The sequence below is a fragment of the Bergeyella porcorum genome (genome assembly GCF_042427575.1).
GTDB lineage: Bacteria > Bacteroidota > Bacteroidia > Flavobacteriales > Weeksellaceae > Bergeyella > Bergeyella porcorum.
On record NZ_JBHMFD010000001.1, the window covers coordinates 1 to 57,671 of the forward strand.

At 37.3% G+C, this 57,671-nt stretch carries 51 protein-coding genes, 2 tRNA genes and 1 riboswitch (1 of these 54 running past the window's edge); of the genes, 36 read left to right on the forward strand and 17 right to left on the reverse strand.

Annotation, left to right across the window (positions count from 1 at the left end; genetic code table 11):
* Window positions 1-409: 409 nt before the first annotated feature.
* Both ACFFUE_RS00005 and ACFFUE_RS00010 read left to right on the forward strand, forming a co-directional pair.
* The gene (locus ACFFUE_RS00005) at window positions 410-1,147 is read left to right on the forward strand and encodes a GLPGLI family protein (RefSeq protein WP_376831668.1); all 738 of its coding nucleotides are present in this window, start codon (window positions 410-412) and stop codon (window positions 1,145-1,147) included.
* Between the two features lie 8 nt (window positions 1,148-1,155).
* Complete coding sequence (locus tag ACFFUE_RS00010; RefSeq protein WP_376831671.1) at window positions 1,156-2,028, forward strand: GLPGLI family protein; 873 nt, start codon at window positions 1,156-1,158, stop codon at window positions 2,026-2,028.
* A gap of 68 nt (window positions 2,029-2,096) precedes the next feature.
* Here the strand turns inward: ACFFUE_RS00010 and fabV are convergent, their stop codons facing one another.
* From fabV to ACFFUE_RS00025, 3 genes are all read right to left on the reverse strand, one after another.
* The gene (gene fabV / locus ACFFUE_RS00015; RefSeq protein WP_376831673.1) at window positions 2,097-3,299 is read right to left on the reverse strand and encodes an enoyl-ACP reductase FabV; all 1,203 of its coding nucleotides are present in this window, start codon (window positions 3,297-3,299) and stop codon (window positions 2,097-2,099) included.
* A gap of 82 nt (window positions 3,300-3,381) precedes the next feature.
* The gene (locus tag ACFFUE_RS00020; RefSeq protein WP_327984305.1) at window positions 3,382-4,101 is read right to left on the reverse strand and encodes a pyridoxine 5'-phosphate synthase; all 720 of its coding nucleotides are present in this window, start codon (window positions 4,099-4,101) and stop codon (window positions 3,382-3,384) included.
* Between the two features lie 326 nt (window positions 4,102-4,427).
* On the reverse strand, window positions 4,428-5,681 hold the full coding sequence (locus ACFFUE_RS00025; protein ID WP_376831675.1) for a mechanosensitive ion channel family protein: 1,254 nt from the start codon (window positions 5,679-5,681) through the stop codon (window positions 4,428-4,430).
* A 78-nt stretch (window positions 5,682-5,759) separates the two neighbouring features.
* Between ACFFUE_RS00025 and ACFFUE_RS00030 the strand changes: the two genes are divergently transcribed.
* The gene (locus tag ACFFUE_RS00030; RefSeq protein ID WP_376832194.1) at window positions 5,760-6,248 is read left to right on the forward strand and encodes a DUF456 domain-containing protein; all 489 of its coding nucleotides are present in this window, start codon (window positions 5,760-5,762) and stop codon (window positions 6,246-6,248) included.
* A gap of 6 nt (window positions 6,249-6,254) precedes the next feature.
* Here the strand turns inward: ACFFUE_RS00030 and ACFFUE_RS00035 are convergent, their stop codons facing one another.
* Complete coding sequence (locus tag ACFFUE_RS00035) at window positions 6,255-6,896, reverse strand: uracil-DNA glycosylase (protein ID WP_376831677.1); 642 nt, start codon at window positions 6,894-6,896, stop codon at window positions 6,255-6,257.
* Between the two features lie 270 nt (window positions 6,897-7,166).
* On the opposite strand from ACFFUE_RS00035, the gene ACFFUE_RS00040 reads away from it, so the two are divergent.
* The 10 genes from ACFFUE_RS00040 to uvrC all read left to right on the forward strand — a co-directional run bounded on the left by ACFFUE_RS00040 (window position 7,167) and on the right by uvrC (window position 19,034).
* Complete coding sequence (locus ACFFUE_RS00040) at window positions 7,167-8,588, forward strand: anthranilate synthase component I family protein (protein ID WP_376831679.1); 1,422 nt, start codon at window positions 7,167-7,169, stop codon at window positions 8,586-8,588.
* A gap of 86 nt (window positions 8,589-8,674) precedes the next feature.
* Complete coding sequence (locus ACFFUE_RS00045) at window positions 8,675-9,040, forward strand: four helix bundle protein (RefSeq protein WP_327984311.1); 366 nt, start codon at window positions 8,675-8,677, stop codon at window positions 9,038-9,040.
* A gap of 52 nt (window positions 9,041-9,092) precedes the next feature.
* Window positions 9,093-9,659, forward strand: a complete 567-nt coding sequence (locus ACFFUE_RS00050; protein WP_327985339.1) for an anthranilate synthase component II — start codon at window positions 9,093-9,095, stop codon at window positions 9,657-9,659.
* Between the two features lie 39 nt (window positions 9,660-9,698).
* Window positions 9,699-10,685: an anthranilate phosphoribosyltransferase gene (gene trpD / locus ACFFUE_RS00055; RefSeq protein WP_376831681.1), complete on the forward strand. Its 987-nt coding sequence runs from the start codon at window positions 9,699-9,701 to the stop codon at window positions 10,683-10,685.
* 348 nt (window positions 10,686-11,033) lie between these two features.
* Window positions 11,034-11,816, forward strand: coding sequence for an indole-3-glycerol phosphate synthase TrpC (trpC, locus tag ACFFUE_RS00060; RefSeq protein ID WP_376831683.1), 783 nt, complete (start codon window positions 11,034-11,036; stop codon window positions 11,814-11,816).
* A 6-nt stretch (window positions 11,817-11,822) separates the two neighbouring features.
* Window positions 11,823-12,479 carry a phosphoribosylanthranilate isomerase gene (locus ACFFUE_RS00065; RefSeq protein WP_376831685.1) on the forward strand — a complete coding sequence of 219 codons (657 nt, stop codon included), beginning with the start codon at window positions 11,823-11,825 and terminating at the stop codon, window positions 12,477-12,479.
* Window positions 12,480-12,490: 11 nt separating this feature from the next.
* Window positions 12,491-13,672: a tryptophan synthase subunit beta gene (trpB, locus tag ACFFUE_RS00070; protein ID WP_376831687.1), complete on the forward strand. Its 1,182-nt coding sequence runs from the start codon at window positions 12,491-12,493 to the stop codon at window positions 13,670-13,672.
* A gap of 113 nt (window positions 13,673-13,785) precedes the next feature.
* Complete coding sequence (gene trpA / locus ACFFUE_RS00075) at window positions 13,786-14,520, forward strand: tryptophan synthase subunit alpha (protein WP_376831689.1); 735 nt, start codon at window positions 13,786-13,788, stop codon at window positions 14,518-14,520.
* 295 nt (window positions 14,521-14,815) lie between these two features.
* Entirely contained in the window at window positions 14,816-17,005 is a 2,190-nt protein-coding gene (katG, locus tag ACFFUE_RS00080) for a catalase/peroxidase HPI (protein ID WP_376832196.1), read from the forward strand.
* Window positions 17,006-17,228: 223 nt separating this feature from the next.
* Complete coding sequence (gene uvrC, locus ACFFUE_RS00085) at window positions 17,229-19,034, forward strand: excinuclease ABC subunit UvrC (protein ID WP_376832198.1); 1,806 nt, start codon at window positions 17,229-17,231, stop codon at window positions 19,032-19,034.
* A gap of 29 nt (window positions 19,035-19,063) precedes the next feature.
* Here the strand turns inward: uvrC and ACFFUE_RS00090 are convergent, their stop codons facing one another.
* The gene (locus tag ACFFUE_RS00090; RefSeq protein WP_376831691.1) at window positions 19,064-19,414 is read right to left on the reverse strand and encodes a T9SS type A sorting domain-containing protein; all 351 of its coding nucleotides are present in this window, start codon (window positions 19,412-19,414) and stop codon (window positions 19,064-19,066) included.
* A gap of 134 nt (window positions 19,415-19,548) precedes the next feature.
* Here ACFFUE_RS00090 and hemB point away from each other — a divergent pair, with 134 nt between their 5' ends.
* The 8 genes from hemB (at window position 19,549) to ACFFUE_RS00125 (ending at window position 27,961) form a co-directional block, all read left to right on the forward strand.
* Window positions 19,549-20,541 (forward strand): porphobilinogen synthase, encoded by a 993-nt coding sequence (gene hemB / locus ACFFUE_RS00095; RefSeq protein ID WP_376831693.1) that lies wholly within the window; start codon window positions 19,549-19,551, stop codon window positions 20,539-20,541.
* Window positions 20,542-20,771: 230 nt separating this feature from the next.
* Entirely contained in the window at window positions 20,772-20,957 is a 186-nt protein-coding gene (locus ACFFUE_RS00100) for a hypothetical protein (protein WP_376831695.1), read from the forward strand.
* 144 nt (window positions 20,958-21,101) lie between these two features.
* Window positions 21,102-21,479, forward strand: coding sequence for an HU family DNA-binding protein (locus ACFFUE_RS00105; RefSeq protein ID WP_376831697.1), 378 nt, complete (start codon window positions 21,102-21,104; stop codon window positions 21,477-21,479).
* Between the two features lie 134 nt (window positions 21,480-21,613).
* Window positions 21,614-21,716, forward strand: a riboswitch (SAM riboswitch).
* A gap of 119 nt (window positions 21,717-21,835) precedes the next feature.
* Entirely contained in the window at window positions 21,836-24,580 is a 2,745-nt protein-coding gene (locus ACFFUE_RS00110) for a TonB-dependent receptor plug domain-containing protein (RefSeq protein ID WP_376831699.1), read from the forward strand.
* A 284-nt stretch (window positions 24,581-24,864) separates the two neighbouring features.
* Window positions 24,865-25,506, forward strand: coding sequence for a hypothetical protein (locus ACFFUE_RS00115; protein ID WP_376831701.1), 642 nt, complete (start codon window positions 24,865-24,867; stop codon window positions 25,504-25,506).
* Between the two features lie 200 nt (window positions 25,507-25,706).
* On the forward strand, window positions 25,707-26,402 hold the full coding sequence (locus ACFFUE_RS00120) for a hypothetical protein (RefSeq protein ID WP_376831703.1): 696 nt from the start codon (window positions 25,707-25,709) through the stop codon (window positions 26,400-26,402).
* Window positions 26,403-26,571: 169 nt separating this feature from the next.
* Window positions 26,572-26,883 (forward strand): PLDc N-terminal domain-containing protein, encoded by a 312-nt coding sequence (locus ACFFUE_RS11005; protein WP_512699036.1) that lies wholly within the window; start codon window positions 26,572-26,574, stop codon window positions 26,881-26,883.
* A gap of 439 nt (window positions 26,884-27,322) precedes the next feature.
* Complete coding sequence (locus tag ACFFUE_RS00125) at window positions 27,323-27,961, forward strand: DUF6759 domain-containing protein (RefSeq protein ID WP_376831705.1); 639 nt, start codon at window positions 27,323-27,325, stop codon at window positions 27,959-27,961.
* A gap of 373 nt (window positions 27,962-28,334) precedes the next feature.
* Here ACFFUE_RS00125 and tatC read toward each other — a convergent pair whose 3' ends face one another.
* Complete coding sequence (gene tatC / locus ACFFUE_RS00130; protein WP_376831707.1) at window positions 28,335-29,165, reverse strand: twin-arginine translocase subunit TatC; 831 nt, start codon at window positions 29,163-29,165, stop codon at window positions 28,335-28,337.
* Window positions 29,166-29,261: 96 nt separating this feature from the next.
* Complete coding sequence (locus ACFFUE_RS00135; protein WP_376831709.1) at window positions 29,262-30,221, reverse strand: KpsF/GutQ family sugar-phosphate isomerase; 960 nt, start codon at window positions 30,219-30,221, stop codon at window positions 29,262-29,264.
* A 114-nt stretch (window positions 30,222-30,335) separates the two neighbouring features.
* Between ACFFUE_RS00135 and recQ the strand changes: the two genes are divergently transcribed.
* The 10 genes from recQ to ACFFUE_RS00185 all read left to right on the forward strand — a co-directional run bounded on the left by recQ (window position 30,336) and on the right by ACFFUE_RS00185 (window position 42,246).
* Window positions 30,336-32,540: a DNA helicase RecQ gene (gene recQ / locus ACFFUE_RS00140; RefSeq protein WP_376831711.1), complete on the forward strand. Its 2,205-nt coding sequence runs from the start codon at window positions 30,336-30,338 to the stop codon at window positions 32,538-32,540.
* Between the two features lie 147 nt (window positions 32,541-32,687).
* Complete coding sequence (lpdA, locus tag ACFFUE_RS00145) at window positions 32,688-34,091, forward strand: dihydrolipoyl dehydrogenase (RefSeq protein ID WP_376831713.1); 1,404 nt, start codon at window positions 32,688-32,690, stop codon at window positions 34,089-34,091.
* A gap of 440 nt (window positions 34,092-34,531) precedes the next feature.
* Window positions 34,532-36,712, forward strand: a complete 2,181-nt coding sequence (locus ACFFUE_RS00150; protein ID WP_376831715.1) for a TonB-dependent receptor — start codon at window positions 34,532-34,534, stop codon at window positions 36,710-36,712.
* Window positions 36,713-36,749: 37 nt separating this feature from the next.
* Window positions 36,750-38,069, forward strand: coding sequence for a DUF4374 domain-containing protein (locus ACFFUE_RS00155; protein WP_376831717.1), 1,320 nt, complete (start codon window positions 36,750-36,752; stop codon window positions 38,067-38,069).
* 509 nt (window positions 38,070-38,578) lie between these two features.
* Window positions 38,579-38,977, forward strand: a complete 399-nt coding sequence (locus ACFFUE_RS00160; RefSeq protein WP_376831719.1) for a hypothetical protein — start codon at window positions 38,579-38,581, stop codon at window positions 38,975-38,977.
* Window positions 38,978-38,986: 9 nt separating this feature from the next.
* On the forward strand, window positions 38,987-40,069 hold the full coding sequence (gene recF, locus ACFFUE_RS00165) for a DNA replication/repair protein RecF (protein ID WP_376831721.1): 1,083 nt from the start codon (window positions 38,987-38,989) through the stop codon (window positions 40,067-40,069).
* A gap of 108 nt (window positions 40,070-40,177) precedes the next feature.
* Window positions 40,178-40,609: an RrF2 family transcriptional regulator gene (locus ACFFUE_RS00170; RefSeq protein WP_376831723.1), complete on the forward strand. Its 432-nt coding sequence runs from the start codon at window positions 40,178-40,180 to the stop codon at window positions 40,607-40,609.
* A 20-nt stretch (window positions 40,610-40,629) separates the two neighbouring features.
* Window positions 40,630-41,355: an iron-sulfur cluster repair di-iron protein gene (gene ric / locus ACFFUE_RS00175; protein ID WP_376831725.1), complete on the forward strand. Its 726-nt coding sequence runs from the start codon at window positions 40,630-40,632 to the stop codon at window positions 41,353-41,355.
* A gap of 78 nt (window positions 41,356-41,433) precedes the next feature.
* Window positions 41,434-41,886, forward strand: coding sequence for a hemerythrin domain-containing protein (locus ACFFUE_RS00180; protein WP_327984386.1), 453 nt, complete (start codon window positions 41,434-41,436; stop codon window positions 41,884-41,886).
* A gap of 63 nt (window positions 41,887-41,949) precedes the next feature.
* The gene (locus ACFFUE_RS00185) at window positions 41,950-42,246 is read left to right on the forward strand and encodes a hypothetical protein (protein ID WP_327984387.1); all 297 of its coding nucleotides are present in this window, start codon (window positions 41,950-41,952) and stop codon (window positions 42,244-42,246) included.
* Here ACFFUE_RS00185 and ACFFUE_RS00190 read toward each other — a convergent pair.
* From ACFFUE_RS00190 to ACFFUE_RS00200, 3 genes are read right to left on the reverse strand one after another with little or no spacing between them, the layout of a single operon-like run.
* A complete protein-coding gene (locus tag ACFFUE_RS00190) occupies window positions 42,224-44,257 on the reverse strand; it encodes a transporter-like protein (protein WP_376831728.1) in 2,034 nt (677 codons plus the stop codon). The two genes, ACFFUE_RS00185 and ACFFUE_RS00190, sit on opposite strands and share 23 nt — an antisense overlap.
* Window positions 44,257-44,901 carry a monofunctional biosynthetic peptidoglycan transglycosylase gene (mtgA, locus tag ACFFUE_RS00195; protein WP_376831730.1) on the reverse strand — a complete coding sequence of 215 codons (645 nt, stop codon included), beginning with the start codon at window positions 44,899-44,901 and terminating at the stop codon, window positions 44,257-44,259. Before mtgA ends, ACFFUE_RS00190 begins: the two co-directional genes overlap by 1 nt.
* A 47-nt stretch (window positions 44,902-44,948) precedes the next feature.
* Window positions 44,949-45,995 (reverse strand): ABC transporter substrate-binding protein, encoded by a 1,047-nt coding sequence (locus ACFFUE_RS00200; RefSeq protein ID WP_376831732.1) that lies wholly within the window; start codon window positions 45,993-45,995, stop codon window positions 44,949-44,951.
* A gap of 46 nt (window positions 45,996-46,041) precedes the next feature.
* Here ACFFUE_RS00200 and ACFFUE_RS00205 point away from each other — a divergent pair.
* Window positions 46,042-46,115 (forward strand) — tRNA-Arg (locus ACFFUE_RS00205).
* A 148-nt stretch (window positions 46,116-46,263) separates the two neighbouring features.
* Here ACFFUE_RS00205 and ACFFUE_RS00210 read toward each other — a convergent pair.
* Both ACFFUE_RS00210 and pncA read right to left on the reverse strand, forming a co-directional pair.
* The gene (locus tag ACFFUE_RS00210) at window positions 46,264-46,830 is read right to left on the reverse strand and encodes a nucleotidyl transferase AbiEii/AbiGii toxin family protein (protein WP_376831734.1); all 567 of its coding nucleotides are present in this window, start codon (window positions 46,828-46,830) and stop codon (window positions 46,264-46,266) included.
* A gap of 71 nt (window positions 46,831-46,901) precedes the next feature.
* Window positions 46,902-47,507, reverse strand: a complete 606-nt coding sequence (gene pncA, locus ACFFUE_RS00215) for a bifunctional nicotinamidase/pyrazinamidase (protein WP_376831736.1) — start codon at window positions 47,505-47,507, stop codon at window positions 46,902-46,904.
* A gap of 132 nt (window positions 47,508-47,639) precedes the next feature.
* On the opposite strand from pncA, the gene ACFFUE_RS00220 reads away from it, so the two are divergent.
* On the forward strand, window positions 47,640-48,215 hold the full coding sequence (locus ACFFUE_RS00220) for a Crp/Fnr family transcriptional regulator (RefSeq protein WP_376831738.1): 576 nt from the start codon (window positions 47,640-47,642) through the stop codon (window positions 48,213-48,215).
* Window positions 48,216-48,272: 57 nt separating this feature from the next.
* Here ACFFUE_RS00220 and ACFFUE_RS00225 read toward each other — a convergent pair whose 3' ends face one another.
* The gene (locus ACFFUE_RS00225; RefSeq protein ID WP_376831740.1) at window positions 48,273-48,857 is read right to left on the reverse strand and encodes a porin family protein; all 585 of its coding nucleotides are present in this window, start codon (window positions 48,855-48,857) and stop codon (window positions 48,273-48,275) included.
* A 134-nt stretch (window positions 48,858-48,991) separates the two neighbouring features.
* The gene (aroB, locus tag ACFFUE_RS00230; protein ID WP_376831742.1) at window positions 48,992-50,041 is read right to left on the reverse strand and encodes a 3-dehydroquinate synthase; all 1,050 of its coding nucleotides are present in this window, start codon (window positions 50,039-50,041) and stop codon (window positions 48,992-48,994) included.
* 101 nt (window positions 50,042-50,142) lie between these two features.
* On the opposite strand from aroB, the gene ACFFUE_RS00235 reads away from it, so the two are divergent.
* Complete coding sequence (locus ACFFUE_RS00235; protein WP_376831744.1) at window positions 50,143-51,312, forward strand: proline dehydrogenase family protein; 1,170 nt, start codon at window positions 50,143-50,145, stop codon at window positions 51,310-51,312.
* Window positions 51,313-51,810: 498 nt separating this feature from the next.
* Window positions 51,811-54,258, forward strand: a complete 2,448-nt coding sequence (priA, locus tag ACFFUE_RS00240) for a replication restart helicase PriA (RefSeq protein ID WP_376831746.1) — start codon at window positions 51,811-51,813, stop codon at window positions 54,256-54,258.
* A gap of 130 nt (window positions 54,259-54,388) precedes the next feature.
* Here the strand turns inward: priA and ACFFUE_RS00245 are convergent.
* The 3 genes from ACFFUE_RS00245 to trxB form a co-directional block, all read right to left on the reverse strand.
* Window positions 54,389-54,473, reverse strand: a tRNA-Ser gene (locus ACFFUE_RS00245).
* Window positions 54,474-54,586: 113 nt separating this feature from the next.
* On the reverse strand, window positions 54,587-54,940 hold the full coding sequence (gene crcB, locus ACFFUE_RS00250) for a fluoride efflux transporter CrcB (RefSeq protein WP_376831748.1): 354 nt from the start codon (window positions 54,938-54,940) through the stop codon (window positions 54,587-54,589).
* Window positions 54,941-54,950: 10 nt separating this feature from the next.
* On the reverse strand, window positions 54,951-55,895 hold the full coding sequence (gene trxB, locus ACFFUE_RS00255) for a thioredoxin-disulfide reductase (protein ID WP_376831750.1): 945 nt from the start codon (window positions 55,893-55,895) through the stop codon (window positions 54,951-54,953).
* A 472-nt stretch (window positions 55,896-56,367) separates the two neighbouring features.
* Here trxB and ACFFUE_RS00260 point away from each other — a divergent pair, with 472 nt between their 5' ends.
* Window positions 56,368-57,671, forward strand: the 5' end (the start) of a protein-coding gene (locus ACFFUE_RS00260) for an alpha-2-macroglobulin family protein (protein ID WP_376831752.1). Its footprint extends 4,504 nt past the window's final position; the window shows 1,304 of its 5,808 coding nt (coding positions 1-1,304); it begins with the start codon at window positions 56,368-56,370; the stop codon falls past the right edge of the window.

The window sequence follows — 57,671 nt, forward strand, 5'->3', positions numbered from 1 at the left end:
TTGCTAAAAGAAATGAACCTTTTGTAAAATTAATCTCTTGATTATTTGTTTTTATCTTAGAATGCTCAGGCTGACATTTCGCGAAATCTTTCTTTGAATCGTTTCAAAGCTTATGGTTTATCGCTTAAAGCCTACTGTGTAGTCAGGGTAAATGAGTGTTTAATTAAGCTTGTTTTGTAAGGTATTTGTAACCATTATTTTATAATTAATCAATTGTATGATTTGTGTGTAATTAAATGTTTGTTTAGAAAAAAATAAAAAAAACAAGAAAAAATACTTGATTTATATCATATTTTGTTGTATGTTCGTGGAGCTTAAGATTTTAAAAATTCGTATAAAATAATGATAGTAGAAGCGTCTATAAAAGTAAGGAAATATTGTAATATAAAGTTTTTAAAAATTAAGAATTATGAAGTTAAAAATTAGTTTTGTTACTGCACTTTGTGTAGTTTCTAGTGTTTTTGCACAATCTTATAAGGTGCATTATACTCAGAAAATAAAAATAGAAGAATCTCAGCTAGCAAGCTTGCCCGAGGCAACACGACAGCAATTACAAAAATTAAGTAAATATTATTCGCTTTACATTAATGATGGTCAATCTGTATATAAAACTTTGGATTCTGCCCCTCAAAGTGTTTTGTCAGAAAAAGAAAATGAGAAGACAACCACAATGATAAGAATGAAAAAGGATAAATATGATGTGTATAAGAATTTTAAAAACAATAGTTTTTATATAGAAACTACTTTGGGGGATGAGCATTATAATGTTGCTGGGGAACTTCCAAATCTAGCGTGGAAAACGACTAATGATACGGATACTATATTGGGGTATAATGTGAAAAAGGCTATAGGGGAGCATAATGGTAAAAGTGTATTAGTTTGGTACACAGAGGAAATTCCCGTAAAGGATGGACCTGCATTGTATAGAGGAGTCAATGGTTTGGTATTGAAAGTGGAATTGGGTAAGGATGTATATGTTGCCACAAGTGTAGAGAAAGGCGATAAAGAAAAAATAAACTATCCTAAGGATAAAAATACCATTTCTTTGGCGGAATATTATAAAAAAAATGAAGAGTTTAAGCAAAAACTTCTAAATAACTTGAAAAACTCTACCAACGGAACAACTACGAGGGTAAAAATACTTTAAAAAATAGGATGATGAAAGCATTATGTTGTTTTACTTTTCTGTGTTTTTCTATATCTTTGCTATATGCACAGAATGAAAGACTTTTCTATGAATATAAAGCAGTAAAAGATTCTACTCAAAAGAATAAAGTTTCTAAAGAAATGATGCTTTTGGAAGTAACCAATCAAGGTTCTGTGTTTTATAGTTACAAGAAATATAAACGAGATTCTACTGATATTACAGAGGTAAGAAAAGGGAGTATGGAAGGCGGGAGAAGGATTATTGGAAAAACTTCTCACTCGCTTGGGGAAAATAACAACCATGTTTCTAAAACTTATCCAGACTATAAAGTTACTTTGCATACTACAATTGGAGAGCATTATTATAGAATACCCGAAGAAAGAAAAATAACTTGGGTATTGCATCCAGAAAAGCAAAAAATAGGAGAGTGGTCTGTGCAAAAAGCTACTGCAAATTTTGCGGGTAGGCAATGGGAGGCTTGGTATACAGATGAAATTCCTATTCCAGAGGGTCCTTATAAGTTTCACGGGTTGCCAGGGCTTATCGTAAAAATAGAGGACAGTCAAAAATATCACTCTTTTGAATTAAAAGGAATCAGTAAAATAACGGATAATGTAGCAACAGCTTCGGAAATATACCGCCCAACAGAGATAGAGTTGGATAGGAAAAAATATAGAAAAGTCTTTTGGGATGATAGAAACGACCCTGCAAGAGCAATGAAGCAAATGATATTAAACAGCGGTGGAAGCAATGTGAATTTTATGATAAATGGCAATAGAGAAACAGACCCTGCCAAGATGATTAAAATCTATGAAAATTCTGCAAAAGAAAGGGTTAAGAAAGATAATAATCATTTAGAAATCGATATGCTTGTGCAATAGAAAAATCATTGGAAAAAATGAAAAAGCTACCTCCACAAAGGTAGCTTTTTTTATACTAAAATCCTCAATTACCCTTCAATACTCGGTACTTTCACATCTTCGTTGGTGTCTTTTTCGTAATCGATGCCATCAATCTCAAAACCGAAAAGATTGAAAAACTCTCTTCTGTAGCCCTCTATATCGCTTATCTCAGAGAGGTTTTCGGTGGTTACGCTATTCCATCGTTGGGCAACTTCTGCTTGTACATCATCTGCCATTTCCCAATCATCAATACGGATTCTGCCTTTGTCATCTAGTGGTACTACGCCATCTTTGGTGTACAATCTATCTGTAAACAATCTTTGCATTTGCTCTATAGTGCCCTCGTGGGTGCCTTTTTCTTTCATTACCTTATAAAGAAGCGAGATGTACAATGGTACAACGGGAATTGCTGAGCTAGACTGTGTTACCAAGGCTTTGTTTACCGATACATAAGACTTACCGCCAAGGTCTTTCAGTAAATCGTCTATGATGGATACGGTGGCTTCCAAATCATTTTTTGCCTGACCAATGGTTCCGTTTCTGTAAATAGGGAAAGTAAGCTCTGGGCCAATGTAAGAATATGCTACCGTCTTCACATTTTCAGTTAAAACACCAGCATTTTTCAGGTCTTCCATCCAAAATTTCCAATCTTCACCACCCATTACTGCAATGGTATTTTGGATATCTTCTTCGTTTTCCACAGGGCTGATGCTGATGTCGGTAACATTCCCCGTGTGGAAATCTACGGTTTTATTGGTAAAAGCTTCGCCAATGGGTTTCAAGACAGAGGCATAAGCCACGCCTGTTTTAGGGTGCGTTCTTCTAGGGGAAGCCAAACTATATACCACCAAATCTACCGTGCCAAGGTCTTTTTTTATCAAATCGATGGTCTGTTGTTTTACTTCATCAGAAAAGGCATCACCATTGATGCTTTTGGCGTAGAGCCCTGCTTTATGAGCTTCTTGTTCAAAGGCGGCAGAATTGTACCACCCTGCAGTACCCAATTTTCCTTCGGAGGAAGGTTTTTCAAAAAATACGCCAATGGTAGCCGCTCCAGAACCGAAAGCCGCTTCAATTCTAGAGGCGATACCAAATCCTGTGGAAGCACCAATGACCAAAACTTTTTTAGGCCCATTTTCCAATTGCCCCTTAGATTTTACATATTCTATCTGATTTTTAACGGTTTGTAAAGCCCCTTCGGGATGAGCCGTTAAACAAATAAATCCTCTTGTTCTTGGTTGAATAATCATAATATAAGTATTATTTAAAGCACTGCAAATTAATGAATTTTTTTCAAAATTTGAAAAATGAATGAAGAGAAATTAAGCCCCTTTATTCATTGACTGAAAGTCTTTTTCTATACGCCTGAATGGTATTTTCTAACCCGAGATAAAGTGCCTCCGATATTAGGGCGTGTCCTATGGATACTTCTAATAGATTGGGAATGTTTTCAGCGAAATATTTTAGATTATCAAGGCTTAAATCGTGCCCTGCATTCACGCCCAAGCCATATTTTTCTGCTTCTTTTGCGGTGGCAATGTAGGGTTTTATCGCTTCTTCTTTGTTGGTAGAATAGCCTTTGGCATACGCTTCTGTGTAGAGCTCTATGCGGTCGGTACCAGTTTCTGCAGCGTATTTCACCATTTCTGGGTTGGGGTCTAGGAAGATAGAGGTGCGGATGCCAGCGGCTTTAAATTCGGCAATGGTATTTTTCAGGAAATCCAAATGTTTCTCACAGTCCCACCCTGCATTAGAAGTGATGGCGTCATCGGCATCTGGCACCAATGTTACTTGCTCTGGTTTTACTTCCAAAACCATATCTACAAATGGGCGGTGTGGGTTTCCCTCGATATTAAACTCGGTGTGTACCAAAGGTTTTAGGTCATAGACATCTTTTCTGGTGATGTGTCTTTCATCTGGTCTTGGATGGATGGTGATGCCTTGAGCTCCAAATTTTTGGGCATCTATCGCCACTTGGGTTACACTAGGCACATCGCCACCACGGGCATTGCGTAATGTTGCTATTTTATTGATGTTTACACTTAATTTCATTTCTGATAATTGTTAATGGTTAATTATTAATTAATTGTCTTCTTTGTAATTCTTCTTTGATTACAAACAACCTTGTTTGTCCTTTCCGTAGCACTTCTTTTATTTCAAACATAATGGGGGAAATTAAAGAATGAATTATTTTTAATAAATCAAATTGATTTTAATTAAATGATTATGTTTATATGGTATGTTGTTTTAATTTGTTCAAAAATGGGATTTTTATTGTAGGTGATTAGTCTATCATTTTTTTATCACAGAGATAGTTTAAGTATTTTATTATCGCTAGCCATCAACCATCAACCGTCAACCATCAACCATTTCCCATTCTACTTCACATTAGTCTGCATCACTTCGAGGTCAAACTTTTGGGCTGCTACGAGAAGGTGATCAAAAATATCGGCTTGTATTTGTTCGTAATTTTCCCATTGCGAGCTATTAGCAAAACAATAAATTTCCAACGGCAAACCTTGTGGCGTAATGTCTAGCTGTCTCACCATCAGGCGGCCTTTCTGGTCTATATTAGGGTTGTTTTTCAGATAATTCATTGCATAGATGCGAAAGGTTCCGATGTTGGTAAGTTGTCGTCCATTGATGATATCATTATCTGCTTCAGCTTTTTCCAATTGGATTTCCTGCTTTTTTTCCTGCATATAGTCTTTGATGAGATTGATGTTTTCTAATCTCAAAAACATTGTTTCATCAATAAATTTAAACGATTTGATATTGAAAATAATTGATTTTTTGATGCGTCTGGTATTGGTTTCAGACATTATTTGCAGGTTTTTGATTTCGGTGGAAAGTAAATCATAGGTAGGTATAGTAGAGACGGTTTTATCAAAATTGATAATTTTAGTTGTCAGCAGATTAATATCGTCGATAGTTCCTTCAATGTTGTATTTCGGGATACCTACCCAATCGCCCACCTTTACATTTTTAGTGGCAGCTACGTGTATTCCGGTAATGAAACCCAAGACGGTATCGCGGAAAATCAATAAGATTAAAGCCGTCATTGCCCCCAAACTTTTGAAAATAGTAAGCAAAGAAATCTGGAAGAGTAAAGAAACACCTACGAAAATAAACAATATATATCCGAAAATTTTCAAGGTTTGCGTTACAGCACGGATTCCCGTAATTCTAGACCAGTCGCCTTTGAGGAAAAAATATTGTTCTACGGCTTTCAGACTTCGGATATAGAGTATGGCAAATACCACTACAAAAATCAAATCGAAAGTAGTGTCTAGAAAAATATGACTTTTGGGATGGCGGTAGAAAATAGCAGTAATCATACTTTTGGTAACGCCTACCGCAATAAAATTGGATACAGAATACAGCACTTTAGTATCGTAAAGTGATTTTAGGATAGGTTTTTCGGAGTGGTTTCTGGTGAGCATGTATCCTAAGCGTATCAACTGCTTAAAAACAAAACCGAGTGCTATTAAAAGCAGCAACAATAGCACTATTTTTGCAACAACTTGCGTAAACAATACCATTCCATCAGGCATCGTATCCCGAATGAATAGATGAATATCATCGCTGATGTGTTGCAATAAGTTTTTGGTTTCTTGTATCTCTTCTTTCATAGATGCAAAAATAATAAAAAGCGTTGTTTGATTGTTGTTTTATGTCTATTTTTAACCAATTTTAAATGATTAATAATGATGAACGAAACCGTTATTTATATTCTCAGTATAATCCTTTTAGTAGTAGGGATTTTAGGAACTTTTTTACCTGTATTGCCAGGGCTTTTACTCAGTTTTTGTGGGATTTTGATTTACAAATTTGGGGCTGATGCAGACTTGCCTATGGCGTATATTTGGATTTTCGGAATTCTTACCGCGATATCTTCGGTGCTCAATTATATTATTCCTGCTAAAACAACAAAAAAATACGGCGGTACCCGATGGGGGGGTATTGGCTCTGTGGTGGGAACATTTTTAGGAATGTTTTTTATCCCTATTCCCTTTGGCTTTTTGATAGGAATGTTTCTCGGTGTTTTTGTAGGAGAATTGCTTCACGACAACCGAGATATGAACAAAGCTCTAAACGCTACCAAAGGCTCTTTTATAGGATTTCTCTATGGTACAGGATTTAGTTTTGTAGTAGGTTTGGCAATGCTAACGATAGTGGTTTGGAATATGCTTTTTTAATTCATTTTACCACTCAATTTTTGCTAAGTTTTTTGAAGCGAGATAACTATTGATTTTAGAAAAAGGCTTACTTCCAAAAAATCCTCTATATACGGAAAAAGGCGAGGGGTGAGCCGATTTTATGATAAAGTGTTTTTGTGTATCAATCAACGATGCTTTCTTTTGTGCAAAAGCTCCCCAAAGCACAAAAACAACATTGTCTTTCTTTTCAGATACCTCTTGGATGATAAAATCGGTAAACTGTTCCCAACCCAAATCCTTATGAGAATTAGGCGAGTGGGCTCTTACCGTAAGCGTGGCATTAAGCAAAAGAACCCCTTGCTTTGCCCAAGATTCTAGTTCGTTGGTATTCTTATCAATGTTTAAATCGTCTTTTAGTTCTTTGTAGATGTTTTGCAAAGACGGGGGCGTTTTTACTTGGTCTGAAACCGAAAAACACAATCCATTAGCCTGAAAATCTCCGTGGTAGGGGTCTTGTCCAATGATAACCACCTTTACCTCTTCAAAAGGCGTGAGTTCCAACGCACGGAAAATCTGTTCTTTTGGAGGGAAACACTTTCCTTGTGCATATTCTTGTTTTACCTTATTCCAAAGGGTAGTAAAAGCATCGGATTGTTTTATCGGGGCTAAAATCTCTTTCCAAGTCATAGGTGTGAATTATTGAAAGCAAAAATACGATTTAGATGTTTATAAAAGAAAGTTTGATGAAAAATAGAAAAAATCACTTGCCAATACAAAAAACATTCATATATTTGTCCCAATGAAAACAATCCAAAATAACAACTGGTGGTGGCAATCAAAATCTTGGTCAAGGTCTTGATGATATCCCCTTTTTGGAGTATAGTGAAATAATAGTTTATCATAACATTATAGGCTTTGACAAATCATCCGTCAAAGCCTTTTTTATTTTTTTTAACAATGAATTTTAATAGAAATATCACCATCAAAACCACGGTAAAGAAAAGCCTTTCAGATTTGTACACACCCGTGGGAATCTACCTCAGACTGAGAGATCAGTTCCGAGATACCATCCTTTTGGAAAGTACGGGAAATCATAATCCTGAAAACAATTTCTCCTTTATTGCTGTAAATGCCATTGCGGGGATTGAAATTAAAAATTACCACGAAGCCGAGTTTAAATTCCCTAATGAAACCCCATTGAAAGTAGATTTAAAACCGAAATCGCTCACGGCTTTGCTTCAAAGTTTTGCCAATTGCTTTCAGGCAATACCTTCCCCAGAGCCTATGGCGAAAAATGGGCAAGGATTCTTTGGATATACCAGCTATGACGCGATTCCTTTCTTTGAAAACATTCAGTTTAAAACCTCCACAGAAGACAATAAAATTCCCTTACTAAGGTATCGTTTTTACCAATATGTAATCGCCATCAATCATTTCAATGATGAGATGTACATTATTGAAAATCACATAGAAGGGGTTAAATCTGAACTGCATAGAATAGAAAATATCATTCAGCAAAAGAATGTTCCTATTTTTCCTTTCGAGACTGTAGGTGAGGAAACCTCTAACCTTTCCGATGAGGATTTTAAAAACTTGGTGGAAATCGCGAGAAAGCATTGTTTCCGTGGAGATGTTTTCCAATTGGTATTGAGCCGAAGATTTCAGCAAAATTTCAAAGGAGACGAGTTTAATGTTTACCGTGCTTTGAGAAATATTAACCCCTCTCCATACCTCTTCTTTTTTGATTATGGCGATTATAAACTTTTAGGTTCAAGCCCTGAAAGCCAGTTGATTATTAAGGATGGAAAAGCCATCATCCATCCCATTGCAGGCACTTTCAGAAGAACGGGTAATGTGGAAAAAGATTTACAGGCTGCCGAAGCACTCAAAAACGACCCTAAAGAAAATGCAGAGCATACAATGCTGGTAGATTTAGCAAGAAATGACCTGAGTATCTGCGGAAAAAATACCAAAGTTTCTAAGTTTAAAGAAATCCATTTTTTCTCTCACGTGATTCATATGGTATCAGAAGTAACAGCAGAGGTGGATACCCATCAAAACCCTTATGAAATGATTGCTACCACTTTTCCACAAGGAACATTGAGTGGAGCACCTAAATACAAGGCGATGGAACTGATAGACCGCTACGAAACAACCAGCAGAAGTTTCTATGGTGGCTGTGTAGGTTTTGTAGGCTTCGATGGTTCTTGCAATCAAGCGATTATGATAAGAACTTTCCTCAGCAAAGACAATACGCTTTATTATCAAGCGGGGGCTGGTATCGTAGCAAAATCTACAGCGGAAAACGAGCTTCAAGAAGTGAATAACAAACTCAGTGCCCTGAAAAAAGCCGTAAAAAAAGCGGAGGGGATTGCTTAATTGGTTGATGGTTGATGGTTGTCGGTTGTTGGTTGTCGGATGATGCTGAAACTTTTATTTAATAATAATTTTAAACACATTATAAAATGGATTATACAAAATTGGAAGTTTGGATAGAAGCTCGATTGTTAACCAATCTATCTTATCAACTAACTAAAAAATTCCCTCAAGATGAAGTTTTTGGCTTAACCAATCAAATGAGAAGATGTGCAGTGTCCATTGCCTCAAATATAGCGGAAGGATGTGGTAGGAGTACCAATAAAGAAACGCTACACTTCTTATACATCGCTAGAGGATCTGTTTATGAATTAGAAACTCAATTTTATTTAGCCTTTGATCAAAGTTACATCAATGAAAAAGAAATAAATACAATTTTAAATCAAATTACAATTTGTAAAAAGCTAATCAATGGATTTATCAATTACTATAAAAAATTAGATAATGAAAAATAACACTAATACAATAGAATCCACCAACTATCAGCCATCAACAGACAACCAAATGATGAAAATCCTTGTTTTTGATAACTATGATAGTTTCACCTATAATCTGGTGCAGATGATAGAGCAAATCACGCAGTCCAAAGTAGATGTTTTTAGAAATAACGAAATTGCTTTGGAAGACATTGCCCAGTATGATAAAATCATTCTGTCCCCTGGTCCAGGCATCCCAGAGGAAGCGGGTATTCTTTTGGAAGTCATTAAGACTTATGCTCCTACCAAATCCATTTTTGGGGTTTGCTTGGGGCAGCAAGCCATCGCAGAAGCCTTTGGGGGCAGCCTTATCAATCTTTCCGAAATCTATCACGGCGTGGCTACTGAGGCTACGCAGATTGCAGAGCATAAAATCTTTCAGCATCTTCCCAAAACCTTGGAAGTAGGGCGATACCACTCTTGGGCTGTGAATCCCGAAGATTTCCCAGAGGAGTTAGAAATTACCTCTGTAGATGAAAAAGGAATGATAATGAGCCTGAAGCATAAACAGTATGATCTCCACGCGGTGCAGTATCATCCTGAAAGTATTTTAACTCCACAAGGAAAACAGATTTTAGCCAATTTTTTAAATCTTTAATCCGTTTTAATTTTTTTTTAGTCCTATAATTATCGTACCGTGAAACAAATCTTACAATACCTTTTCAATCATCAGACCCTCACAAAAGTAGAGGCAAAATCCATACTTTTAGAAATCTCACAGGGCAAGTTCAACGAAAGTGAAGTAACGGCATTCATCACCGTGTTTTTAATGCGAAGCATCACCCTTGATGAGCTGATGGGCTTTCGCGAAGCCTTATTGCAACTTGCCACACCCATCTACTTGGAAGATACCGATGGCATAGACATTGTGGGGACGGGGGGCGATGGCAAAGATACCTTTAACATCTCCACTTTGGCAAGTTTCATTGTAGCAGGAGCGGGGCAAGCTGTTGTGAAACAAGGGAATTACGGAGCCTCCAGCATCAGTGGCTCTTCCAATGTTTTAGAGCATTTGGGCTATCAGTTTAAGAACGATGCCGAGGGGTTGAAAAGCGATTTGGAAAAGGCTAATATTTGTTTTCTTCACGCTCCGCTATTCCACCCAGCATTAAAGTCGGTAGCACCTCTTCGCAGGCAATTGGGACTGAAAACATTTTTTAATCTTTTAGGACCTTTGGTAAACCCTGCCCGTCCTCAATATCGTCTCATTGGGGTTGCCAATTTGGAAATAGCAAGGCTCTACCAGTATCTTTTGCAGAAGGAAAACGCTTCTTTCACTTTGGTGCACGCCTTAGATGGTTATGATGAAATTTCCCTTACGGGCGATACCAAAATTATTACGGAACAAGGGGAGAAAGTCTATTCTGCTGAGGAATTGGGTGGCCAACCGCTCGCTCCTGAAAGTCTTAGTGGGGGTAAAACCAAGGAAGAGGCAGCTCTGATTTTCAGAACAATTTTGGAAGGCAACGGCACGCCCGAGCAAAACGCCGTAGTCCTTGCTAATGCGGCAATGGCACTAGCATCTACCCAAAAATTTGGAAATTATTCCGATTGTTTTCAATTAGCCAAGGAAAGTCTAGAAAGTGGGAAGGCTTTGGAGGTGTTAAAGCGACTTATTCATTGATAATTAATGAAAATTAATAGGAGAAAGTGGGAAATGAAGTAGAAAATATAGAAAATCAATAAGGAAAAATGGAAAATAAAGAGGGGAAAATGGAAAATGAAGTAGGAAATGTAGAAAATCAATAAGGAAAATAGAAAATGAAGAGGGGAAAATGAAAAATGAAGTAGGAAATATAGAAAATCAATAAGAAAAAATAGAAAATAAAGAGGGGAAAACGGAAAATGAAGTAGGAAATATAGAAAATCAATAAGAAAAAATAGAAAATGGAGAGGGAAAAATGGAAAATGAAGTAGGAAATATAGAATATTGATAAGGTGAAAAGTAAAATAATAAATTATTTAGAAAAAAATGACTATTTTAGATAAAATCATAGAACAAAAGGCAATGGAGGTTTCCTTAGCGAAAAAGAATATTCCCATTGAAATGCTAAAAGACACGCTTTTTTTCCAGAGGGAAGGGCTTTCGCTGAAAACAACCGTAAAAGAGCGTAGTGGCATCATCGCTGAATTTAAAAGACAATCGCCCAGCAAAGGCATTATTAACGCCAAAGCACAACCTTTGGAAGTTGCTACAGCATACCAAACCTTTGGAGCAAGTGGTATTTCTGTTTTAACGGATTTTCATTTTTTTGGAGGAAATATTCAGGATATCCTATCCATTAGAGAGCATATCCACACCCCTATTCTTCGTAAAGATTTTATGATAGATGCTTATCAGTTTTACGAAGCCAAAGCCATTGGTGCTGATGTAGTTTTGCTTATAGCCGCCTGCTTATCTCCTTTGCAGGTTTCAGAGTTTACAGATTTGGCTCATCAGTTGGGGTTAGAGGTTTTGCTCGAACTACATACAGAGGAAGAGCTCAATCATTTTAATTCTGAAGTAGATATGGTAGGGATTAACAACCGAAATTTAAAAGATTTCAAAGTAGATTTAGAGCATTCTGTACGGCTTAAAAATGCTTTACCCACAGGGACACTTTCCGTTGCAGAGAGTGGCATTTACACTTTGGAAGATTTTAAATACTTGAAAAAACAAGGGTTTGATGCCTTTCTGATGGGAGAGTTTTTTATGAAAAATGAAAATCCTGCTAGAAAATTTGAACAATTCGCAAATGAAATTTCTAATCTATAAAACCAGATGAAACTTCTTTATTCAAGCCATTTAAAACTTAAAGTTTGTGGGCTTACTCAGCTTTCTCAGGTTACTCAATTGATTAATTGGGAAGTCGATTTTTTGGGATTTATTTTCTATGAAAAATCACCGAGATATGTTTTGTCGCATTTGAGTTTGGAAGAGCTTAAAGGCATCAATCATCAGGGGAAAGTAGGCGTTTTTGTGAATGAATCGGCGGAAACCATTGCCCAGATGGTTGCCCAAGCGGATTTGAATTTCGTTCAGTTGCACGGAGATGAAGATGCTCTTTTCGTTCAAAATCTGAAATCCTTACTGCCCTCAGATGTGAAAGTTATTAAAGCCATCAGAGTGGGAAAAGATACGGACGGTAGCCATTTGCAGGAGTTATTAGCCCATCACAAAACGGCAGATTTTTTCCTTTTTGATACCGATTCCTCCGCTTTCGGTGGTACGGGTATTAGTTTTGATTGGGCATTGCTTCAGCATTTAGAAATTCATAAAGACTACTTTCTAAGTGGCGGCATTTCAATAGATCATATTGGTAATATCCAACATCTAAAACAGCAACCTTTCGCTATCGACATCAATTCCAAATTTGAAACAGCACCAGGCGTGAAGGATTTGGATAAAATAAAAACACTTTTAAACATACAACCTTAAAAACAACAACAATGAAATACAGAAATCCCGATGCTCACGGCTATTATGGCGATTTTGGAGGAGCCTTCATCCCAGAAATGCTTTATCCCAATGTGAAAGAATTACAAGACCATTATTTGGACATTATAGAAAGTGAAGATTTTAAAAAAGAGTTCAAAGACCTTCTGAAAAACTATGTGGGAAGGGCTACGCCTCTTTATTTTTCCAAAAACTTAAGTGATAAATACCAAGCTCAAATTTTCCTTAAAAGAGAAGACCTCAATCATACGGGGGCTCATAAAATCAATAATGCTATTGGTCAGGTTCTTTTGGCAAAAAAACTAGGAAAACAGCGTATCATTGCAGAGACAGGAGCAGGGCAACACGGGGTAGCCACTGCCACAGCTTGTGCTTTGATGGGCTTAGAATGTGTAGTCTATATGGGCGAGGTGGACATTGCCCGCCAAGCTCCCAATGTTGCCAGAATGAAGATGCTAGGAGCCACAGTAATCCCCGCAACATCGGGAAGCAAAACCCTGAAAGATGCCGTAAATGAAGCATTAAGGGATTGGATAAACCATCCTACCACCACCCATTATATCATTGGGAGTGCCGTAGGGCCTCATCCTTATCCAGATATGGTGGCAAGGTTTCAATCTATTATTTCGGAGGAAATCCAATCTCAACTGAAAGAGAAAATCGGTAGAGATAATCCAGATTATATTGTAGCTTGTGTGGGAGGTGGGAGCAATGCGGCAGGGGCATTTTACCATTTTGTAGAGAATGAAAGTGTAAAAATCATTGCTGCTGAAGCGGGTGGACACGGGATTTCTTCTGGATTATCTGCGGCAACTACGGCTTTAGGAAGTTTGGGCGTTTTGCACGGTAGCAAAAGCCTCGTGATGCAAACTACAGACGGACAGGTAATAGAGCCTCATTCCATTTCAGCGGGATTAGATTATCCAGGGATAGGTCCTATGCACGCCAATCTGTTTTCCCAGCACAGAGCTGAATTTATAGCAATCAATGATGATGAAGCTTTGGAAATGGCGTATGAACTGACAAGGTTAGACGGAATTATTCCAGCATTAGAATCTGCTCACGCTCTGGCGGTTTTAAAGAAAAAAACATTTCAGAAAGAAGATGTCGTAGTAATTTGTCTCAGCGGACGTGGAGATAAAGATATGGAAACCTATTTGAAAGCAATGAAATAATTAAAAACCTTAACAAAGTGTTGAGTTTTTTGAAGAAAGAAGAAAGAGAAAAGAACAAAGACTTTTTTTCTAACAACTAACATCTAATCTCTAACCTCTAATCTCTAAAAATAATGAAACAACTAAATATCTATTTTACAGCAGGATTTCCAAATTTGGAAGATACCACTACAATAGCAGAACTGATACAAAATTCAGGAGCCGATATGATGGAAATCGGGATTCCTTACAGCGACCCCGTTGCCGATGGTGTGGTCATTCAAAAAGCCCACGAAAAAGCTTTAGAAAACGGAATGACCATAGAAAAACTTTTTGAACAATTGTTGAAAATTAAAGAAACGGTCACCATCCCGAAAGTTCTGATGGGTTACATCAATCCCGTTTTAAGCTATGGTTTTGAAAACTTTTGCAAAAAATGTCAAGAGGTGGGCATTTCGGGATTAATACTTCCAGATTTACCTCCTTACGAATTTGAGAAAAACTATCGAGCCATCTTAGAAAAATATGGTTTGCATTTCACTTTTTTGGTTACGCCCGAAACAGAACCTCACCGCATTCAGTATTTAGACCAGTTGAGTTCGGGGTTTCTATATGCCGTATCTTCATCCTCCACTACGGGTAATGAAACCAAATCGGTACACAATGAAGCCTATCTAAAACGCCTTCAAGAGTTGAATTTGCAAAATCCCATTTTTATAGGTTTCGGCATTAAAAACAAACAAGATTTTGATAGTGTTACCCAATACGCTCAAGGTGGGATTATCGGTTCGGCGTTTGTTAAAATTCTTTTAGATAATGAAGATTGGAAACCAAAAGCTCAGGATTTCATCAAAAGCATTAAAAATTAACTTTTTATATTAGTTTTATCATCTTCAAAAAGGGATAAAGGGCATCAAATTGGTATGAATTAAAGTGCTTTGATATTGATTATATTTATGAATAAATCTATTTTAATAGTTATCATCTATAATTGATTTTGAAATTACTTACCTTTTTTAGGTTAAACTTATTGAAAGTATCTATTAAATTTGCATCATTAAATAGAAATTATAAATACAAAATATGAGCAACACAGAACAAGGGAAATGCCCTTTCCCACACGAAAATCTAACGCCTGAGCAAATAGAGGCGTATATGAGTCAAATGAATCATCAAGGGAAAAATACAGCAGCTGCCGGAAAATGTCCTGTAATGCACGGTGCTAATACCGAAGAAAATCAATCGGTGATGAGCTGGTGGCCAAAATCGCTTAACCTAGACATCCTTTCGCAACACGACAAGAAAACCAACCCTTTTGGTGAGGAATTTAACTATGCTGAAGAATTTAAAAAATTAGATTTAGAAGCTGTAAAAACAGACCTTAAAAACCTAATGACCGATTCGCAAGAATGGTGGCCAGCGGACTGGGGAAGCTATGCAGGGCTAATGGTGCGTATGGCGTGGCACGCTGCAGGAACCTATCGTACTGCCGACGGAAGAGGTGGAAGCAACACAGGAAACCAGCGTTTTGCACCGCTTAACTCGTGGCCAGACAACGCCAATCTAGATAAAGCAAGAAGATTGCTTTGGCCTATCAAAAAGAAATACGGAAACAAAATCTCGTGGGCAGACCTAATGATACTAGCTGGAAATATGGCTTATGAATCGGTAGGTCTTAAAACCTTCGGCTTTGCAGGAGGTAGAGAAGATATTTGGCATCCTGAAAAAGATATCTACTGGGGGTCAGAAAAAGAATGGCTCGCAAAATCTGGTAGCCAAGGCTCTAGATATTCTGGCGAAAGAGATTTAGAAAATCCATTAGCTGCCGTAATGATGGGATTGATTTATGTAAATCCAGAAGGAGTAGATGGAAACCCAGACCCGCTGAAAACAGCACAAGATATGCGTACTACCTTTAAAAGAATGGCAATGAACGACGAAGAAACCGTTGCCCTTACTGCAGGTGGGCATACCATTGGGAAAGCACACGGAAACGGAGATGCTGCTACCCTAGGAGCAGAGCCAGAAGGTGCCAACCTAGAAAATCAAGGTTTTGGTTGGATGAATCCAAAAGGTGCAGGTATTAACACGGTAACATCAGGAATTGAAGGTGCGTGGACTACCAACCCTACAAGATTTGACAATGAATTTTTCGATTTGCTATTTAAATACGAATGGGAATTAAAGAAAAGTCCTGCCGGAGCGTGGCAATGGGAACCGATTAACATAGACGAAGCCGATATGCCAGTTGATGCTCACAACCCAAGCATCAAACGCAATCCGATGATGACCGATGCAGATATGGCACTGAAAATAGACCCAGAATACAGAAAAATTTCGGAGAGATTCCACCAAGACCCAGAATATTTCAAAGAGGTATTCGCAAGAGCGTGGTTTAAACTAACCCATAGAGATTTAGGCCCAAAATCAAGATATCTAGGAGCAGATGTGCCTGCAGAAGATTTGATTTGGCAAGACCCAATTCCTGCTGCAAAATACACCCTTGCAAGCGACGATGTTCAAGTGTTGAAAAATAAAATCTTGAACAGTGGATTGAGCAGAGTAGAACTCATTAATACCGCTTGGGATAGTGCTAGAACATTCCGCGGTTCAGATTTTAGAGGTGGAGCCAATGGAGCCAGAATACGATTAGAACCTCAAGTTAATTGGGAAGGAAACGAGCCACAGCGTCTTCAAAAAGTGTTGTCTGTTTTAGAACAAATACAAAAAGAATTCGGAAAAGAAGTAAGCATTGCAGACCTTATCGTACTTGCAGGAACAGCTGCCATAGAACAAGCGGCGAAAGACGGAGGAATCAATATAGAAGTGCCATTCTTAGCTGGGCGAGGCGATGCTACCCAAGAACAAACCGATGTAGAATCTTTTGAAGAACTTGAACCTTTACACGATGGTTTCAGAAACTGGCAAAAGAAAAACTATGTAGTAGCACCAGAAGAAATGTTGCTAGACAAAGCCCAATTACTCGGACTTACAGCTCCTGAAATGACCGTGCTCATCGGAGGTATGCGTGTTTTAGGAACCAACTACGGAGGCAGCAAACACGGTGTGTTTACCCACAACGAAGGCGTGCTTACCAACGATTTCTTTGTCAACCTTACGGATATGAACTACAAATGGGAGCCTGTAGCAGAAAACCTCTACAACATTGTAGATAGAAAAACAGGAGCAACCAAATGGACGGCAACGCGTGTAGATTTGGTATTCGGAAGCAATTCTATCCTAAGAGCATACGCAGAATTTTATGCCCAAGACGACAACAAAGAACGCTTTGTGAAAGACTTTGTAAAAGTTTGGACTAAAGTAATGAACGCTGATAGATTTGATGTAAAGTAATGTTTTTTTCATAATTATTTATTTAAAAGGATGCAGTCATAGGGCTGTATCTTTTTTTTATGAAGAATTTGGATTTTTTTCTTGCTGAGAAAATGAAACCATTATCGGAAAAAACCCGAAGCCCGTTTCATCATTGCGGGAGTCATCGGGATAAATTAAGGTGGTATTTATATTTTGGTAAAATTTGAATAGGCTCTTAGTTATTAATCCTTATTTTTGCCTTGTGAATCCAGAGTTAGAACTTCAGCTGAAAACGCTTCCCAATGAGCCAGGGGTTTATCGTTATTACGATAAAAACCAGCAACTGCTCTATGTAGGAAAGGCTAAAAACCTTAAAAAAAGGGTGTTGTCTTATTTCAATAAAACCCTTTCGGGCTATCGTACCAAGATTATGGTGGGGAAGATTTATCGTTTAGAAACCACCATTGTCCCTAGTGAGTATGATGCTTTGCTATTAGAAAACAATCTGATAAAAGAGCATCAGCCGTTCTATAATATTATGATGAAAGATGACAAATCTTACCCGTGGATTTGCATCAAAAATGAACATTTTCCAAGGATTTTTCTCACTCGGAATAAGATAAAAGATGGCTCGGAATATTTTGGGCCTTATGCCAAGGTGCGTCCTGCCAAGGTGTTGTTAGAAACCATCAAGCAGATTTATAAAATCAGAAGTTGTAGTTTAAATTTATCACCAGAAAAAATAGAAGAAGGGAAATACAAGGTTTGCTTAGAATACCATATCAAGAACTGTAAAGGGGCTTGCGAACAGCTGGAAACAGAGGAAGAGTACGATAAAAAAATAGAGGCTATACGCGGGGTTATCAAAGGCGATTTCCGTAAGGCAAAGCAGTTTTTGATGGATGAAATGATGCAGTATGCCAATCAGCTGGCGTTTGAAAAGGCACAGATGGTAAAAGAACGCTTGGAGCTATTGGAAGACTATCAGGCAAAGCATACGGTGGTGAATCCCAGTATAGATGATGTGGATGTGTTTGGTATGACAAGCGATGAGACGGCAGCGTATGTCAATTATTTCAAAATACAGAATGGAAACATCATCCAGAGTTATACTACCGAAATCAAAAAAATGCTGGAAGAAACAGATGAGGAGATTTTAGAAGAGGTTTTGATAGAAATTCGTAAAAAGTTTCGTTCAGAGTCCAAAGAGATACTTTTGCCTTTCCATCTCAATTTTGAAATTCCTAATGTGAAATTAATTGTTCCGAAAGTAGGGGATAAAAAACGCATTGTAGAACTTTCGGAAAAAAATGCAAAGGAATACCGCTTGGAAAAAATTAAGCAAACCCAAATTATAGACCCAGAGCGGCACACCAATAGAGTGATGGCAGAAATGCAAAAGCTGCTGAGAATGCCCGTGGAGCCTCGCTATATCGAGGGGTTTGATAATTCTAATATCCAAGGGACTAATCCTGTTTCTGCTTGTGTGGTTTTCAAAGACGGGAAACCTTCTAAGGCAGATTATAGAATTTTCCATCCCAAAACGGTGGAGGGGCCCAATGATTTTGCAACGATGGAGGAAGTGATTTACCGCCGATACAAACGCCTTTTGGAAGAAAATGAACCGCTGCCACAGCTTATTTTGATAGATGGCGGGAAAGGGCAACTGTCTTCTGCGGTGAAAAGTTTGAAACTCTTGGAGCTTTATGGTAAAATTACCATCATTGGAATAGCAAAGCGTTTGGAAGAGATATTCTTTCCAGAGGATTCTATTCCGCTTTATTTGGATAAAAAATCGGAAACGCTGAAGGTACTCCAAAGGGTAAGAGATGAAGCTCACCGCTTTGGGGTAAAGCACCACCGCACCAGAAGGAAAAACGCTACCATCACTACCGAGTTGGAAGACATCCCAGGCGTGGGGGAGAAGTCTGTGGAGCTATTGCTATCCAAGTTTAAATCTGTAAAGCGGATCAAGGAAGCTTCACAGGAAACCTTAGAAGAGGTTTTGGGTAAATCCAAAGGCGGTATAGTCTGGCGTTATTTCCACGATGAGAATTTTGATAAATAAAAAATCCCGAACACATTTCGGGATTTTACTTATTGTTTGATAATCTGGGTTACTTTTTGCGTGTTATCGCTAAGGATATATCGCATCAGATATTTTCCAGATTTTAGTTTATCCAATCGGATTTCTCCAGAGTTCATATTTACAGTATAGGTAGCAACTTCCACTCCCAAAATGGAATAAAAAGTAACCGATTTCACCTTTAGGGAAGCATCTTTTGCTTTTACAATGATAAAATCTTTAGCAGGATTAGGATAAGCCACCAAAACGCCATCATCAGACTTCTGGGACATTGCCATCGGCTCTCTCAGCGACTGGGCTTGAAGAGTAGCTCCAGAAAAGAAAAGTCCGACAAAGAATATAAAGAATAAAAGTTTTTTCATAAGCCAAAATATATTTCTATACTGAGATTCAACAAATATATGATAAATTAAAGTAAAGCGCAATACTTTTTTATCACTAAATTTGTACCAAATATAATACCAATTAATATTAACTCTAAATAATACTCAATAAAATGATAATATATTCTAGAAATAGGAGGCTGAGAACCAACGCTTCTATTCGCGGGTTGGTGCAGGAAACAGTACTGACAACCAACGACTTTGTAATGCCAATGTTTATAATGGAAGGCGAAAATCAGCAGGAGCCTATTCCCTCTATGCCAGGTATTTATAGACGCACATTAGACTTAGCCGTGAAAGAATGCAAGGAGCTCTTTGCCTTGGGCATCAAATCCGTTAATATCTATATGAAGGTTTCGGAACACCTGAAAGATAATACAGGGAAAGAAGCGTGGAATCCTAATGGATTGATGCAGAATGCCATCAGAGCCATTAAAGACGCCGTCCCAGAGATGGTTGTAATGCCAGATGTCGCCCTAGACCCTTACTCTATCTATGGGCACGATGGTATCATTACCAAAGGAAAAGTGGATAACGATGCCACCAACGATGCCCTAGTGAAAATGGCGGTATCCCACGCCGAGGCAGGGGCAGATATCGTAGCACCCAGCGATATGATGGATGGTAGGGTAGCCGCCATTAGAACAGGATTGGAAGAGAGTGGGCATACCGATGTGGGGATTCTTTCCTACGCAGCCAAATATGCCAGCTCTTTCTATGGACCTTTCCGTAGTGCTTTGGATAGTGCACCGAAGGAAGATACGGAGATACCAAAGGATAAGAAGACCTATCAGATGGACTTTCATAACTCGAGGGAGGCAATAGATGAAGTGCTGAAAGATGTAGCTGAAGGGGCTGATATTATAATGATAAAGCCCGGTATGCCGTATCTGGACATCGTGGCAAAGGTAAGGGCAAGCATAGACCTTCCTATTGCGGTGTACAATGTGAGCGGAGAGTATGCAATGCTGAAAGCTGCCGCACAAAACGGCTGGCTGGATAACGATAAAGCCATTATAGAAAGCCTTACCTGCATTAAGAGGGCAGGGGCAGATATGATTTTCACCTATGCAGCAAAAGAAGCAGCCATACTACTGAACGGATAATGAGGATTCGGTATAAAAGTACCTTTGTCTAAACAAAAAATTACTTTCATAGGTAATCCAAATCATTTTGAAAGTTAGAAAAGAAAATCTCTGTAATTACAGGGATTTTTTTGAATAGTGCTATCATAAAATTTCTAGACCGACGGAGAAAAAATTCCAGACCGACGGAGAAAAATTTCCGCACCGACGGAAAAAAAATTTAAGACCTACGGAGAAAAATTTCAAGACCGATGGAAAAAAAATCCAAGACCGATGGAAAAAAACTTCTAGACCGACGGAGAAAAATTTCCACACCGACGGAAAAAAACTTCCAGACCGACGGAGAAAAATTTCCAGACCGATGGAGAAAAATTTCCATACTGATAGAAATAAAAATATATCCCGATAGAGTTTTTGTTTTATTTCCATTGAGCTAATATTTTACCTCGATTGGTTAATCTGTGTTTTCTTAATGAATAAATATTTTGCTATTATCTATGAAAATTTGTAAAAATATAGAAATAAATTTGGTTTGTATGGAAAGTTTTGTTACTTTTGGAGGGAATTAAATTTTCTTTACTATGAAATATAGATTAGTACAGAAGGGAAACCCTGGTAATCCCGAAGCAGAGAAGAAGTGGTATGCCAATCCAGTAAAAGCAGGTACTACCACGCAGAAAAATTTAGCCACTCAGATTTCTGGTCGCTCATCCCTTACGGCAGGTGATGTAAGCAATGTGATACAGAATCTTGTAGAGCTATTGCCGCAAGAGCTTATCAAGGGGAATAGCGTGCAGCTTGGTGATTTCGGTACCTTTCGCATTTCTTTCTCTAGCGATGGCGTAGAGAAGGAGAAAGATTTTACAGTAGATAAAATCAAAGGAGTGAAGGTGTTGTTTACCCCAAGTGCCGATTTCAAAAAGGTCTTGGCAGGTATGAAATACGAGAGGGAAAAGTAATCCCATTGTATTTTTATAGGGATTGAGGTTCAGGCTATTAGTAGTCTGAACCTGTTTTTTTTTAGGAAAAAATAAAATTTTTTCTTGCGTAGTTCATTTACTTCCGTAACTTTGCACCCTGTTTTATATCGAATAGCTTATTAAGAAAGGTGGAGGGACTTGACCCGCTGAAGCCTTGGCAACCTGTCTGAGAGGATAAGGTGCCAAATTCAACTCACACCGTGAGAGAGATAAGTAGGTAAAAGTAGATAATAAGAATTAAAATTTCTCATTTGACCTTTCCGGCTTATCGGGAAGGTTTTTTCTTTTCTATATAAGTGGAGATAGGTCTAATGCGAAAAAAAATTATAGATAATATGGATAAAAAGAATGTAAAGTTAGCCGTTCTGTTCTTCATTGGTGCAGCGGCTACGCTCCAAGCTCAGAAGACTGATAAGGATTCTATAAAAGTGAAAAATGTAGAGGAAGTCGTTATCCTCGGAACTCGGGGAAAGCCCCGTACCAATACCGAAAGCCCCGTGCCTATTGATGTATTCAATATCAAGGAGCAATCGGTAGTATTGCCACAGACCAATGTGGCACAGATTCTTAATGCTGTGGCACCATCGTTTACTTCTACGGTACAGACCAATGCTGATGGTACAGACCACCTAGACCCCGCACAGCTCAGAGCCTTAGGCCCAGACCAAGTGCTGGTGTTGGTGAATGGTAAGAGAAGGCATACTTCTTCCCTTGTTAATGTCAACGGAACTACGGGGCGTGGAAGTGTAGGAACCGACCTCAATGCTATTCCTTCCTTTGCCATCAATAATATTGAAGTGCTTAGAGATGGAGCCGCAGCTCAGTATGGTTCTGACGCTATTGCAGGGGTTATCAATCTCGGTCTAAAACGAGATACAGGCAAACTTACAGGGCAACTTACCTATGGAGGGCATCTTACCCCTGCAGCAAACGACCATCAGGGAGACTTTGATGGGGAGAACATTCAGGTGGATTTAAACTACGGTAATAAGATAGGAAATCGTGGTGGATTTTTTAATATTACTTGGACATCTCAGTTTCGGGATAGAACTTCCCGTGCCGGTACGGAATCGGGGACGCTCTTCAATGCTTACAATGCTATTGAGAAAAGAGCGTTAGATAGCGGTGTCAATCTATCACAGTATTTCAGTAATATCAACAGTCTTACTACTTCCCAGTCGGATGCTTTGATAGGAGCCATCCAGCAGTATGCGGGGAGCGTAGGTTATTTCTCCTCCGATTATTTGAACCAGATTTTGGGAGCTAATAGCATCACTTCTCTACAAACGCTACTGAAAACTGATGTTACCGACCAAGAGCTGGCTGCCAGAGGACTGACAAGAAAGGATTTTAATATGCAAGTAGGGCAGTCTAAACTGTCTAATCATCAGCTCTTTGCTAATGTAGAAGTTCCGCTAAACGATAATTGGAAAGTTTATTCCTTTGGAGGATATAGCCTAAGGCAAGGGGACGCAGGTGGTTTCTATAGAAGGCCTAACCAAGCCAGAACCTTTACAGGGTATTATATCAACGGATTTATGCCACAAATCTCTACTACGATAGAGGATGTTTCCTTAGCTGCAGGGATTAAAGGAAACTGGAAGGGCTGGAATGTGGATTTGAGCAACACTTTTGGGCAAAACACCTTTGATTATGATATTACCAATACTTCCAATACTTCGCTGCGTTTTGCATCGCCCACGGAATTTGATGCAGGTGGACTTAGATTTAGACAGAATACCCTCAACCTTGATTTTTCAAAACCTTTCGATTGGCTGAAAGGGGCTAATGTGGCATTCGGAGCAGAGCATCGCTATGAGAACTTTGCCATCCGTGCGGGTGAGGCAGCGTCTTATCTTCAGTACGATGTTAATGGGTTGCCGCGTACGGTAGCAACACTTGCTTCGGAACTGCCTACGGATTTCTTTGGTAACGCTTTGCCAGGAGGGGCTCAGGTATTCAGTGGATTCCGAGCTGAGAATGCGGTAGATAAAAACCGCCAGTCAGTTGCAGCGTATGCCGATGTGGAGGTTAATTTCACCGATTGGCTCCTTGCCGATGCAGCGGTACGCTATGAAAACTACTCCGATTTTGGTTCTACATTCAATTATAAATTGGCTTCAAGGATTAAGTTGGACAAGAATTTAAACCTTAGAGTGGCAGGTTCTACGGGATTTAGAGCACCATCTATCCAGCAGATTTATTACAATACCACCTCTACACTATTCACCAATGGTGTGCTACAAGAGGTAGGAACCTTCAGCAACGATTCTAATATCGTAAGAAACCTATTAAAGGTGCCACAGCTAAAGCAGGAAACCTCTAAATCTGTAAGTGCGGGACTATCTTACCGTATTCCTTCGGCTAATTTAACCTTTACTGCAGATGCGTATTTTATTAGAATAGATGACCGTATTGTACTTACAGACCAGTTTCGCTATGCTAGTGCCTCAGCAGAGGCTCAGGCAGCATTTGATGCAGCGGGGGTAAATGCCGCACAGTTTTTCGTTAACTCTATAGACACCGAAACGCGTGGGATAGACTTTGTGGCTTCTCATAAGGCGAGATTAGGCTCGGTAAGGTTGGAGAATAATTTGGCTTTCAATCTAAATAAAACGCAAAAGGTAGGGGCTGTGAAGACGGCAGGTTTGCTGAATGATGAGGCGTTACAATCGGTGTATTTCTCCGAAAGGGCGAGGGTGTTTTTGGAAGAGGCTGTACCAAGAGCTAAAGCCAGTCTTTCTCATAATTTGAATTGGAAGGGCATTGGTTTTTATTTGAGGAATACTTACTTCGGGAAGGTTACCTCGCCAGATGTGGTAGATGCTAATGGCGATGGCGTTACAGGTTGGAATGAGCATCAGCAGATAGATGCCAAAGTGATTACAGACCTTTCTGCCAACTATCAGTTTAATAAAAATGTGGGATTGACCCTTGGGGTGAACAATGTTTTTGATGTCTATCCAACGAAAAATCTTCCTATTAATTCTAACAATGACCAATTTGTGTACAGCCGTTCTACTTCCCAATTTGGGCAAAACGGACGCTATGTCTTCGCAAGATTGAGTTTTAGTTTTTAAAATAGTTTTGATTAGATACTGCGTCGGCACTTGCATTAGCAAGTGCCGATGTTTTGTAAAGGTGTATCACGATTTGTTAGATATTCTATTGCATTAGGGGCGTGATGGTTGAATCTGCCAATGTTCGTAAAAAAAACTTTTTACTTCATTTTTTTTTGTAATTTAGAAGCGGAAAAAGTTTTTTGTTTAGGTGGGGATTAGTTGAACTTTTGGTTATATTTTGCCCGCCTATAGAAATATCTATTCCGTTATCTACAATGTTACCCAAAAACCGCAGAAAAATTATGGAATTGATAACGCAACAATTTACACCAGAAGATATTCTAAATATTTTGGTTGAACAGCATAGAATTTCTAGCATTTTGGACATTGAAGCGAATCCAGAAGCCAAATTAAATTTTGATTCTACTGTTAATGATTGGAGAAATGCAGGAGATTTACTTCCGTGGAAACCTCTTTCAGAATTTTTGAATAAATGCTTCGGAATTTCTGTTTCTGAAAATCAGTGGAAAGAAACCTTAACACCTTCAAGGAAAAGAACTTTAAGAGAAGTTTGTGAGTTAATTGCTGAAAATTGCCAATATGACGACATAAAACCGAGGAAAATTTTTGGAAATAATTGTTTAAGTGCTTCAGTATTTTTGACTTTGAAAAAATATTTAATGAGAAGAGATGTTGATGTTTCTAAAATTCAGCCTTCAACATTAATTGCTCCTTATCTTGACAAATATTATTCTGAAATGCTTGAACAGATTGGAATAATATCAAAAGGAAAAAGAATTTTTGAGGAATTTGATTATAAACCGACAAGAAAACTTAAGTTTTGGGAAGTATTCAACGTTTTAGACTACAGCAGATATGCGTTTGAAACAGGTGAAATAAAAACTTTTAGAGATTTAACAAACAAAATAATTGAGACTGCATAAAAAAACTGCATATAACACATATAACATAGGTTTTGCAAGATGCAGGGTTCAGTCGCAGTTAGAAAAACTCGATACATTTAGTTGCAACTTACTTTTCATAATTACTTTTTTGTAATCTAGTAATCTGAAAAAGCGAATACTTTTCCCGTTTACAGAAATACCTTTCCAATTACCTATAATGTTTCCAAAAATTGTGTACAATGAGAAAACATAAAAAAATATATTATTTCGGAGGAATGATAAGTTTAGTTTTCATTCCAATTATTTTTTTGTTTTCAGCACAACCAACTTTGAACGAATTAAACTTAAGAGTTTTAGATATAGGACTACCTTATAAAGTAAAAGAGGGCGAAAAGGTATCAAATTATGCGATTATTCCGATAGAAGGTTACAAGTATGAGACAATAAATTTACCCAGTAATTTTAGTGAAGAAATTGAAAATAATTATGTAAATAAAGTCTTGCAGCTACAAAAACAAAATATAGATAAGACTGGAATTAAATTTCAATTGACTGATTCTAATAATTATAATGATATAGTTAGATTAATAAATTTAATGCTAAAAACTAAACAAGATTTTTGGGGTTTAGATACTGAAAATACAAACGCATTTTATGTTGTACATAGCAAAATTGATTATAGTAATGATGGTGATTTTGTAGTTTGTGGTGGTGTAATCCGGGATTATATTAATATGAGTGAATATGATTTCAAAAACGCTAATTTCTTGACTAGAATTATCAAATATTCTCCAAAAGAATCTTATTATTTGATATTAGGATTTTTAGTTTTAACATATATGTCAGTAAATCGTTTAATTAAATTTACTAAAACAAACACTATAGATAACAGTGTATTGGCAAAATGCGGACTGAAACAAAGTAGAAAGATTTGACTCATTAAATCGCAAACTGCTTTTTATATTGTATCTTTTTTGTAATTTAGAAGCGGAAAAAGTTTTTTGTTTAGGTTGGGATTAGTAGAACTTTCGGTTGTGTTTTGTCTCGGCTACAGAAATACTTTTTCTGTTATCTGTAATATCAAAAAAATGTCAAAAAAATAATATGAGAGAATACAAATTACCAATTAATAAGAAAATATTACTAACTATTGCATCTGTTGGATTCTTTTTTGTGATAATTTCAACTTACTTGAAAATTATTGGCAAAAATTATTCTGAACTGTTGCTAGGAATTGCACTTTTGTTCCAAATAATTCCACAGATAATTGTTTTAATTGATATAATAAGGAATCAACTTCATAATAAACTAATGTGGCTGGTAGGAATGTTTTCTTTTGGACCTTTAGCTACAATTATTTACCTTTTAAATCGAGAGAAACACTTGAGGCTTTATAAAAGATTTGAAAATATATAGTTAGAAATAAAGTTAGCATTGCCTTGCTATTTTGCGAAGGATATTTCATCATTTTCCTATGATGTCTCCCAAATTTAGACCACAGTTAAGCGGATTTGAGTTGATAATTGGGTTCAAATTGAATTAAATCTTTTGTTTTTTGATAGTTAATTCCTTGATGTTTTAGGCTAAACGCACGAAATTATATTTTAAAGACATTTGCCCAGTACGCATATTGAATATCAGTATATTATAATTTAACTTTGATTGACTCTATAGAGAATGACTAAAATATAAATTGCTAGTTATTAATGTTTTATAAATTTCGTGCGTTTGACCTATTTTTGGGGGATATTATACTCGTAAAAGATTTTTTTTTAAGTTCTAAACAAGTATATTTGCAAACGATTAATAACAACGGAAAGTTACTTTTATAAGTTGAATCTAAGAAAGATAACAGATGAATTTAAGAAAACTATTATTTATTTTATTAATGCTTTGTTCAATATCATTGCTCCAAGCTCAAAAAAAGAAGAGAGAGAAATATAACGATATTCTCACTACAACTGATATTGAAAGAATTGAAACCTTTCTAAAAGAAGCTCACCCTGAAGACCCTAGAAGGTCTATTTTAAAACCAAAATTAGTTGCACTCAAAAATAAAAAATGGACAGAAGGAGCTAAAAATGCCAAGCCTATGGAGGCTCGCCCAATCATCACGGAAATTCCAAATTCTGTAATGAAGCATCCTCACTCCGATGAAGCCGAAGAGTTTAAAAAACTAATGGCAGAAAGTTCTAATGCTCATACCGAAAAAACGGTAAAACTTCTCAATACGCTTTTTGACCAAGACATCAACAACAAGGAGGCTATTTTGCTTGTGCAAAACAATTCTGATTGCAATATGATTTTCAGAATACAAGGGGTAAACAAAGAGTTCTACAATCTTGCTGTACCAGCAAAAGGCGAAAACTCTATTGTCCTCAACAAAGGAAACTATACAATGAAAAGTATTGTATGTGGAGCTACTTACAGTTCTTCGAAAAATATAGAAAAGGGGATAATAATCATTATTAATAATCCCGTTGCTAAACCATAGAAATACCTCGTTATCAATTAGGAATATTGAACACTATAACGTTTAGTCAATAAAAGAGAACTGAAAAAATAAGGATTCAAAAAAAATTAATAAAATGAAGTTGGCTCACAGTTAGAGAAATCCAATTTTTTTTGTGATTTCTGCTGTATCCCTACAACTCACAGATACTTTCCCAAAGGTGTGTAAAGTACAAAAGGATTATCTTTGATTTAGCAACCCCAAAAAATGAGAAAAATATTCATTTAATCCCAAGGGAAGTTTCGGCTTCCCTTTTTTATTTACACTCTCTAAAAGTTACTTTGTGAGTTTGCTATACAATAGCAAGGTGTTAAGACTTGTTGTAGGGGGTATCCGTTTGGTAATGATTTCTTTTTTAGCGATGGTTTTGTTCTGCCAGTGCCGTTTCTTCTTTCAAAAGTCTATTGTAGGTACGGCTACTTAGGGCAACACTCAGCTCGTAGAGGGCTAATAATGGGATGGCTGCCATCATCATACTGAGAACATCGGCAGGAGTAATCACAGCAGCTATGACCATTATGAGTACAATGGCGTGGCGGCGATAGGTTCTAAGGAAAGCAGGGGTAAGAATGCCAATGCTGGTGAGAAAATAAATAATGATGGGAAATAGAAACACTACTCCCATACCTACTACAATCTGGAAGAAAAGTGCGGTATAATCTGAGAGGTCATACAGCGGTTCTATAACATCTGAAATCTTGAACATCACCCCGAAATTGATGGCAAATGGAAGAATTAAAAAATAACCGCTAAGCACTCCCAGCATAAACATTATCCATACAGAATTGATAAGGAAGATAGAGTTTTTCTTTTCTTTTGGATGCAGAGCAGGGGAAATAAACCGCCATAGTTCCCATACAATATAAGGAAACGCCAAGACCATACCGCCCACCACAGAAACAGACATCATTACATTGAACTGCTGCATTAGTTTTTGTGTTCTTACAGGGAAATCCTTAGGAATATCAATGGCTTGGGCACCGAAGAATTGCTCCGAAAGTTGATTGATGAGCTGGAAGGTAGGGAAATCACTTCTCACAGGACCAAAGAAAATACGATCCATAATCCATTCGATATTGAAGCCTACTACGAAACCACAGATGATAATCGCAATAATGCAGCGTATCAAATGTCCTCTAAGTTCGCCAATATGCCCTAAAAGGGACATCTCCTTATCTTCGTTCACTATATTCTACTTTAAAATTCGCACAAAAATACATATATTTAGCCTAAAAGCAAGGGTTGTAAATCTTCACTAAGCAGCTTAATTCAAATCTAAAACCTAATTAATCCCTTCATCCAAGAGACGATGCAAGTCTATAATGCCGTAGTATTTCCCTTGATGGGTTACGATGAGTTGCCCAATATTATTCTCCTTCAAGAGAAACATCGCATCTTTTGCCAACTGATTCTTCTCTATGGTTTTAGGATTTTTACTCATAATATCTTTGGCTGTAAAACCGAAAATATCCTCAGTTTTCATTAGCATTCTTCTAAGGTCGCCATCGGTAATTACGCCTAAAATTTCATCACCATCAGTTACCACCGTTACACCGTGCGAGGAGCCGCTTACGGAGATGATTACCTCTTTCAGTGGCGTATTGCCGTTAACTTCAGGTTTTTTAGAGGATAGAAACTGTTCCACTTTTGCAGTTAAATTTTTTCCCAAGCTTCCCCCAGGGTGGAATTTAGCAAAATCTCTATCCTTAAAGCCATTAAGCTCCATAAGACAAACCGCTAAAGCATCTCCCAGAGCCATTTGCACGGTAGTAGAGCTGGTGGGTGCCAGTTGATTGGGGCAGGCTTCTTTTTCTACATAGGTATTAAGAACCACATCAGAGAACTCTGCCAATTTGCTTTTAAGATTACCCGTCATACCTATAAGAGCAGCCGCATAGTCTTTCAAAAAAGGAACGAGGGTAACAATTTCTGGAGAATTTCCAGAGTTGGAAATGCAAAGCACCACATCTTGTTTTTGAATCACGCCTAAATCCCCGTGAATGGCTTCTGCAGCGTGAAGAAACTGGGCGGGTGTTCCAGTAGAGTTTAGAGTGGCTACAATCTTATTTCCAATATGGGCAGATTTTCCAATGCCCACTACAATAAGCTTTCCTGTGGCGTTATTAATAAGGTTGATGGCTTCCACAAAACGATGGTCTATACGGTTTTTCAGGAGCTGGAGTTCTGTTATTTCCGTCTCTATAGCCTCTTGGGCTAAGGTGATGATGTCTGTATTTTTCAAAACCAATTTAGATTTAAAACAAAATTATGATAAAAATCATTAATAAATACAATATAATTTACTAACTTTGACTACCGTGCAAATTTAGCAAACAAAATTTATAAGAAAGAACAAATGGATACTAAAAACACCGATTTATCGAAGGAGTTAAAGAAATACTTCGGGTTTTCAACATTCAAAGGGCAGCAGGAGCAAATCATTAAAACGCTGCTGAGTGGGAAAGATGTTTTTGTACTGATGCCAACAGGGGGCGGTAAGTCGCTCTGTTATCAGCTTCCGGCTTTAATGCTAGAGGGGACTGCCATAGTGGTTTCTCCTCTCATCGCTCTGATGAAAAATCAGGTAGATGCCGTGAATGGGCTTTCTTCTGATGAAGGTGTTGCCCACGTTCTCAATTCTTCCCTTAATAAAACGCAGACCAATCAGGTATTTAGTGATATTAAAAGTGGAAAGACCAAGTTACTATATGTAGCTCCAGAATCCCTAATAAAAGAGGAATACCTAGAATTTTTACGAGAGGTGAAAATCTCTTTTGTTGCCATAGATGAAGCCCACTGTATTTCAGAATGGGGACATGATTTCCGCCCAGAGTATAGAAACTTGAAACTCATCATAGATAAAATAGCAAAGGTGCCTGTAATAGCTCTTACGGCAACAGCAACGCCAAAGGTGCAAGATGATATCCAAAAAACTTTGGGAATGAGCAGTGCTACGGTATTTAAGGAAAGCTTCAATCGCCCAAATCTCTATTACGAAGTTCGCCCTAAAGTGAATGTGGATAAAGAAATCGTGAAGTTTATTCATAAAAATAAAGGGAAATCTGGGATTGTGTATTGTCTTAGCAGAAGAAAAGTGGAAGAGTTTGCACAGCTCCTTCAGGTGAATGGCATCAATGCTTTACCATATCACGCGGGATTAGACCAAAAAACAAGAGTAGCCAATCAGGATAAGTTTTTGATGGAAGAATGTGATGTAGTGGTGGCAACCATAGCCTTTGGGATGGGGATTGATAAGCCAGATGTTCGTTTTGTAATCCATTATGATATTCCAAAATCTTTGGAAAGCTACTATCAGGAGACGGGTAGAGCTGGTAGAGATGGAGGTGAAGGCCATTGCTTGGCGTTTTATGACCCTAAGGATATTGAAAAACTGGAAAAATTCTTGGCACAGAAACCTGTTTCCGAAAGAGAAATAGGGCTTCAATTGCTGAACGAAGTGGTGGGCTATGCCGAAACTTCTATGAGCAGAAGACAATATATTCTTTATTATTTCGGTGAACAGTTTGACCCTGTGAATGGTGCAGGGGCTAAAATGTGTGATAATTCTACCAATCCGCCAGTTTTAAAAGATGCTACCAAAGATCTGATGCAGGTGTTGGAGATGGTGAAGAAATTGGACCAAAAATTCCGAACCAAAGATTTAATCAATGTCTTGATGGGGAAAGAAAGTTCTGTTACCAAATCGTATCGTCTAGACACGCATAAATTATTTGGAATCGGTAAACACGAAACAGATAATTATTGGAAAACCATTATCCGACAAGCAACGGTGCAAAATTTCTTGCAAAAAGATATTGAAACCTATGGTGTTTTAAAGATTTCTGAAAAAGGACAAAAAATGCTAGATGGCGAGATTAAAAACGCCTTTATGATAGCAGAAGACCGCCATTTTGATTTAGAACAAATCAAATCCACATCAGATAAAGTAGAGATACAAGCAAGCAGTGGGCTAGACGAAAACCTATTTAACCAACTGAAAGAGTTGCGAAAAAAAGTGGCTAAAAAACACGGTATCCCACCTTATACGGTGTTTATGGACCCGAGTTTGGAGGATATGACCACGCAATATCCCATCACGGTAGAAGAGATTGCTAAAATCTATGGTGTAGGCGAGGGAAAAGCTAAAAAATATGGAAAAGAATTTGCGGAATATATTGCGAAATATGTGGAGGAAAATGATATAGAACGAACCCAAGATATGGTGCTGAAGCAAGTGGCTAATAAGTCTAGTCATAAGGTATTTATCATTCAGAATACAGATAAAAAGATAGATTTAGAAGATATTGCAAAGGCGAAAAACCTTACGATGGATGAACTGCTGAAAGAGATGGAAAGTATTGTATATCAAGGGACTAAGCTGAATATAGATTATTACATAGATGCTAATATAGATGAAGATATTGTAGAAGAGTTTATGGATTTTATGAAAGAAAGTGAAAGCGATAGTATGAAGGTCATTACGGCAGAGTTTGGAGATGATTTGAGTGATGAAGAACTGAGAATGCTTCGCATAAAATTCATTAGCGATGTTGCTAATTAATTGGTACATAAGTAGTTTTTATTTTCTATAGGTCTTGAAGATAAGTTTTTGGGAAACCTTGTGAAAATTCATACTTTTGTGGGATTCAATTTTGAAAATCAACTTTTAATCATATCATAATTTTAAAAATTAAAATAAAAAATAAAAATGAGTCAATTTGATGTTACCGTTATCGGTTCTGGTCCTGGGGGCTATGTAGCGGCTATTAGAGCTGCACAATTGGGTTTTAAGACGGCTATTATAGAGAAGTACCCTACAATGGGCGGTACTTGTCTCAATGTGGGATGTATCCCATCCAAGGCACTTTTGGATAGTTCAGAGCATTATCATAATGCGGTTCACAATTTTGAAAATCACGGAATCAAAGTAGAAGCACCGGTTGCAGATATTGCAAGAATGGTGGAGCGAAAAAATGAAGTAGTAGAGCAGACTACCAAAGGTATCCAGTTTTTGATGGATAAAAACAAAATCACCGTTTTCCAAGGGGTAGGAAGCTTTGAAAGTGCTACTCAAGTGAAAGTAACCAAGGACGATGGTTCTTCGGAAGTTATTGAATCTAAATATACCATCATTGCAACGGGATCTAAGCCATCAACTTTACCATTTATTGAAATCGATAAGAAAAGAATCATCACCTCTACAGAGGCGTTAAACTTAAAGGAAATCCCTAAGCACCTTATTGTTATCGGCGGAGGGGTTATCGGTTTAGAGCTCGGTTCGGTTTATTTAAGACTCGGTTCTAAGGTAACTGTGGTAGAGTATATGGATAAGATAATCCCAGGGATGGATGGAGCATTGTCTAAGGAGCTTCAAAAAGTATTGAAGAAACAAGGGATGAAATTTGAGCTTTCTACTGCCGTTTCAGGTGTGAAGAATGAAGGGGAAAATGTGGTAGTTTCTGCTAAAAATAAAAAAGGTGAAGAGGTAAGCTTTGAAGGAGATTATGTTTTGGTATCAGTGGGTAGAAGACCTTATACCGATGGTTTAGGTCTAGAAAAAGCTGGGGTAGAGCTAGATGAACGCGGTAGAGTGAAGGTTAATGAGCATTTGCAAACCAATGTTTCTAATATCTACGCTATTGGAGATGTGGTGCAAGGGGCAATGTTGGCTCACAAGGCATCAGAGGAAGGTGTTTTGGTAGCAGAGCAGTTGGCAGGGCAGAAGCCTCATATCAATTACAATTTGATTCCAGGAGTGGTTTACACTTGGCCGGAAGTTGCTGGAGTAGGGAAAACAGAAGAGCAACTGAAAGCGGAAGGGGTAGCCATTAAGGTAGGAAACTTCCCAATGAGAGCTTTGGGAAGAAGCCGTGCTTCGGGCGATACCGATGGTTTTATCAAGATTATTGCCGATGAAAAAACCGATGAAGTATTGGGCGTTCATATGATTGGAGCAAGAGCAGCAGATATGATTGCAGCAGCCGTTACAGCGATGGAATTCCGTGCCAGTGCGGAGGATATTGCTAGAATGTCTCACGCCCATCCAACCTTTGCAGAAGCTATAAAAGAGGCGGCTTTAGATGCTACAGCTAAAATCGCTATTCATATGTAATCATAATTAATTGAATTTATAAAGCGGTGTATCAAAACGGTACGCCGTTTTTTTTGTTATCTTGTGGCTGAGGCAAATCCATTGTAAACCCAGATTACGCAGTAGAAATTCATTTTTATTGTAACAAAATCTTAAATAAGATGCATCTTTTATTTCGTCCTTACTGATAAAAGATCAGTTTCAATAGAGGGCGGGTTTTAACCCGGCTTTTGAGATGGTTTTCCTAAGAGGCTTTAGCCAAATAAAAAAAATCTTGCTAGAATCAGCACTATTCCAAGCGGGAGGTACATTGTTTATTACCTACAGCTTAAAACTTATAGCTTACAGCATAGTTGGGGCTAAAATTGATATATTTCATATTATTTAGAATAAATAAATTTAACTTTTATTTGTAATTGTTCTAAATAAAAGTTAAATTTGCCCCCATCAAAAATAAGAGAATGAAGCGATATATTTGTTTGATAGGTTTACTTTCTGCGATGTCTTATGCCCAAGACACGAAAGAGAATCTAAAAACAAAGGATATAGAAGGTGTAACCCTGAGTAAAGCTCAGGCGATAAAGGCTGAAATAGAGCGGGAAGGCTATGCCGTGAATGTGGTGGAAACTAAGGAACTGGCACTTAGAAATTTGCAGACTAACGAGATTTTGGACAGAACTGCTGGGTTGAGAATAAGGCAAGATGGTGGTCTAGGCTCTCGGATTAATTTTAACCTCAATGGGATGACGGGGAATGCGGTAAGAGTGTTTATAGATGGTGTACCTGCAAGTAACTTTGGGCGTTCTTTTTCTCTGAGAAGTATTCCACCTGCGTTGATAGAGCGTATAGAAGTTTATAAAGGCGTAGTGCCAGGGCATCTTTCAGAGGATTCTTTGGGAGGTGCTATCAATATTATTCTGAAAAAGCAAAATAAAGACCTCGTTAATACATCATATTCTTTTGGTTCGTTCAATACCCATCAGGTCAATGTGAATGCCTCTCATAGAACGGATAAGGGGCTTTTTGTGGATATTTCAGGATTTTATAATTATAGTGATAATAGCTATGAGGTTTGGGGCGATCAGATTACCCATATAGATTATTTGGGAAAGCTTACCCGCGGGCACAAGGAAAAGCGTTTCAATGATGCGTTTCGCTCTTATGGTAGTAAGATAGAAGTGGGCTACACCGGAGTGAAATGGGCAGATAGATTTGCGATAGGTGGAGTGTTTTCAGATGACTATAAAGAAATACAGCACGGGGTAACAATGCAGAGGGTATTTGGAGATAGACACAGCCGAAGAAATGCCAATATGGCAACTTTGAGTTATCGCAAAAATCATTTGTTTACCAGAGGGTTATCTTTAAAATTAGATGCCAATTATTCCCATCAAAAAAATCAAGCCATTGATTCTGTTGGTATTATGTATGATTGGAGAGGACCAATTCTCTATCCAGATGGAACGCCCGTAAGATATTCTAGTGGAGCAGAACTAGGAAATAGAAAAACTGCAGAAATTAATACCAATAAATCAATAGCTGTAAGAGCTAATCTGGGGTATCAGATTACAGAAAACAATGCTTTGTATGTCAATTACCTTTTCAATAATTATGAAAGAGGAATTTCTGATGAGTTTTTACCCTTAGCACAGCAAATGTTGCAGAATACTAGAGATTTGCAAAAAAACATTGCGACAGTGACATTTGAAAATTTAGCTTTCTCCAGAAGGTTAAGAACCAATGTGTTTTACAAATATTATCAGCAAAAAGTAACTTCCAATGAGCCTTATTTGCTCACAGCGACTCCCTCACCACAATATGATGTGAGAAGTACCTCCAAAGTTGAAAAATACAATGGTTTTGGAGGAACATTGTCTTATGCTTTGACCTCGAAACTCTATCTGATGACCTCTGCGGAACGAGCCATTCGCTTTCCAGATGAAAATGAAATCTTTGGTAATGTGGCATCATTGGTAAACCCTGCTAATGGATTGCGTCCAGAGGAAAGTTTTAATGCCAATCTGGGGGTTAATCTCACCAATCTTGATTTCGGAAAGCATAATCTAAAAGCTAATGTTTCTGTGTTTTACCGAGATACCAAAGGAATGATTCGTCAAGCGGAAACGCCAGGAAATACAGGAACAACCTACTATGAAAACTTGGAAGATGTATTGACTAAAGGGATTGATGCAGAGATTAGCTATACTTATAACAACCGGCTGAATCTGATGCTAACGGCATCTAAATTTGATGTACTCTTTAATACGGAGTACAATAGCAAAGGGGAACGATATTTATATTACAGACAGCAGATTCGTAATGAGCCTTCCTTCAAATTTAATGCGGGCTTGTCCTATTATCTGAATGATGTTTTGATGAAAGACGCTAAAGCATCTTTTCACTATAATGTGCATTACATTAATGAATTTAAAAGAAACTGGTCTAATGTAGGGCTTACCAATTTGGAGATTATTCCAAGACAGTTTTCTAATGATGTCGGTTTTGTATTCACCTTTCCAAAACGAAAAGTAACCATAGGGGTAGATGCTAAAAATATTTTTAATCAGCAGTTGTTTGATAACTTCGGATTACAAAAACCCGGAAGAGCATTTTATGTAAAAATTACTTATAACATCTTGTAAAACCTTAATTAAAATAACCAATAAAAAAGTAAAAATTATGAGTACGTTTAAAACAAAAACATTAGCCGTGCTAGGGGCAATGGCAATGGCGCTTACCTCTTGTGATAGAGGGACAGATGTTGTAGATTCAGGTGTAGATCCTACAGCTAATAAAGAATTTCAGTTGGCTTTTGCCAGTGGGTCGGGGTCTATCTCTGGAACTTACCTTCAAGGGGTATCAGATGTAAGCACAGGGACCATTTCTTTCGATGGTAAAGGGTCTCATATTAGCGAAGGGCGTACCTCTCGTATTTTCCCGTCTGCAGATGGTAAGTATGTGTATAGCCTTACCTACCAGCAAGGTACCGTAGATAAGTGGGAGTTCAAAGGTGGAAGCAGCTACACCAAGCTACAAACGATTGATGCTAAAGTAACACTGGGATACCAAGGAGTTAGATTTTACAAATTGAATGAAAACGAAGGTTCATTGCACTACATTGTGGGTAATCCTGTTTATGGAAATGATAGTAACCCAAGTACTTACAAATATCATACTATGAAATTGACTATTGGAATTTTAGATTTCAATACAATGTCAATGAAGAGTGGCTATGTCAAAGATTATGAGTTTCAACTACCAGGGAATTTAGCAGCAGAAGGTTACCACATCACCAGAATTGATTGCCCAGTATTGTCCAACGGGAAACTGTATTACGGAGCGGCATTGAGTAAATTTAACCCAACTACCAATCGTTCTGTAGAAGCAGATAAGGCTTTGACTTTGGTAGTAGATTATGCTAATTTGAGTAGCGTTTCAGCAGTAGAAACCACGCTGGCAACAGGTTCTACCAACGGATACAGAACGCCTACACAGCACGTGAATGAGAGAGGAGAAGTATATCAATTGGTGAATAGTCGTAGCGGAAAGACCTCTATTTTGAAGATGGTAAACGGGCAATATGATTCTACTTTTAAATTCAGCTTAGATGAAGCTCTTGGAAGACCAGGGAAAACCTCTAGTAATGGATTCTTCTATGCAGGCAATGGTATTGTTTATATGCCTTATGAGAAAAAACACTTGGCTCAGATTCAGATTGGGGTAGATCCTAGCGGAAATCCATCATACTCATCTGCGTGGGGAGTTGCAAGAATAGATTTGAATAGCAAAACTGTTGTAGATCTAGATGTACCAGACGGATTATGGCTTACGCAATGGCAAAACTCTGTGGTGAGAAATGGTAAATTCTATATCGTTCTAGCACCAGTAGGGCAACAAGGGTATGTTTATACCTTCGATGTTAATTCTACCTCTCCTACAGGAACCAAAGGTGCTGCTACTGTATCTGGAGCCGACCAATACTTTATCGGTATCTATTAATATCTTAAATAAAATGAATCACCTAATGGAGATTCATTACAAGAAGTCGGGGGTTTTCCCGACTTCTTTTGTATTGTAGGGGATACTATGAAAAATCCAGTAGATTGTTTGATTCGCAATAAATAAGAAATCTTTAAATTTGACACTTAAATCTACTTATGCTGTTAAAGTCGTTAAAATACATCTTGATTGAAAGCCAAATTTTTGTATCGATGATGGCAACAGCTTTATCTTTGTTTTTTCTATTGAATTTTAACGCATTAAATTATATAAAACTGGGGGTTATAGGTTTGCTGTATCTTAATGGATATCTCTATACTAAGTTTCAAAATCATTCCAATTTATTTTATAAAATCATAACTTTTAATGTTATATCATTGGTTATCAGTGTTTTAATTATAACTTATTTGTTGTCCTCGTATTTTTTATTCTCATATTTCGTTATTATCCTATTAGGTGTTTTGTACAATTCCAAATTTCTTACGCATTATACGAGAAATATCCCGCTGATGAAGATTTTTTATGTTGGTTTTTGCTGGGCTCTCATCAATACTGGGTTGCTTCTAGAAACTTGGCATTGGCAAGTTTTTTTCATCACTTGGTGCTATATTTCGGCACTTATCATTCCGTTTGATATTCGGGATATACGCCACGATAGTATCTTGACTTTCCCGAGGTATTGTGGCATTTCTAAAAGTAAATTGTTAGCGTATAGTTTGCTTGCAATCAGTAATTTGTTGGTTTTGTTTGCTTTCAATTCTGTTGCTTTTTTCGCTTTTCAAATTGCCATTGTCATTGCTTTTCTGTTTATTTTTTATGCTCAGGAACATCGCAGCGATTGGTATTTTTCTCTCGGTGTGGAAAGTTGTGTAGGGCTACCTCTTTTATTTTTCGTTTTATTGAAGTAATTTTGGCGTATGATTATTCGTAAACTTTCAATACAGAATTTCAAAAATCACCCTAAACAAGTGTTTGATTTTTCGCCGCAAATCAATTGTTTTGTGGGCAATAATGGCGTGGGCAAAACCAATCTCTTAGACGCTTTGCATTATCTTTCTGTGGGTAAAAGTTTCCTCGGAAATACAGACCTTAGCAATATTCTTTTTGAAAGTGATTTTTTCACCATCGAAGCGGAGATTTTTGATGGAGAGAAGGATAATATCATAAAAATTCAGCAGGCAAAAGACACCAAAAAAATCATCAAAAAAAATGATAAAACCTACGAACGCTTGTCAGACCACATTGGCTTTTTGCCCAGCGTGATGATTTCGCCGTATGATTCTAACCTGATTTCCGATTCTGGAGAGAGCCGTAGAAAGTTTTTAGATGCGATGATTTCCCAGACCGATTCGGAATACCTTTTCAGTATCATTCAGTATCAAAAAACCTTGAAACAAAGAAATGCTCTACTCAAATATTTTCAAAAAAATAGAGTTTTTGATGCGGATTCTTTAGAAATTTATGATGACCCCTTGGCTAAGTTTGGGAAAATCATTTTTGAGAAGAGGAGGGAGTTTGTCACTCGGCTCAATCCCATTGTGCAAGAGTTTTACGCTATTATATCTGGAGGGAAAGAGCGTGTGGCGGTGCTCTATCAGTCAGACTTAGAGCAAACGGAAATGCAACAGCTGCTTAAAACCAACTTGGATAAAGATAGAATGCTAACCTACACTTCCGCAGGTATTCATAAAGATGATTTGCTTTTTGAAATGAATGGTACTCTTATCAAAAAAACGGGTTCTCAGGGACAACAAAAATCTTTTTTGATTTCCCTCAAATTGGCTCAAATCAAGCGGATAAAAGAGCTAACACACAAGAATCCTATTTTGCTATTAGATGATATTTTTGATAAGCTAGATGACCATCGCGTAGCACAGCTGATAGAGCTTGTGAATAGAGAAAACTTTGGGCAAATCTTCATTACCGATACCCATAAAGAGCGTACGGAAGCGATTGTAAAGACGATTAATGAAGAGTCTATCGTGTTTGAAATAGTGTGATTTTTTGTGTTCAATATCCACCTAATAAAAATCACATCAAAATAAAAGATAAAAAGGTCTTTTTATTCATTAATATACTCTATCTTTGTCAAAGAAAAGTGATACAAAATGTTTTCTAAAACTTGTGAATATGCTATTAAAGCATTGATTTTCATTGCTCAAAAAACTAATAGTGAGAGAAAAGTAGGGATAAAAGATGTGGCAGAAGGGATAGATTCTCCAGAGCATTTTATTGCTAAAATATTGCAAACACTTTCCAAAAAAGGGTTTGTAAATTCCTCAAAAGGACCTAATGGTGGGTTTTATATGGATGAGAATACCTTGGAGGTTACCTTAGCAGATGTAGTAAAAGAAATAGATGGGGATAAAATCTTATATGAATGTGGTATAGGACTAAAACAATGCTCTGAAACTCATCCTTGCCCAATACATAATGATTTTAAGGTTATTAGAGAGCAAATAGTAGAAATGTTAGAAAAATCTAAAATTAGAATGTTTATTGAAAATTTAGATCAAAATATTACATTCTTGAAAACATAATAATATAAAATATTTGAATTATGAACACAAAAACAGACCTTATTGGTGATATTGTAGCTCAGGACTTTAGAACAGCTGCAATATTCAAAAAACATCATATAGATTTCTGCTGTAAAGGAGGCAGAACCATACAAGAAGCTTGTGAGCATAAGAACATAAATCCTGAGTTGCTCTACAATGAGATAGAAAACCTTCCGAAAGACAATGATTCTCAGATTGATTTTAATAACTGGGAATTAGATTTATTGGCAGATTATATAGAAAAAACGCACCATAGATATGTTACGGAAAAAATTCCAATTTTGCAGGCTTTCTTAGAAAAATTAGCTAAGGTGCACGGCGATAGGCATCCAGAACTTTTAGAGATAAAAAGTTTATTTGATGCTTCGGCACAAGATCTCTCTGCACATCTCAAGAAAGAAGAACTTGTTCTTTTCCCTTTTATAAGAAATATGGTAAAAGCTAAATTGGAGCAGTTGCCACTTCCACAGCCACATTTTGGTACCATTGAAAATCCAATTGCAATGATGAAAGAAGAACACAGTGTAGAGGGAGAAAGACTCAGAAAAATAGCAGAACTTACTGATGAATATCTTCCGCCAGCAGATGCTTGTAATACCTATAAGGTAACATTTGCAATGTTGCAAGAGTTTGAAGATGATTTACATAGACATATCCATTTGGAAAACAATATCCTCTTCCCAAAAGCCATTGCAATGGAAGAACAACTTAGGGTAAACGGATAGTAAAGAACCACCATAAATTTTAAGATAGAAGAGCAGTGGAATACATCATTGAGCTGCTCTTCTTTAAAAAAAAATCTGATGAAAAGAAACGAAAATCTAATTCCCTTATCCAGAGATCATCATTTTGGTTTGCTGTGTAGCTGGAAAATACGCGAAGGCATCAAGAAAAATATTTCTTACGAACGCATTAAAAGGTATATTAACTACTTTTGGGAACATCATCTCTCTACCCATTTTGATTTAGAAGACCATATTTTACCTAAGACTAATGATGCTATTCTATCCAAAAAAATGGAACAAGAGCATAAAGAAATTCAGAAGCTTATTAGTAGTATCAACCACTCTGATGATGTGAAACTTTTAGAAAGTTTTGCCCTCACACTTCAAAATCACATTCGCTTTGAAGAAAGAGTCTGTTTCCCCAATTATGAAAATCAGCTCTCCGAAGAAGAACTTTTTCAGATAGGCGAGGCTTTAAAAGACCAGCATATAGTTTTGGAAGACGCTTATGATGATGAGTTTTGGAAATAAAAATCGATAGAAATTTTTACTTTCGTTTTTTATTACTACTTTTCGCATCGTAAAATAATCCTAATGAGACCCAAAAAAAGACGAACTTTTGAATCCTCAGAATTGGTGAAATCTTTCGCAAAAATCTACGGATTTGAAGACAAACTTATTGCCCTTGAAGTAAAAGACTTCCTGGAAGAATACTTAGACGAAGCCTTATTTCAAGAAATAATCGCTGTGAATTTGGAGCAAAAGACCCTCAAAATCAAGATAAAATCTCCTCTGCTTAAAAATGATTTTCGCCTTAGAAAAAGCTTTTATTTGAATAAGTTTCAAGGGCTTTTTGAAGATGAAAAATTTAATGACCTTCAGATTGATTAGTCTTGTTTACTTTCATTTCTTCAGCTCTTTTTACCACTTCTGGAGACCTTACGGGAAAAAAGAAACTCATAGGATTCTTGATAAAGAAACGGAAGATTTCCTTTAAAATTTCTCCTACTTCATCAAAACTGATTTTTCTGGAACGCAACGCCAATCCCATTGATAATCCAAAACTTACCAGAAAGTTGAAGAGCCCAATGAGGAATACGGTGATTAGGCATATCCAAAATAGTGATAGTTCTACATCAAACCCTTTACCATAAAGCCCAATGGCAAAATTACCTGCCGCAAAGGTAATGTGGCGAATATCTATATCAATTCCGATGAATTTACCTATGGTTCCTGTAACGCCAAGGAATACGCCAAACCAGAAATTGGAGGCAATGCCTGCCCAATTTTTCTCATAATATTTGGATAGGGATTGTGCGGTTTTTTCACCTACAATATTCTTTAGCATAGGGTTTTTCGCAATTCTATTTGGGATGTTATAAAACACGGAGTTGTTCCCGATATTTCCAGAAATAATCCCTGAAATAAACAAATAAAAACCCGCTATACTAGCGTGAAACAACGCTTTGGATTCAAAAGGATTCAAATCTTTGAGCAAGATGGTAGATTTTTCAGCGGCAAAATTGTAGTTGAACAACACATCCAAACCATAGATTAACGCCAAAGATACCGGAAAAGCCCAAAGGACATTGCCTATAAAAGCTACAAACTGCGTTCTGAATAACCTTGAAACAAAAAGGGCAAAGTCTTGATAGTTTTTACGGGTGTTGACTTCATCTGATAATACCTTTGCCATTGTAGCTGCCGTCATTGCTGGTTGCTTGGTGGCCAATGTAAAGCCCATCAGATAAATCATAATAAAGCCCATTGCATAGTTGAATGCATACATAAAGGCGTGAGAAAATTCACTGCCAGCAGGGTAGGCGTACATCATTTTCAGAATACATAAAGCTCCTACCACTACACCACCGCCACTGGCTTTCCAGAACATTTTCATATACTCCTTCTGGGTAGAAGAGATATAATGCGACCCTGTCTCTGCCGTATGATTGGTGATGAGATGGGACATCAGTCGTGTACTGTCATTAAACAGTTCTGTGATGTTGTTTTTATGAGATTTGTATTCTAAAATATTAAAAATAAGCTTTTTAGATTTACTTACTTTGTCTTCCTCTTTATCTAAAATCAGCAAATGGATGATGTCTAATATCCTCTTAATCTGCTGTTTGATTTTCAATAAAGATTGATTGATTTTTCCAGAGATACCATATTTAGAGGAATTTTTAAAGGCGGTATCCACAAAGGTAAGGCACTGTTCTAAGTAAATTTTGATTTGCTTATAGTGTAGGTCTTTGCTGGTGAGCTGGTAGTTTTCATCTTTTCTGTACTCTCTATTGAGCAAATCCAGTTCGTCTTGAAGGGCTAAAAACGGATTATCGTAGTTTTTATACTCAGGCACCATATTCATCACACCGATATCCAACGCATTCCCAATGGCTCGCCACGCCAAGATATTGGCAGAAAAAAGCAATTCTTCCCTTACATTTTTTAGAGCAATAAATTTAGAAATTCCTAAAAGTTCAAAACATTCATCTAAATCTGTTTCGGAAATTTGTCTTAAATATTCTAAATCTTTACCTGGGCGAACGGAGACATAGTCTATCAGATACCAAATGGAACATTCATTATCCACGGGAGGTAATACCTTGTCCAGCAATCTTTTTTTCAGTTCAGGGAAAAACGCATTTTCGGATAAAATATTAGCTTCTGTCAAAGAGAGGTTAAAAGGTTTTCCGCTGAATAAACTACGGAGGTAATACCCTAAGTTTTCAGCAATTTCGGGCTTTTCTTTCAAGAAATCAAGGACAATTTCAAAGTCTTCACGCTTGATGCTATGCCATACTTCGTATAGAATATCAATGGACTGACTCTCATTCTTGAAAGTGAAATATTTCGTTAAAACTTTAGCAAAAGTTTCGGTGTTAGATTTTAAAAATCGCATTACTTTAGGGTAATATTATTCATTTGTTTTAGTATCCAAGTGTGTTTTTTCCTTAGATAAGGGGTAGGATTTTTAGGGTCATATTTTTGGGGATTGGGCAAAACTGCAGCAATCCAAGCGGCTTCACTTTTGGTTAAATCCATAGAAGATTTTCCAAAATAGTACTGTGCCGCTGCCTCTACCCCGAAAACACCTTGCCCCATTTCTATGGAATTGAGATAACGCTCTAAGATAATATCCTTGCTCCAAAATTTCTCTATGGTAAAGGTGTAGAACGCCTCTAAGCCTTTCCGTAGCCAACTTCTGCTTTGCCACAAGAAAACATTTTTAGCCGTCTGCTGAGAAATCGTGCTACCACCTCTCAGTTTTTTTCCTTGCTCATTATGTTTAATTGCTTTTTCAATGGCTTGATAATCAAATCCATTGTGGCTAAAAAACTTTTGGTCTTCCGATGCTAATACGGCTTTCTTTACATTGCTTCCCATTTCATCGTAGGCAATGTAGTCCCGTTTTAGTTTGCCATATTTCAGCAGTCCACCTATCTGTGTAATGGTGATGGGAGGGTTCATATAGCGTCCTGCAACTATTCCTAAAATGTTCAGAACGATGATGATGTAGATAATTCTTTTAATCAGTTTAAACATAAGATGATGCCAAAAAACTGTACAAAAATAATGATTAAAATTGAACTTTACTTTAATTCTTTCATATAACGCAAAGTATCATTGGGTAGCCACTGTGGATGCAGAGCCTTGATATAATCTTTCAAAACGAGGTCTGCTCGCACGGCACCACTTTCAAAGAAATCATTCGCCATACCGAGTTGCCTTGCATTGGTGGTGAATATTTTCCCTTGTTGAAACACTTTGAGCTGGGCATAGTGTGGTTGCATCATCAGCATTTCTTTTTTAGATTGGTAATTTCCTGCATTCACCCATACGGTAGCCTCTTTCGCTTTCGCATAGACTTCTTCAAAACTCATAGGGACTGCTTTTTCTTCCAGATTATCTTTCAGGATATAACGCCCGCCAGCATCTGCAATATAAGCCGCAGTAAAAGTCTTTCCACCAGAGAGAAACCATTGATTGCCATACATTTCGTTGGTCAAAACGATAGGCTGAGGAGTAAGGTGTTTTGCAACACTGATTAAAGAATCATAACGGGTTTTAATCTCTGAAAATCGTTCATTGGCTTTTGTCTCCACACCAAAGAGTTTCCCGAAAAGTAATAAATACCTTGATTTGTCCAAAGGCTTTTGTTCTAAGTATTCATCTAAAAAAATCAGTTCTATGCCATTTTTTTTCAGCAAATCGTAGGTGTTTTCAAAACTGGCAATGTAGTTGGTGAAAATAGCATCAGGCTTTAAGGCAATAATTTTTTCCACATCATATTTCTGTTCGTTGCCTATATTTTGTATCTTATTTTGCCCAATAAGTTTCAGAATAGTTTCAGAATAGATATACTCGGGGCTTGAAACGCCTACAATATTCTGTTCCAAATTCAGCTCTGTAAAATAACCCACCAAACTGGAATTGAGCAAGACCACGCGTTTAAAAGGTAGCTTTTCTGATGGGATTTTATAAGTAAATTTCCCCGATTTTAGCTCTAAAAAACCGTTCTGCTCTTTCATTTGCACTCTTTCGGAGATGGTTACTCCTTCGTGATGGTGGTTGTAACTTTCTTTTTTACAAGAAGTTAAACCTAAAATAAAAATAAATGTAAAAAAAATCCTTTTCATATTTCAAAGAAAAGAAAAAAGTACTATATTTGCAAACCGAAAGAACGGACGCGTAGCTCAATTGGATAGAGCGTCAGATTACGGCTCTGAAGGTTGGGGGTTCGACTCCTCCCGCGTTCACAAACCACTAATGGATTGGATATCAATTTGTTAGTGGTTTTTATTTATAGGCTTTCCCCACTTTTTCCCTACAATATTTTTTGATAACTTTTAAATTTCAATAATATCACTTCCCTTTTATCAATAGAAAATAAAAAATGGGAATACTTCATATATTTCCATTTATCCTATTTTGTAAATCTTTGATTTTCTCTATCAATTCGGAAAATGATAGACTATTTCCCACAATCATATTTTGTTGCATCAATTTATAATCGTTTTCCCATTTAGGAAAAACCTCATCTGGTGGAATGATACTGATTTTCTCTTTTTGATGATTTTCAAAGGAAATTCCTTTGGCATTATTCATCACTTTTCTAAAATCAGCAATGTCTTGGAATAATTTATCGTCGTTTAGAGCATTTTCTGCATATGCCGTGTGCGTTATTTTCTCCAAATCGTATAAATGTCTACTGAGTTTATCAAAACGGATTTTTTCGGTGGGTTTTGTAAATTCTTCGTGCAATAGAAAAATTTTCTCCAAAAAAGTTTTGGTAGGAACAATTACATTAACCTCAAAATCAGCAAAAACAAAATCTCTTTTCTCAAAACTTTGGTCAATATAAGAATTAACTTTTCTGTTTTCGGAGGGTTCAGACAAAGCCCTTGCCCCCATTTCAATCACGATTTTCTTCTGGATATGATTTTGGATCGGAACTACCGAATGATAATACAATTCCAGCCGATTGGGGTCGCTGGTATCAGCTGGTTTGTAATTTAAGAGTAAAATTTTTGTTTACACATTATTTATCCTAAGATGGTAACGCCGTTTTCAAGCATTTGATAGATGGCATTTTTAGCATTGTCTGGTTTTACATTCACGGCTTTGGTACCGTTGAAATGGAGGCAAGTGATGAATCCCGCTCTGGCAGCATCTATACAGGTATCTTTCACGCAATAGTCTAATGCCAAGCCCACGATTTCTACCAACTGGATATCGTGGTATTTGAGGAAATCTTCCAAACCCGTTTTCATAAAGTGGTTATTATCTTGAAAGGCACTATAGCTATCCACCTCTTCATTTTTCCCTTTCTGGATGATGTGTGTGGCTTTGGAGGTATTCAAATCTTTGTGAAACTCTGCCCCGAAGCTTCCCTGTACACAGTGGTCTGGCCACATAAATTGCGGAATACCATTGAGGCTAATGGTTTCGCCCACTTGCTTTCCATTGTTAGAAGCAAAACTTTTGTGGTTGGCAGGGTGCCAATCTTGGGAGAAAATGATTTGGTCATAATCATTGGTTTCCATCAGCTCGTTGATATAAGGGACAATCTCGCTGGCATTAGGCACCGCCAGGGCTCCACCTTCACAGAAATCGTTTTGTACATCTACTACAATAAGTGCTTTTTTCATATTATCATTTTGATTTTTAAAAATTGAAATTGTTGAACTTTATTATTTTTGATGTAAATTTACTCAAAATTTTAGCCAGATGATTTTTATAGGTCATTTTGGCAGATTATTTTTTTAGTAATATTATTTGATATGGAAAATATAGAACATTATCTTTCCGAAGTTTTGGAAATTCCCAAAGAATTTATTGCCCAATGCGGGGCATATTATACAACAAAGAAAGTGAAAAAAGGAGAGTTTTTGCTTCTCGAAGGTGAGGTCTGTGCCCATACCTACTTTGTGGAAAAAGGATTGCTTAGGATGTATTCTGTAGATAAAAACGGGAAGGAGCATATCATACAGTTTGCTCCAGAATCTTGGCTCATCAGCGATAGGAGTTCGTTGTATTTCAATGAAAAATCCAAATATTATATAGAAGCGGTGGAAGAATCGGAGGTTTTATTTCTTACTTTAGATTTTTTTCAAAACCTCAATATCCAGTTTCCTGAAAGTATCGTGAATAATGATTTGCTGCTGCAAAGGCATATCCGCAATCTTCAGAATCGGGTTAATTCTTTACTATCAGATACCGCGGAAGAGCGTTACCTCAGCTTTATAAAGATGTACCCCGATATTTTGCAACGGGTTCCACAGTGGATGGTGGCTTCTTATCTGGGGATCACCCCAGAGAGTTTGAGCCGAGTAAGAAAAGAGTTGGTGAAAAAATAAGGAGGGTCTCTTGAGCCTCCTTATCCTTCTGTTAAATATCAATAACTTAAACTTGTATTAAAACTTGAAAGCCAAGCCTACTTGTAAGTTGTTGTTCTTCACAGCATCTCCGCTGTTATTCTTGCGGATATCAGTGAAACCAGCCACATATCTTGCGGTGATACCGATATTCTGTGTGAAGTAATATCCTGCACCTAAACCTAATCCGAAATCAAAAGCATTGTAATTATCTTTTGAATTCAGAGCGTTGAGTAGGGTGTTTGCTGTACTATTACCTGTATCAAGTTTAGTATTTACCAAAAATCCAAACTGAGGGCCTGCTTCAAGATAAAACTCTGGTGTAGCATTATATTGGAACATTACAGGTACATTAATGTAATCCATATTAAGTTTTACATCGTTATTAAGTACCGTAGCTTTTGCTCCTTGATTGCTATAAAGCACCTCTGGTTGTACGCTGAAAGATTCGGCCACTGGTACATTCACGAATGCTCCTGCATAAAATCCAATCTTAGATTTTGGTTCACTAGTGAGTATGTTTCCAGAAAGCGAAGAAACATTCATCCCTCCTTTAATACCAAACTGTTGTGCGAAAGATAATGAACTTACAGCAATAGCTGCTCCTAAAAATAACTTTTTCATAATGTTTTAAACTTTTATTTTACATTCTATCCTCTCGCAAGGACTATGCCAAAATTTTAAAATAGAACTACGAAAAGCTTATATAATTTCCATCTGATGGAGATGAATAGGAGCTTTGTAAATGTGGTAAATGGTTATAAATCAAAGGTATTTTGTTTATAAAATTCCAAGCTTTTAATGATGTTTCGGGTATCGCATTCGTAATCAAAAACACTACTTCCAATATTGTTTATAAGGGCAAATTTAATCTTTCCATCGGCGTTTTTCTTATCGTTTCTCATCATTGCCAAAATGTCCTCGTTCGTAAAGTCTGAAATATCTACATAAGGATAATACTTGCTAATATTTTGGATGATGGAAGTAGCTGTTGGCTCATCAATCAAATTTTCAAGTACGGCAAGCCAAGTTTCGGCTATCATACCTATGGCAACACATAATCCGTGTGGTATAAGGTTCCCTTGTTTCAGGAAAAGGCTCTCTATAGCGTGCCCTATGGTGTGTCCAAAGTTGAGCGTTTTTCGGATATTCATCTCTTTAAAATCTTGCTCTACTACTTTTTGTTTTATCTGCATAGAGCGTTCTATCATTGGGGCAATGGCTTCTGCGGAGAGAGTATCTATGGCGGTGAGCTGTTCCCAATGGGTAGCGTCTGCAATAAGACCGTGTTTCAGCATTTCGGCAAAACCACTTACCAATTCTTCGTAGGGTAAAGTTTTTAGAAACGGAGGATATACAAAGAGTTGCTCTGGCAAGGCAAAGGTTCCAATGATGTTTTTGAGAAAGAGATGGTCTATCCCAGTCTTTCCCCCAATAGAGGCATCGCACATCCCCAAGAGTGTCGTCGGGATATTGATGAAAGGGAAACCTCTTTTATAGGTAGAAGCAATGAAGCCCCCCATATCGGTAATCACACCGCCCCCGAGATTGATGAGCAGAGATTTTCTATCCGCCTCAAATTCTGAAAAAATTTCCCAAAGCTGCACCGCCGTATTGATGTTTTTCAGCTCTTCACCCGCTTCTATTTCAATCACTTCAAAAGGAATATCCGTTTCCAAATTGCCCAATAGGGTAGGAAGGCAGTATTGGTGTGTGTTTTCATCTACCAAAATTAAAATTTTGCTGGGTGTGCACTGCTGTATATACTGGTTAAGCTGAGAAAAATTATCGTCAAGTATTGTTATCATTCCGAATTTTATTTTTTACAAAAGTAATTAATTGGAATTAAAATTTTAAGATTTCAACAACTATTAGTAAATTTGACGCTGAAAAGTTATTCTATAATATTATGTCAATTTTCAACGATACCAAGATAGCGTTCCAAGATAAAACTACGGAACAACTGAAGAAAGCCAAATGGATGTTCAAAGCCATAGAAAACCCAACACTTACGGGCGTAGGTATAGGGCTTTTGAATTTTTCCATTAAGAATAATTTTCCCTTTGTGGAAGGCATTGTACGCAAGACTTTGTTCGAACAGTTTGTAGGAGGAGAAACCCGTGAGAAGAGCAAGGAGGTAGTGCAAAAGCTGCATAAGCATCATATCGGTAGTATTTTTGACTACTCTATTGAAGGGAAAGAAGATGAGCAAACCTTTGATCATACTTGCGAGGAAATTATAGAAAATATCAAATTTGCAGAAGGTAACCCAGCCATTCCGTTTGTGGTGTTTAAGCCTACGGGATTTGGAAGACTAGACTTGTATGCAGAAGTTCAGGCAGGAAAAGAATTGACAACCAGTGAGAAAGCAGAATGGGAACGCATAGTAAAGCGTTATGAAAAGGTGTGCCAGTTGGCTTATGAGAAAAATGTGATTCTGATGGTAGATGCCGAGGAAACTTGGATACAAACGGCTGTAGATAACTTGGTAAACGAAATGAAGGCGAAGTACAATAAGGAAAAAGCCATCGTTTGGAATACCATACAGATGTACAGAACAGGGCGTATAGAATATCTGGAAGAAGATTTGAAAAGAGCCAACGAAAAAGGGTATTATCTAGGGTACAAGTTTGTGCGTGGGGCGTATATGGAAAAAGAAAGAGCCAGAGCTCAGGAAATGGGATATCCAGATCCTATCCAGCCTAATAAGCAAGCCACCGATGACAATTACAATGCGGGAATAGATTTTGTGATGAGAAACTTGGACAAAGTATCTGCATTCTTCGGAACACACAATGAAAAATCTACCGAGTTGGTAATGGATAGAATGAAAGCCCTGAACCTGCCCAACGATTATGAGAAAATTCATTTCGGACAGCTTTATGGAATGAGTGATAACATCACCTATTTCCTTGGAGATAGCAACTATAATGCTACCAAATATCTACCTTACGGGCCTGTGAAAGATGTAGTGCCTTACCTTACCAGAAGAGCACAAGAAAACACTTCCGTAGCAGGGCAAACGGGAAGAGAATTGGGCTTGATAGAAAAAGAACTCAAGCGTAGAAAAGGTCTGTAATAGCATACCAGCATACCAATGAAAAAGTAGCCGACTACCATTAATGGAGTCGGCTTTTTACATATCAGTAAGCGTTTCGTTTAGAAGAGTCTTATTGATACCATTATTTGTAATATAAATCATTTTTGCGATAAAATGTTTTTAAAATGCTATAAATATTGTGTTTGTTGAATAAAAATAACAAAAAATAATCTAATGTAAAAGGAAAATGACCTGATGTAACGCCAAAATAAGCCGATGTAAGAGGAAAATAAGCTGATGTAAGCCCGTTTTACACTGATGCAACAAGAAAATAGCCAGATGTTTTCCGTTTTATTAAGATGTAATTCCGTTTTTTATAAATGTAGATAGTAAAAATGATAATGTTTGTTAAAATAATAAAATTTAAGGTAAATCTGTTTCCCGATGAGCTATTTTTTGGATGATGGAACATTGTTCATCAATCTTTTTTTCTTTAATTAATCCTTAAATTTGCACACTGAAATAAGCTACAAAAAATTGAAATTCGCACAAGTTGTTTTACCTCTCAATCTAAAAGGAACTTTCACTTATGAAGTTCCCGAAGCTTTAATGGAAGAAATTCAGGTTGGGGTAAGGGTGTTGGTTTCCTTCGGAGGAAAAAAAATCTACACAGGATTGGTCTTTGAACTGCACAACAATGCTCCTGAAAATTTTGTCCCGAAAGAAATCATCAGCATTTTAGATGAATTTCCTATTCTAAATGAAGCACAAATATCATTTTACAATTGGCTTTCAGAGTATTATATGTGTCATCTGGGAGAGGTGTACCGCTATGCTTTTCCAGGCTCGTTGAAATTGGAGAGCGAAACCTACCTCAAGCTAAAACCCAATGTTACCATAGATTTTGAAAACTTAGATGGCAACGAAATCTATTTGATTCAGGCATTAGAAGTACGGCAGTTGATTAATATCTCGGAGATAGAAGCTTTTATCCCGAAAAAACACATTATGAAAACCATCAATGGATTGCTTGATTTACAATACATTGAAATAGATGAAAAAGTAACCGAAAAATACAAAGCCAAGGAAGTGGCTTATCTGCGAATTTCAGAGGCGGGAGCAGAGAAAGAAGCCCTTCCCAATCTATTACTCGCTCTTAAAAAATCGCCTAAGCAGAAAGAATTATTTCTTACCCTTTTGGAACTGCAAACCGAGCAGCCACATCGCCCAATAAGAAAATCGGAAGTTTTTGAAATGGGAAATTTCGGCAACACCCATCTAAAACCATTGATAGAAAAAGGCTTGGTGGAAGAATACTATCTTCAAAAAGACCGTATAGAAGGCTATGAAGGCGAAATAGAAGCAGTGGAAGAGCTGAGCGATGTGCAGAAGCAAGCTAAAAAAGAAATAGACATCGCATTTGAAGAAGGAAAAAATGTATTGCTCCACGGCGTGACTTCCTCTGGTAAAACACATCTTTATATAGACAAGATAGAAGAAACGCTTGGGCAGGGCAAAAATGTTCTGTTTCTATTGCCAGAGACTTCATTGGCGAAACAAATCATCCAGCGATTAGAAAAAAAATATGGAAATCAAATAGGTTTTTACCATCAGAAACTCACCGATTTTGAAAGGGTAGAAGTCTGGAAACGCATCAGAAAAAACGAGGTCAGAATTCTTATCGGTACTCGCAATGCCCTCTTTTTACCGTACCAAAATTTAGGATTAATCATCGTAGATGAGGAGCACGATAGTGCCTACCGCCCTCGCGAGGTTTCTCCTTATTTTAATGCCAAAGATGCTGCCCTAATGTTGGCTCATTGCTATGGTGCTAGAGTGATTTTAGGCTCTGCAACACCTTCGGTAGAGAGTTATTGGCTAGCCAAGAAAGATAGAATACGGTATGTTTTTTTAGGCGAAAGATATGGAAATGTGGCGCTGCCTACTTTTGAGATTGTCAATTTCAAGGAAGCTCAGGATACCAAAAAGGTGAATGGCAATTTTACGCTTTCCACGATAGAGCAGATGCAGGGGCTTTTGGAACAACGGAAGCAAATCATTGTATTGCACAATAGAAGAGGCTATGCCAATGTGGTAGAATGCGAAAGCTGCGGCTATGTAGCCTATTGCAGCAATTGTGATGTGGTGATGACCTATCATAAGTATTCTAACGAACTGAAATGCCACTATTGTGGCCATAGAACCTCTAAGCCTAAAACCTGTCCCAAATGTTTCTCTGAAAACCTTAATACCAAAGGGCTGGGGGTAGAGCAGGTCTATGAAGAAGTTGCCCGTCTGTTTCCCGATGCAGGAGTAGATAGGATGGATGTAGATGCGATGCGAAGAAAATTTGCCTACGAAAAACTCTACGAAAAAATAGAAGAAAGAGAAACCAACATCATTGTAGGCACTCAGATGATAGCCAAGGGGCTAGATTTCCCCTTTATTGATTTGGTAACTATTCCGCGAGCAGATCAGATGCTGTATGTGCAAGATTTCCGAGCAGAGGAGCGAGCCTATCAGCTCATTATGCAGGTCTCGGGGCGTGCAGGGCGTGCTTCGGGGCAGGGGAAAATTATCATCCAAACCTACAACCCGTTTCATTCCATTTTTCAAAAAATAAAAGAAGGCGATGCAGATGCCATTTATACTTACTTTCTAGAAGAGAGAAAGAAATTTTTATATCCACCATACACCAAAACCATTATGATAGAACTGAAACACCGCAGGGAAGATAAAGTAAACCGAGCATCTCAGTTTTTAGGTTCTATTCTCAGAAAATATTTACCTTACGAATGTGTTTTTGGTCCAGAAAAATCACCAATAGGCAAAATTAACCTTTTGTATCAGTATCAGATAATGCTCAAACTTCCGAGAGGGAAAAAGTATCAAGCTTACAGGGAAAAAGTGTTGCTTAGTTTAGAAGAGTTTAATGAAGTGCAAGCCTATCAAAGTATTAAGAAGCAAATTTATGTGGACTATTAACTATGATGATGATTTGTAGTAGGGTGAATATTAAGAAATAATAGAAGAAATGAAACTTGTTAACTTTTGTTAACTTCTATTAACTTAAAACAACAAAACCCTGATTTTATCAGGGTTTTAAAGTATTCTGCGGAGAGAGAGGGATTCGAACCCCCGGACCTGTTACAGTCAACGGTTTTCAAGACCGCCGCAATCGACCACTCTGCCATCTCTCCAAAAACAAGCTATTTCCTTGTTTTCATTGGTGCAAATATAGAATGTTTTTTTGGTTTGAACAAATTATTTTTGCAATTATTTTTTAACCGATTGATTTTAAATTAGAAAAGTTTTATTTACCTAATTGAAAGCCCAATAAAACAGCACCTATACCGCATAAAATACTAAGTAAAATATAGAGTGAAAGCATTAAAAATTGCTGATTTTGCCATAGCGTAAGGTTTTCTAATGAAAATGTAGAAAAAGTGGTGAGCCCTCCACACAACCCTACCAACAGTAATGAGCGAAGTGCTGAATCAGACTTTGCTAAAAACGAACTTAAAAATCCGATGACCAGACAGCCTAAAAGATTGGCTAAAAAGGTTCCCATAGGAAAGCCCCCGATGGACAATGCCTTATGGGTATAATGAGAAATTAGGAAGCGTAAAACACTTCCTAATCCTCCTCCTATAAAGATGTATAACAAACTTTTCAAATTAGTGTAATTCTTGCAAGTAACGCTCTGCATCTATAGCTGCCATACAACCAGATCCTGCCGCTGTAATGGCTTGTCTGTAGATATGGTCCTGAACATCTCCCGCTGCAAATACACCTGGCAGGTTGGTTCTAGATGAGCCTTTTTCGGTTACGATATAGCCATTTTCATCGGTGGTGATTTGCCCTTTAAAAATAGCAGTATTGGGCTGATGTCCTATGGCAATGAAAATACCGTGAACATCTATCTTGGATGTTTCTTGTGTTTGGTTGTTGATAACAACCGCTCTTTCTACCAAATTGTTTTCTCCTTCGATGCCGATAAGCTCGTGGTGAAAGAGGACTTCTATATTAGGCGTATTTTCCACTCGGTGTACCATCGCTTTGGAAGCACGGAAGTGGTCTTTTCTTACCAACATCGTTACTTTTTTGCAAAGCTTGGCAAGGTAAGTAGCTTCCTCAGCAGCGGTATCGCCTGCACCTACTACAATCACTTCTTTCCCTTTATAGAAAAATCCATCGCAAGTAGCACAAGCAGAAACGCCACCTCCTGCGTATTTTTTCTCGTCTTCTAAGCCTAGATATTTTGCTGTAGCTCCCGTGGAGATGATTACTGTTCTAGCCAATACTTCTTTATCTCCTCCTGCCCAAAGCTTGTGTATGCCACCCACTTCTTTAGCAAATTCTACTTTGGTAATCATTTCATAATGAACTTTGGTATCAAACCTTTCGGCTTGTTTCTGTAAATCCATCATCATTTCAGGGCCTGTGATGCCATTAGGATACCCTGGGAAATTGTCCACTTCTGTGGTGGTGGTAAGCTGTCCACCAGGTTCTAATCCTGTGTATAGCTGTGGTTTTAGGTCGGCTCTTGCAGCGTAGATGGCTGCGGTAAATCCTGAAGGGCCTGAACCGATAATCACACAATCTTGAATATTTTGTTCCATTTTTTTGAATTTATTTTTCTGTTAAATGAATTGTTATTTTAATGATTTTTTGAAAGCTCAAAATTCGGAATTTTATTTGGTTTAAAAAATTTAAAACCATTTATTTTTTCAATAATCTTATTTTAAAGGAATTTTTTTAAGTTCCTTTTTACTTCTTATGGTGTTGGTCTGAGTAATTAGAATTCTAATATCAAAAGTTTCCGTTTGTTTTTATTGGCTAGTAGTAGTGAATAACTTCTAGGTTAAACGCATGAAATTCATAATCCATTAATAACTAACGATTTGCACTTCCGTTGTTTTCTATAAAATCAATCAAGGCTAAATTATAATACGCTGATATTCAATATGTGTATTTGTGAAATATCTTTAAAAGTTTAATTTCGTGCGTTTAGCCTATTTTAAATTCCTCAAGAAACCAGCCAATGGCTCTTTTTTTGTATATTGTAACCATTATTATAAGGTTTAATTGGTTATGAAAAACATCGGAACGCTCATTCTTTTATTTTTAATGATGAATATAACGCCACTTTTTAGTCAAGATTACTACGAACTCCAATGGAAGCAAGTGGAGAACAATGCTAAAAAAGGCATTTATAAATCTAATCTGCCTATTTTTTTAGATATCCAGGGTAGGGCAAAGAAAGAAGGCAATGTTACCCAGCTCATTCGTGCCTTGAAAGGTGAGTTTGGCATTCTTACCACTACGCACGATGATACTCAAAACGATTTAGACTCCCAGTTTTTCAAGAAATTGGGCGAAATAGAAACATCACTTAAAGGGGAAAATCAATTGGTTTTTCAGGTGTTGAAAGGGAGTTTCATTAAGGAATATTATAACAATAATCGTTGGGAAATAGATGGTAGAACAGCCATTGATAAGCAAGATTTTTCTCAGATAGAAACTTGGTCTAAACTAGACTTTAAAAACTATCTATCTCAGCATTTTTCAAAGATGGAGCAAAATACTCAGGCTTTGAAAAATATTCCCATTTCCAAATATCAATCCATATTTATCCGCACCGAAGATTTAGAATATTATCCTGATTTATTCACTTGGAATGCAGTTCAATATATTGAGTTTCTGAAAGATATAAATTTATTTACCCAAAATGAACTCGTTGGAAATCAGCCGAAAATAGACACGCAATACACTGCGTTGGTAGCTCATAATACGGGGAATTCCAGATTGATGTTTAGGCATAAACTATTGAAAGAGCGTTGTATAGCAAGCCATTGTAAAGATGAATTGCAACAACTCATCGTATTGGAAAAAGAGGCGTCTGGCGACTACGCAGTGAAAATTATTTCGGATATCGCACAGCAACTGAACCAGCAAGGAAAAGAAAAAGAATCTTTGGAATGGCTACGAAAAGCAGAAGAAAAATATCCTAAATCTCCTTTTTTAAACGAAGTTAAAAATGAAATTAATGAGATTACTGCCGCCAATTTAGAATTGGCGTTTAATGCTGAAAACTCACAGAACTTGCCGATACATTTGGTAGCAGAGCATAAAAATGTCAATCAGTTTTCAATGACTATTTATCAAGTGAAAGATGATGAGCATCGTTTTTTGAGATTTATTAATGATTCAAGGAGAAGGTTTTCAGGGCTTAATAAAACTTTGATACGCAAAGAAACTTTTGATTTAGAGAACAAAAAAGATTACAGAAATTACAAAACCTCCTTAGCCATTCAGCCTTTGCCAGCGGGTATCTATGTGGGCGAGTATGTGGTCAATGGCAAGGTGCAAGGGTATTTTCATTTCATTGTGAGCAA

Bases quoted from the DNA above. Each gene is read 5' to 3' on its own strand.
- ACFFUE_RS00005 (WP_376831668.1), top strand. From the start codon at position 410: ATGAAGTTAAAAATTAGTTTTGTTACTGCACTTTGTGTAGTTTCTAGT.
- ACFFUE_RS00010 (WP_376831671.1), top strand. From the start codon at position 1,156: ATGATGAAAGCATTATGTTGTTTTACTTTTCTGTGTTTTTCTATATCT.
- fabV (WP_376831673.1), bottom strand. From the start codon at position 3,299: ATGATTATTCAACCAAGAACAAGAGGATTTATTTGTTTAACGGCTCAT.
- ACFFUE_RS00020 (WP_327984305.1), bottom strand. From the start codon at position 4,101: ATGAAATTAAGTGTAAACATCAATAAAATAGCAACATTACGCAATGCC.
- ACFFUE_RS00025 (WP_376831675.1), bottom strand. From the start codon at position 5,681: ATGAAAGAAGAGATACAAGAAACCAAAAACTTATTGCAACACATCAGC.
- ACFFUE_RS00030 (WP_376832194.1), top strand. From the start codon at position 5,760: ATGAACGAAACCGTTATTTATATTCTCAGTATAATCCTTTTAGTAGTA.
- ACFFUE_RS00035 (WP_376831677.1), bottom strand. From the start codon at position 6,896: ATGACTTGGAAAGAGATTTTAGCCCCGATAAAACAATCCGATGCTTTT.
- ACFFUE_RS00040 (WP_376831679.1), top strand. From the start codon at position 7,167: ATGAATTTTAATAGAAATATCACCATCAAAACCACGGTAAAGAAAAGC.
- ACFFUE_RS00045 (WP_327984311.1), top strand. From the start codon at position 8,675: ATGGATTATACAAAATTGGAAGTTTGGATAGAAGCTCGATTGTTAACC.
- ACFFUE_RS00050 (WP_327985339.1), top strand. From the start codon at position 9,093: ATGAAAATCCTTGTTTTTGATAACTATGATAGTTTCACCTATAATCTG.
- trpC (WP_376831683.1), top strand. From the start codon at position 11,034: ATGACTATTTTAGATAAAATCATAGAACAAAAGGCAATGGAGGTTTCC.
- ACFFUE_RS00065 (WP_376831685.1), top strand. From the start codon at position 11,823: ATGAAACTTCTTTATTCAAGCCATTTAAAACTTAAAGTTTGTGGGCTT.
- trpB (WP_376831687.1), top strand. From the start codon at position 12,491: ATGAAATACAGAAATCCCGATGCTCACGGCTATTATGGCGATTTTGGA.
- trpA (WP_376831689.1), top strand. From the start codon at position 13,786: ATGAAACAACTAAATATCTATTTTACAGCAGGATTTCCAAATTTGGAA.
- katG (WP_376832196.1), top strand. From the start codon at position 14,816: ATGAATCATCAAGGGAAAAATACAGCAGCTGCCGGAAAATGTCCTGTA.
- ACFFUE_RS00090 (WP_376831691.1), bottom strand. From the start codon at position 19,414: ATGAAAAAACTTTTATTCTTTATATTCTTTGTCGGACTTTTCTTTTCT.
- hemB (WP_376831693.1), top strand. From the start codon at position 19,549: ATGATAATATATTCTAGAAATAGGAGGCTGAGAACCAACGCTTCTATT.
- ACFFUE_RS00100 (WP_376831695.1), top strand. From the start codon at position 20,772: ATGGAAAAAAAATCCAAGACCGATGGAAAAAAACTTCTAGACCGACGG.
- ACFFUE_RS00105 (WP_376831697.1), top strand. From the start codon at position 21,102: ATGAAATATAGATTAGTACAGAAGGGAAACCCTGGTAATCCCGAAGCA.
- ACFFUE_RS00110 (WP_376831699.1), top strand. From the start codon at position 21,836: ATGGATAAAAAGAATGTAAAGTTAGCCGTTCTGTTCTTCATTGGTGCA.
- ACFFUE_RS00115 (WP_376831701.1), top strand. From the start codon at position 24,865: ATGGAATTGATAACGCAACAATTTACACCAGAAGATATTCTAAATATT.
- ACFFUE_RS00120 (WP_376831703.1), top strand. From the start codon at position 25,707: ATGAGAAAACATAAAAAAATATATTATTTCGGAGGAATGATAAGTTTA.
- ACFFUE_RS11005 (WP_512699036.1), top strand. From the start codon at position 26,572: ATGAGAGAATACAAATTACCAATTAATAAGAAAATATTACTAACTATT.
- ACFFUE_RS00125 (WP_376831705.1), top strand. From the start codon at position 27,323: ATGAATTTAAGAAAACTATTATTTATTTTATTAATGCTTTGTTCAATA.
- recQ (WP_376831711.1), top strand. From the start codon at position 30,336: ATGGATACTAAAAACACCGATTTATCGAAGGAGTTAAAGAAATACTTC.
- lpdA (WP_376831713.1), top strand. From the start codon at position 32,688: ATGAGTCAATTTGATGTTACCGTTATCGGTTCTGGTCCTGGGGGCTAT.
- ACFFUE_RS00150 (WP_376831715.1), top strand. From the start codon at position 34,532: ATGAAGCGATATATTTGTTTGATAGGTTTACTTTCTGCGATGTCTTAT.
- ACFFUE_RS00155 (WP_376831717.1), top strand. From the start codon at position 36,750: ATGAGTACGTTTAAAACAAAAACATTAGCCGTGCTAGGGGCAATGGCA.
- ACFFUE_RS00160 (WP_376831719.1), top strand. From the start codon at position 38,579: ATGAAGATTTTTTATGTTGGTTTTTGCTGGGCTCTCATCAATACTGGG.
- recF (WP_376831721.1), top strand. From the start codon at position 38,987: ATGATTATTCGTAAACTTTCAATACAGAATTTCAAAAATCACCCTAAA.
- ACFFUE_RS00170 (WP_376831723.1), top strand. From the start codon at position 40,178: ATGTTTTCTAAAACTTGTGAATATGCTATTAAAGCATTGATTTTCATT.
- ric (WP_376831725.1), top strand. From the start codon at position 40,630: ATGAACACAAAAACAGACCTTATTGGTGATATTGTAGCTCAGGACTTT.
- ACFFUE_RS00180 (WP_327984386.1), top strand. From the start codon at position 41,434: ATGAAAAGAAACGAAAATCTAATTCCCTTATCCAGAGATCATCATTTT.
- ACFFUE_RS00185 (WP_327984387.1), top strand. From the start codon at position 41,950: ATGAGACCCAAAAAAAGACGAACTTTTGAATCCTCAGAATTGGTGAAA.
- ACFFUE_RS00190 (WP_376831728.1), bottom strand. From the start codon at position 44,257: ATGCGATTTTTAAAATCTAACACCGAAACTTTTGCTAAAGTTTTAACG.
- mtgA (WP_376831730.1), bottom strand. From the start codon at position 44,901: ATGTTTAAACTGATTAAAAGAATTATCTACATCATCATCGTTCTGAAC.
- ACFFUE_RS00200 (WP_376831732.1), bottom strand. From the start codon at position 45,995: ATGAAAAGGATTTTTTTTACATTTATTTTTATTTTAGGTTTAACTTCT.
- pncA (WP_376831736.1), bottom strand. From the start codon at position 47,507: ATGAAAAAAGCACTTATTGTAGTAGATGTACAAAACGATTTCTGTGAA.
- ACFFUE_RS00220 (WP_376831738.1), top strand. From the start codon at position 47,640: ATGGAAAATATAGAACATTATCTTTCCGAAGTTTTGGAAATTCCCAAA.
- ACFFUE_RS00225 (WP_376831740.1), bottom strand. From the start codon at position 48,857: ATGAAAAAGTTATTTTTAGGAGCAGCTATTGCTGTAAGTTCATTATCT.
- aroB (WP_376831742.1), bottom strand. From the start codon at position 50,041: ATGATAACAATACTTGACGATAATTTTTCTCAGCTTAACCAGTATATA.
- ACFFUE_RS00235 (WP_376831744.1), top strand. From the start codon at position 50,143: ATGTCAATTTTCAACGATACCAAGATAGCGTTCCAAGATAAAACTACG.
- trxB (WP_376831750.1), bottom strand. From the start codon at position 55,895: ATGGAACAAAATATTCAAGATTGTGTGATTATCGGTTCAGGCCCTTCA.